The 57671-nt window shown below is 60.7% G+C and carries 38 protein-coding genes, 4 pseudogenes and 1 riboswitch (2 of these 43 cut by a window edge); of the genes and pseudogenes, 12 read left to right on the forward strand and 30 right to left on the reverse strand.

Annotated features, from left to right (window positions below):
* The 4 genes from IVB54_RS34165 to IVB54_RS34180 all read left to right on the forward strand — a co-directional run.
* Positions 1–854, forward strand: the final stretch of a protein-coding gene (locus IVB54_RS34165; protein WP_247776934.1) for a PD-(D/E)XK nuclease family protein. It extends 1810 nt beyond the left edge of the window; 854 of the gene's 2664 nt are visible here — the last part of the coding sequence; its start codon lies beyond the left edge, outside the window; it ends in the stop codon at positions 852–854.
* A complete protein-coding gene (locus tag IVB54_RS34170; protein ID WP_247776935.1) occupies positions 854–4204 on the forward strand; it encodes a UvrD-helicase domain-containing protein in 3351 nt (1116 codons plus the stop codon). Before IVB54_RS34165 ends, IVB54_RS34170 begins: the two co-directional genes overlap by 1 nt.
* Positions 4205–4312: 108 nt before the next feature.
* Positions 4313–5506: a hypothetical protein gene (locus IVB54_RS34175; RefSeq protein ID WP_247337798.1), complete on the forward strand. Its 1194-nt coding sequence runs from the start codon at positions 4313–4315 to the stop codon at positions 5504–5506.
* A gap of 110 nt (positions 5507–5616) precedes the next feature.
* Positions 5617–6960: a phospholipase D family protein gene (locus IVB54_RS34180; RefSeq protein WP_247776936.1), complete on the forward strand. Its 1344-nt coding sequence runs from the start codon at positions 5617–5619 to the stop codon at positions 6958–6960.
* 318 nt (positions 6961–7278) lie between these two features.
* Here the strand turns inward: IVB54_RS34180 and IVB54_RS34185 are convergent, their stop codons facing one another.
* The 12 genes from IVB54_RS34185 to IVB54_RS34235 form a co-directional block, all read right to left on the reverse strand.
* A complete protein-coding gene (locus IVB54_RS34185) occupies positions 7279–8613 on the reverse strand; it encodes an McrC family protein (RefSeq protein ID WP_247337800.1) in 1335 nt (444 codons plus the stop codon).
* On the reverse strand, positions 8610–10988 hold the full coding sequence (locus IVB54_RS34190; RefSeq protein ID WP_247776937.1) for an AAA family ATPase: 2379 nt from the start codon (positions 10986–10988) through the stop codon (positions 8610–8612). The genes IVB54_RS34185 and IVB54_RS34190 overlap by 4 nt, the downstream gene beginning before the upstream one ends.
* Positions 10989–10996: 8 nt before the next feature.
* Entirely contained in the window at positions 10997–13879 is a 2883-nt protein-coding gene (locus IVB54_RS34195; protein WP_247337805.1) for a DUF499 domain-containing protein, read from the reverse strand.
* Positions 13880–13889: 10 nt separating this feature from the next.
* Entirely contained in the window at positions 13890–16649 is a 2760-nt protein-coding gene (locus IVB54_RS34200; protein ID WP_247337806.1) for a DUF1156 domain-containing protein, read from the reverse strand.
* Entirely contained in the window at positions 16646–20056 is a 3411-nt protein-coding gene (locus tag IVB54_RS34205; protein WP_247337807.1) for a helicase-related protein, read from the reverse strand. Before IVB54_RS34205 ends, IVB54_RS34200 begins: the two co-directional genes overlap by 4 nt.
* Complete coding sequence (locus tag IVB54_RS34210; protein ID WP_247337809.1) at positions 20053–20337, reverse strand: JAB domain-containing protein; 285 nt, start codon at positions 20335–20337, stop codon at positions 20053–20055. The genes IVB54_RS34205 and IVB54_RS34210 overlap by 4 nt, the downstream gene beginning before the upstream one ends.
* Before the next feature lie 3 nt (positions 20338–20340).
* Positions 20341–20538, reverse strand: coding sequence for a helix-turn-helix domain-containing protein (locus IVB54_RS34215; protein WP_247337810.1), 198 nt, complete (start codon positions 20536–20538; stop codon positions 20341–20343).
* Between the two features lie 299 nt (positions 20539–20837).
* Positions 20838–22439, reverse strand: coding sequence for a DUF6538 domain-containing protein (locus IVB54_RS34220; protein ID WP_247776938.1), 1602 nt, complete (start codon positions 22437–22439; stop codon positions 20838–20840).
* Between the two features lie 386 nt (positions 22440–22825).
* On the reverse strand, positions 22826–22954 hold the full coding sequence (locus IVB54_RS41535; RefSeq protein ID WP_256464700.1) for a hypothetical protein: 129 nt from the start codon (positions 22952–22954) through the stop codon (positions 22826–22828).
* Positions 22955–23337: 383 nt separating this feature from the next.
* A complete protein-coding gene (gene metE / locus IVB54_RS34225) occupies positions 23338–25653 on the reverse strand; it encodes a 5-methyltetrahydropteroyltriglutamate--homocysteine S-methyltransferase (protein WP_247776939.1) in 2316 nt (771 codons plus the stop codon).
* A gap of 99 nt (positions 25654–25752) precedes the next feature.
* A riboswitch (cobalamin riboswitch) is annotated at positions 25753–25952 on the reverse strand.
* A 487-nt stretch (positions 25953–26439) separates the two neighbouring features.
* Complete coding sequence (locus IVB54_RS34230) at positions 26440–26643, reverse strand: 4Fe-4S binding protein (RefSeq protein ID WP_083926370.1); 204 nt, start codon at positions 26641–26643, stop codon at positions 26440–26442.
* A 533-nt stretch (positions 26644–27176) separates the two neighbouring features.
* Positions 27177–28391, reverse strand: a complete 1215-nt coding sequence (locus IVB54_RS34235) for an EAL domain-containing response regulator (protein WP_247776940.1) — start codon at positions 28389–28391, stop codon at positions 27177–27179.
* A 600-nt stretch (positions 28392–28991) separates the two neighbouring features.
* Here IVB54_RS34235 and IVB54_RS34240 point away from each other — a divergent pair.
* Positions 28992–29507, forward strand: coding sequence for a GNAT family N-acetyltransferase (locus IVB54_RS34240; RefSeq protein ID WP_247484653.1), 516 nt, complete (start codon positions 28992–28994; stop codon positions 29505–29507).
* A gap of 577 nt (positions 29508–30084) precedes the next feature.
* Here the strand turns inward: IVB54_RS34240 and IVB54_RS34245 are convergent.
* From IVB54_RS34245 to IVB54_RS34270, 6 genes and pseudogenes are all read right to left on the reverse strand, one after another.
* Positions 30085–30963, reverse strand: a pseudogene (locus IVB54_RS34245) (SMP-30/gluconolactonase/LRE family protein); the annotation flags it as partial.
* Complete coding sequence (locus IVB54_RS34250) at positions 30960–31787, reverse strand: citryl-CoA lyase (protein WP_018454574.1); 828 nt, start codon at positions 31785–31787, stop codon at positions 30960–30962. The pseudogene IVB54_RS34245 and the gene IVB54_RS34250, both read right to left, overlap by 4 nt.
* Positions 31788–31842: 55 nt before the next feature.
* Positions 31843–33108, reverse strand: a complete 1266-nt coding sequence (locus IVB54_RS34255; RefSeq protein ID WP_247776941.1) for a CoA transferase — start codon at positions 33106–33108, stop codon at positions 31843–31845.
* A 54-nt stretch (positions 33109–33162) separates the two neighbouring features.
* The gene (locus IVB54_RS34260; RefSeq protein WP_247284001.1) at positions 33163–34185 is read right to left on the reverse strand and encodes an ABC transporter substrate-binding protein; all 1023 of its coding nucleotides are present in this window, start codon (positions 34183–34185) and stop codon (positions 33163–33165) included.
* A 33-nt stretch (positions 34186–34218) separates the two neighbouring features.
* Positions 34219–34992: an ABC transporter permease gene (locus IVB54_RS34265; RefSeq protein ID WP_247283999.1), complete on the reverse strand. Its 774-nt coding sequence runs from the start codon at positions 34990–34992 to the stop codon at positions 34219–34221.
* Positions 34976–35764 carry an ABC transporter ATP-binding protein gene (locus tag IVB54_RS34270; RefSeq protein WP_247364085.1) on the reverse strand — a complete coding sequence of 263 codons (789 nt, stop codon included), beginning with the start codon at positions 35762–35764 and terminating at the stop codon, positions 34976–34978. Before IVB54_RS34270 ends, IVB54_RS34265 begins: the two co-directional genes overlap by 17 nt.
* Before the next feature lie 163 nt (positions 35765–35927).
* Here IVB54_RS34270 and IVB54_RS34275 point away from each other — a divergent pair, with 163 nt between their 5' ends.
* Together IVB54_RS34275 and IVB54_RS34280 are read left to right on the forward strand one after the other, a co-directional pair.
* Complete coding sequence (locus IVB54_RS34275; protein ID WP_256465332.1) at positions 35928–36617, forward strand: IclR family transcriptional regulator; 690 nt, start codon at positions 35928–35930, stop codon at positions 36615–36617.
* A 184-nt stretch (positions 36618–36801) separates the two neighbouring features.
* A complete protein-coding gene (locus tag IVB54_RS34280; protein WP_018454579.1) occupies positions 36802–36990 on the forward strand; it encodes a hypothetical protein in 189 nt (62 codons plus the stop codon).
* Between the two features lie 265 nt (positions 36991–37255).
* Here the strand turns inward: IVB54_RS34280 and IVB54_RS34285 are convergent.
* The 4 genes and pseudogenes from IVB54_RS34285 to istA all read right to left on the reverse strand — a co-directional run.
* Positions 37256–37515, reverse strand: a pseudogene (locus IVB54_RS34285) (hypothetical protein); the annotation flags it as partial.
* A gap of 54 nt (positions 37516–37569) precedes the next feature.
* Positions 37570–37921 (reverse strand): annotated as a pseudogene (locus IVB54_RS34290) (helix-turn-helix domain-containing protein); the annotation flags it as partial.
* Between the two features lie 596 nt (positions 37922–38517).
* On the reverse strand, positions 38518–39279 hold the full coding sequence (gene istB / locus IVB54_RS34295) for an IS21-like element helper ATPase IstB (RefSeq protein WP_247356441.1): 762 nt from the start codon (positions 39277–39279) through the stop codon (positions 38518–38520).
* Positions 39280–39294: 15 nt separating this feature from the next.
* Positions 39295–40833 carry an IS21 family transposase gene (gene istA / locus IVB54_RS34300; protein ID WP_247361339.1) on the reverse strand — a complete coding sequence of 513 codons (1539 nt, stop codon included), beginning with the start codon at positions 40831–40833 and terminating at the stop codon, positions 39295–39297.
* 1000 nt (positions 40834–41833) lie between these two features.
* Between istA and IVB54_RS34305 the strand changes: the two genes are divergently transcribed.
* Entirely contained in the window at positions 41834–43540 is a 1707-nt protein-coding gene (locus IVB54_RS34305) for an outer membrane beta-barrel protein (RefSeq protein ID WP_083926374.1), read from the forward strand.
* 830 nt (positions 43541–44370) lie between these two features.
* Here IVB54_RS34305 and IVB54_RS34310 read toward each other — a convergent pair.
* Positions 44371–44622, reverse strand: coding sequence for a hypothetical protein (locus tag IVB54_RS34310; RefSeq protein WP_245288394.1), 252 nt, complete (start codon positions 44620–44622; stop codon positions 44371–44373).
* Between the two features lie 626 nt (positions 44623–45248).
* Entirely contained in the window at positions 45249–46676 is a 1428-nt protein-coding gene (locus tag IVB54_RS34315) for an MATE family efflux transporter (RefSeq protein WP_247367116.1), read from the reverse strand.
* A gap of 785 nt (positions 46677–47461) precedes the next feature.
* On the opposite strand from IVB54_RS34315, the gene queD reads away from it, so the two are divergent.
* Both queD and IVB54_RS34325 read left to right on the forward strand, forming a co-directional pair.
* Positions 47462–47824: a 6-carboxytetrahydropterin synthase QueD gene (gene queD, locus IVB54_RS34320; protein ID WP_018454585.1), complete on the forward strand. Its 363-nt coding sequence runs from the start codon at positions 47462–47464 to the stop codon at positions 47822–47824.
* A 1794-nt stretch (positions 47825–49618) separates the two neighbouring features.
* The gene (locus IVB54_RS34325; protein WP_247364093.1) at positions 49619–51322 is read left to right on the forward strand and encodes a recombinase family protein; all 1704 of its coding nucleotides are present in this window, start codon (positions 49619–49621) and stop codon (positions 51320–51322) included.
* On the opposite strand, the pseudogene IVB54_RS34330 reads toward IVB54_RS34325, so the two are convergent.
* From IVB54_RS34330 to IVB54_RS34355, 6 genes and pseudogenes are all read right to left on the reverse strand, one after another.
* A pseudogene (locus tag IVB54_RS34330) lies at positions 51304–51384 on the reverse strand (acyl-CoA thioester hydrolase); the annotation flags it as partial. The gene IVB54_RS34325 and the pseudogene IVB54_RS34330 sit on opposite strands and share 19 nt — an antisense overlap.
* Positions 51385–51453: 69 nt before the next feature.
* Positions 51454–52371, reverse strand: a complete 918-nt coding sequence (locus IVB54_RS34335; RefSeq protein ID WP_018454588.1) for a metallophosphoesterase — start codon at positions 52369–52371, stop codon at positions 51454–51456.
* Between the two features lie 128 nt (positions 52372–52499).
* Entirely contained in the window at positions 52500–53558 is a 1059-nt protein-coding gene (gene ruvB, locus IVB54_RS34340; RefSeq protein WP_026232771.1) for a Holliday junction branch migration DNA helicase RuvB, read from the reverse strand.
* A complete protein-coding gene (ruvA, locus tag IVB54_RS34345) occupies positions 53555–54172 on the reverse strand; it encodes a Holliday junction branch migration protein RuvA (RefSeq protein WP_018454590.1) in 618 nt (205 codons plus the stop codon). The genes ruvB and ruvA overlap by 4 nt, the downstream gene beginning before the upstream one ends.
* Positions 54169–54696 carry a crossover junction endodeoxyribonuclease RuvC gene (ruvC, locus tag IVB54_RS34350; protein ID WP_018454591.1) on the reverse strand — a complete coding sequence of 176 codons (528 nt, stop codon included), beginning with the start codon at positions 54694–54696 and terminating at the stop codon, positions 54169–54171. The genes ruvA and ruvC overlap by 4 nt, the downstream gene beginning before the upstream one ends.
* Positions 54697–54767: 71 nt before the next feature.
* Positions 54768–55514, reverse strand: a complete 747-nt coding sequence (locus IVB54_RS34355) for a YebC/PmpR family DNA-binding transcriptional regulator (protein WP_018454592.1) — start codon at positions 55512–55514, stop codon at positions 54768–54770.
* A 205-nt stretch (positions 55515–55719) separates the two neighbouring features.
* On the opposite strand from IVB54_RS34355, the gene IVB54_RS34360 reads away from it, so the two are divergent.
* Both IVB54_RS34360 and IVB54_RS34365 read left to right on the forward strand, forming a co-directional pair.
* Positions 55720–57468 (forward strand): methyl-accepting chemotaxis protein, encoded by a 1749-nt coding sequence (locus IVB54_RS34360; protein ID WP_247336586.1) that lies wholly within the window; start codon positions 55720–55722, stop codon positions 57466–57468.
* A 109-nt stretch (positions 57469–57577) separates the two neighbouring features.
* Positions 57578–57671, forward strand: partial view of a methyl-accepting chemotaxis protein gene (locus IVB54_RS34365; RefSeq protein ID WP_247294131.1) — the 5' portion only. Its footprint extends 1331 nt past the window's final position; the window shows 94 of its 1425 coding nt (coding positions 1–94); the start codon lies at positions 57578–57580; its stop codon lies beyond the right edge, outside the window.

Consider the following 57671-nt stretch of genomic DNA (forward strand, 5'->3'; position numbering starts at 1 on the left):
GTCAGCCGGAGGAGACCGACGAACCGTTTAGTGTAGATCCACTCAGTTTCGGCCTTCTCGTCCACGAAACTCTTCAGCTTGCTGTCGGCACGCTCGAGTCAAATGGCGGATTTGGAAGAGCCAAACTCGACGATGTCACCAAAGCCATTGAGGAAGCGGTTAGGGCGACGGCCGCGCAATGGGAAACCGAGCAACCTGTGCCGCCTCCAATAATCTGGCGGAATGCCATGGATGCAACCCGCAAGGTCGCGACAGCGGCCTTAACTTATCGTCTGGATAGCTTGCCGGATCAAAAGAGCTGGACCGAAATTCCATTCGGAATGGCAGATGGCCGCAGCCGCAGTCAGCTCCCGTGGGACCCATCGCGATCTGTCGAAATTCCAGGGACGGGAATCATGATCCAAGGCCAGGTCGATCGGCTGGACTTGTCGAGCGACAAACGCCAGGCAAGGGTCATCGACTACAAAACTGGGCGTCTGGCTCGGGACATGGCGGACGTGGTGCTCAAAGGCGGCACTGAACTGCAGCGCTGCCTGTACGCCTTTGCCGTCCGAACGCTGCTTGGTCCAAAAGTAAAGGTTGAAGCAGCTCTGCTCTACCCGAAGGCAGCCGACGGGGAGCAGGCATTATATCCCCTGAGGGATATCAACGGGACTTTGGATACGCTAGCTACGGCCATAGCATGTGCGCGGGCTGGTCTTGAAAAGGGGCTGGCGCTTCCGGGTATCGACGCGGCCGACAGCTTTAACGACTACTCTTTCGCGCTGCCTGCCAACCCGAGCTATCTGGCCCGCAAGCGCCCCATTGCCGATAAGCGGCTCGGTGAGGCCATCAAGATCTGGGAGGCGCCATAATGAAGGCACGCGAACTTCCGGATCTAGCTGCCCGCACTGCGGCCCTGACCCACATCGACCGGTCCATGCTGGTGGAAGCTGGTGCGGGTTCCGGCAAAACGTCCATCATGGCCGGGCGCGTAGCGTACTTATTCGCTCAGGGCGTCAGCCCCAAGAATGTGGCGGCGATCACATTCACTGAGTTCGCTGCGAGCGAATTGAGGATTCGCATCGAAAGGTTCGTTAGCTCCCTCTCGGTCAACGAGATTCCAGACGACATTATGAGGGCTTTCCCCAACGGGATATCAGACAATCAACGTCAAAATCTCGTCCGCGCAAAGCAATCCCTCGATGAACTACTCTGCACCACCATACATGGGTTCGCGCAAGTTCTGATTAAGCCCTACCCGGCAGAATCAGGAATAGATCCCGGCGCCGAGATTGTTGATCCGACCGAGGGAGACATCGCCTTCAATGAGCGATATCTCTATTGGCTTAAGGAGCACCTCTCCGGCGAACGCGACGACGGCATCGTCGCCGAGCTCATCCTTGCGGACGAAGCTCGTGGCCTTCATCTTATTCGGAGCATTGCAGATTTTCTTAGAAAGAACCGTGATGCGAGGCTCCCAAATCACGGTTGGTCAATTTCCCTTGCCCAAGACCTGTCCGTGGCAGCCGCGGCTTTTGAGAAGGAGATAGCTCAGCTCGAGTTTCAAGAGGAACAAACCAGCCAAGCGTGCACGACATTTATCGAAATGGTAATGGTGCTCGGTGGCTCTGATTTACTAGTCACCAAGCCTCCCAACCGCGCCCTTGTTCAAGCCGCGACTATTCCTCGACATGTTGCTTGTTTCACTCAAACCGGAAGCAAAAGGCAGCTGAGGACCAAAGGCGCTTGGGAGAGAGCTGCAGCTGCTGCAGGCAAGACCAAGGCCCACGGCACGATCGCCTTCCAGGCTTGCGCCGCCAGGTATGACGCCTGTCATCAGGCGCTCAGTGAATTGATGGCGATGGTGGCCGGCGAGCTTCTTGCCCGTGTTGTCAGCGCGATGAAGCTGCTCTCCGCCGAATGGCGCGAGTACAAGCGCTCAGCCGCGCTGCTTGATTTCGACGATTTGCTAAACACCGCCAAGAATCTTCTGGTCGCCAACGAAGATGTGCGGAAGGCGCTTGGGAGGCGCTATCGGCACGTCCTGGTAGATGAATTTCAAGACACAGATCCGCTACAACTCGAGATCCTGTGGCGCCTATGTGGCAATCCCGCAATTGATGAAGACGGGGATCCTCTGACCAGAACCCTTCGCCCGGGCTCCCTTTTTCTTGTCGGCGATCCGAAACAGGCCATCTATCGATTCCGCGGCGCTGATGTAAACGCCTATCTTCGAGCGCGAGAGGCAATCGGCAATCCATCGGTGGTCAACATCGTTGCGAACTTTCGCTCGGTTGAACCAATTCTGTCATTCGTCAACAAAGCGTTCGCAAGCCCGCTCTCCACGGCAGCAGGGCAGCCCGGTTTTACAGCTCTGGCAGCTACCCGCCTTCCAGAAAAGAATGCGCTGACAGTCGCAGCACTCGATGTTGCGGTCGAGGATGGCGAGGACAGTGCCGAGCGATTGCGTGATGCAGAAGCGGACCGGGTCGCGGAGCTGTGCTCAAGAATAGTTGGTAACGTCGAGATCAGAGAGAAAGGGGAGTTACGGCCTTGCCGATTCGGAGATATCGCGCTTCTCGCCCCGGTCGGAACCGATCTCTGGCGGTTTGAAGAAGCGTTAGAACAACGTGGAATTCCAGTCTCGACACAGGCTGGAAAGGGTTTCTTTCGCCGGCAGGAAATTCAGGATCTCATCGCGCTAACTCGCGCAATCGCTGATGCGCGCGACACGCTTGCCCTGGGGGCTCTACTGCGTGGTCCTCTGGTTGGCCTATCGGAAACTGAGCTGCTCGATATTGCCGACGGCATTCCCACCGACCCGAAGTATCCCGACCGCCTTCCGAATCTCACGCTTTGGACCGAGCTCGAGAACATCGATCATGAATTGGCGCGCGACGCCATCAAAATCTTGCAGTCTCTCGCGCGGAGAGCGCGTTCGACAACACCTTATGCGCTACTTTCGGACGCCGTCGGTCTGCTTAACGTCCGTGCGCATTTTCGTCATCGTTTTCCCGCCAGTGCTGATCGTGTGCTGGCAAATCTAGACCTATTCCTCGAGATGTCGCGCGCCTACGATGTGCGTGGATTCCTTGCATTTGCGAGGGACATGAGGGCGAATTGGGAGGAACAGGTTCTCCAGATCGAGGGGCGCCCGGACGCCGAGGAGCAATCCCTTGCTCTAATCACCATTCACGCCGCGAAGGGTCTAGAGTGGCCGGTCGTTATTCCAATCAACATGACTGGAGCACCCAAGTCTGAGACCGGAATCATGCACGATCGACGATCCGGCGAGTTTTCGGCTCCGGTCTTAGGGATCGAGCCCGCAGGCTATGCCCAGCTAAAATCCTGGAATGAGCTCGAGTTGGCTCGTGAACGCGTTCGCCTGTGGTATGTTGCTGCGACCAGAGCTCGAGATTTGCTCATCCTGCCGCGCCATTCCGTAAAGCTTTCTGACAAGTCATGGGCGCGGCTGGTCGATCTCGATCTTCCGGCTCTGCGGGCGATTGAACCAACAGACCTCGGCACCGAAAGAGCGGCGCTATCCACTCCCGAAGAAAACAAGCAAAGTGTCGAGCTGTTCGGAGAGCAAGCCGATAAGATTTCAGAGGCATACCACACAATCATTTGGAATCGGCCGAGCCGTCATGAGGTCGACGCCCTGCAGCAAATCGAAGGGGAACGAGTTTATTCCGACCCAGAGCAGGTCGACGCAACGCCAGAACCGATCGAGGTGCGTGGTAGCGCTACTCGCGGCACCATACTGCATAAGCTAATGGAGGAAGTTTTAACGGGAGAAACACCAGATGCGCCGACGGAGCTTGAACGACGTTCGATCGAGCTGTTGTCTCAGCTTGGACTGGAGCCCAGCCAAAACCCGGGCGAAGGCATTTCTCCAGCTGAACTTGCGTCAACGGTTTCGAGAAGCTTGAATCTGCCTCCGGTCGCAGCTCTGCGTGGATCTTTGGTTCCGGAGCAGATCGTTCTGGGTTGCGACCGTACTGGCACGAGAGAGACACTTATTTCCGGCGTCATAGATGCTGCATCCCGCGACGGGGATGGCAGGATTCGCGTCGTCGTTGATTGGAAAAGCGACGTGGCTCTAGACCAGTCTAGGCTGGCCACATACGGTGACCAGCTTAGGCAATATCGCAATCAAACCGGCGCCGCTCGGGCATTATTGGTGCTTATGACGGCAGAGCGAGTCTTGGATATTAAATGAAGTCCTTCCACCACTGCCGTGCCCGCCTGCAGCAGGCATCACCTGACGTTGTGTAGCTTTGGTTTGCCAAGCACTCGAGGGTTCATTCTCACGGTTGAACTGCGGATTATGACAAGCTTCTTTCAATCTGTACGACAGTTTTTCCAGCAGCAATACGATGGTAGATATTTTTCGATAGTGCTTCTTGAGCTCTTTCGTACCGAGCCGGACTCCTTTCTCGCAATTCTCGAAACTCTCAAAGGATCGAGTTTCTGGATGCGATTTGCAGATCAAATCAGAAGGGGAGAGTTGAACGCAGCATGCGAGCAGCCGCTTCCCGGACAAGGCGGCATTCGGCGAAGAGCCGATCTCTTGTTTAGGCTGGGTGGGCAGCCAGTGCTCTTTGTTGAGGTGAAGGAATACGACAACAAAAGTCCAGCCAACGGAGCGCAGCTGACAGATTATTTGAGAGCCGTAACGAATGAAGTCGGATTTCTTTACGTTTACCGCTTTCGTCCTAGCGAGGCTGACATCCGGAAACTGACCGCCGCTCGTTCAAAGGGGCGGTCTGTAGCGCTCTTGAGATACGACGACATTTATCGGGCGCTGAACAATGGCGCTCAAGGACCGCTAGCGAACCTTGTCTGTCGCTATCTGGAGGACATTGGAGTGGGTGTATATCAGTCTATCAGTTTGAACGGACAGGACAGTTCGACTGCCAAATTTCTTCTCGTTCAGATGTTGGGAATGCCGCACCAAACCGGCTTAGGAAGACTTCAAAGCGCGGCGTCTGTGACAGCCGGGCCGCAGTTGATGAACAAGCTCCTGGGCGACGTGGAGGTGATTGGCGAGCGAGTTCGGGATGTAAATTCCAATTTGCTTCCAGCGCGCTTTCGGAGGCGCTTCTATGTCAATCAATATTTTGACGTTAAGAGACTAAAGCGAGACGTCAGCGGCCTTTTGAAACATGATGAGTTGCCGAAGCGCACGGAAGCATATGTCAGCGGGGGCTATGTTTACTTTTGCGCAACCGGCACACTAAGGGATCCCAGCCGCGCAAAGGGCCGGAGTCCTATCGCGCTTGAAGTAGGCTTCACATTGGAGCTGGAGAAGCGGAAGCAGTCTCTCCAACTGTACGCGCACGCGGAATTAAGGGGAAGCGGCTGGGAACTCTCCGACTCACGGCGTCTGAAAGTGTTTCCAAGTGAAGAAACCGCTCTAGCCGTGTTTTCAGGCCTTTTGAAGAAACTAATATCCGATGCAAAGGCGAAGTCGCCCCCCTCTTCGTGGGCAATCCTAAGACGATTGAGGGCGAGCCTCTAGTTTCCGCGTAGGCTTCCCGCTACTCCAGCTGGTTCGATTGCTCCCAAGCTTCTACAGAGCAAGACTGCAACAAGTCATTTCAGACGAGCGCTTGAGATTGGAAATCTTCGATGCGGCTAATAATGGGTGGCATTAACGGCCACTATCTTCGAAACATCACCATGAATTGCGCTCAAGACACGAGTGAGGTTCTAGCGGCTGTAGCATACGCAACGGATGCATCGCTTATTTTTGACTGGTGCTGGCAACACAATATTCCGTTGAGATTCTACGGCAGACTAGATGACGGTGTTGCCGTCAGCGTCCCAATCCTTACTGATTTCCTTCGCAAAAAGTCTCAGAAGTTTGTCTGCCGGCTTGTTCAACATCACCACGCTAAAGTCATTTGGTGGCGTGGAGTTGGGGTATACATCGGTTCGGCAAATCTCTCGGGCGGCGCGTGGTACAAAAATGTCGAGGCCGGATGTTTCTTCTCAGAAGAAGAACTCAGCGATGACATGGCCAGCGATATCTTGGACCTGTTCGCCACTCTTGAAACGAACGCCACGCCGCTCACCGAGGAATTGCTGGAGGAGATGAAAAGAAGAGCCCGGGTTCTCTCAGCCGCGATTCCGGAACCCAAGGATTTCTGGGCGAGCCCAAGCTTCAAGAAGTGGCTAGGTTTGGTCCAAACCGCCCCCAAGAACGCGATGGACCGAAAACGTCAAGTATTCCTCGAGGAATGGCACGCGACGCTACAGGACCTTCGAGACATTGGAGCAAGAATCAGCCGGCCTGAAAATCGTCCCGCGTGGATCAGTGAGTCGGCATCTGCTGGATCTCAGGCAGATCAGTTCTTACATGCACATTACTATCAGCGCACGTTTGATGGAAGGAGGGCCAACTATGCTGCGCTGTTCGAGCAAAATCATCACCATCGCGAGCAGGTGTTGGCTGAGACTGTGCAGTGGTGGCGACAGCTCCGTACCGCCCCGTCCTCTGAAGACGAGATGCTTAACGTTACTGCGCCCTACCTCCGCGCAGCCTTAGCTGAGCAATCGTTGCGCTCTATGACTGAGGAGGCCTTTCGTCAGATCTGCATGAGAGTGCATGCGATCAAGGACTACGCAAGACGCGTTCCGAACAAGGCGGTAGGGCTTCCAGACGGTACCCCCTACACCATACCAGATAAGGTCACCGCGCTTTCCAAGCGAATTTGGAATGACAAATCGACAAACGGTGTGCGCGTCAATGAACTCCTTCAGCATGTCCTATATGGAGGGTCTAGTGAACAGTTGCCCGAGCGCCTCTGGCAGGCCGTGAGTGAGCCCAAGTGGAAAATTGATGGCCTTGGAATAAGTGCTCTTGGCGAACTAGTTGGATGGGCGCTGCCAGATCGTTTCCCTCCCAGGAACGGCCGCACGTCAAAAGCGCTGAGATCGCTGGGCTACGATGTGACAGTCCATGTTGAATAAGGAGACTCAAAGAGAAGCGCACCCCGGACACCTGGCGCCAATCTTGCTGTTCTGCTATCGCGGAGAAGCGAGCGACCTCCATATCTGCTCGTGGATAAATGGCCGAGCTTCTTGGCGGAGTGCAATGCGAAGGGTTTAGTCTAGACCAAAGTGCCGATAGGCCAATCGAATATCTGCCGGTCAGGGCGCGGAAATCCACTTGGACCAAGTCACAGCAAAAGATTCTATGCCCGCTGCGGCCGCGACTCCCGCACCGGCGTTCTCCTGTGATCTCAGGCCCCGATCGAGACGATCAGCAAAAGGCTCGGCGCGTGCCCATCAGGGCACCCCAATCTGGCCGGCACCCGAGACGACCCGAGCGGCCACGGGGGCCGTCGCGTTCACTGCATCGAGCGGCCACCAGCGCTTGAGCGTGCCGTCGAGCAAGTCGTCGACGGGCACGCCAACGAGCCGGATGCGAACATGCTGCGCCGCTGCCGACGGAGCGAAGAGCAGTGTTGTGGCCCGCTCGAACTCGCCGCGCGCGAGCGGATGAAGGAGCAGCACCTCGCGCGGCTCCGGCATCGAGTACGCCAAGCCATAGGTCGTGAGCTGGTATAGCTCAGCCGCCGAAGGTGGGTTCTCGTGACGGTTCTTGTACTTCGCGTCTGCCACCGCGACTACCTTCGTACGCCGGCGGAACACAAAGTCCGGGCGGATGGTCGGCTGGTTCCATCCCCCAGCGTTCTCGAGGTAGCTAAACACGCCCGAGCGAACGTCCTGCATTCCAATGCGCACATCGTCGGGACTTTTCTCCGACAAATAGCGCCCGAGGAAGCGTTCGAAGACCAGGTTCATGTTGAGCGTGAAGCTGGAGAGTGGCATCGCGCCCGCCTCGACGTGTCCGCCAAGGCGCGCACCGTAGTGGATGAGTTCGATGACAGTCAGCGCGGTTCGGTAGTGGCTCGACCGACGATCGAGGCCAGATAGCATCGTCTCGAGCCGGTCCGTGCTGAGCGGGCGATGTTCGAGGTCGCCGAAGAAGCGGTCTGCTGCGCGGGCAAGATCGAGCCGCAGATCGCGCGACTCCATCACTGACGCTGCGAGGCGAAGTCCAGCGGCCAAGACCCGGTTCAGCTCGTGGTCCACCGTCAGGTCCTCGTAGGTGCAGCGCACAGTCGCTAGGCGTGGGTGGGTCGCGATGTGACGCAGGTCGAGACGGCCACGCGGCGTGGCGAGGTCCTCATTGCGCGGCTGATACGTGGGCAGCAGCCCGCCACGGACGATGCGCTGGACGGCGCGAAGCAGTGAGAGACCGAGGAGGTCGATGAGCCCGTGTTCCGCGCTCTCGTAAGTCGTACGCGTCTCGGTGATGACCAGATCCGACAGGTCAAAGGCGTACGCGACCATACGCATCAAATTGTCGAGGCGCAGCTTCGGCAGGATGACGAGTCGCATGGAGCTGAGGTTCACGGTACCGATGTGCGGACCGACCGAAACCGAGAGGCCAGAGCGAAGCTCGGTGAAGCGCAGGCTGGCGCGGCCCTCCAATTCCGCGATCAGCTCGCGGTCCGCAGCGGAGAGGCGCACGTCGCGCAGGAGTTTGCCAGCACTCGGCGTGTCGGGCGTGGTGGTGCTCCACTCGCGAACCTGCAGGACAGGAGCCGCGGTCATGCGTTCAGACCCTGTTCGTCGTGCGGCTCTTCAAGATCCTCGTCATCCGGGAGATCCTCGCCAAGCACGGCGTCGTGCTTCTTGTCGTCCGGCGTGACGATCGCCGTGAGCGCCTGCGCGAGCGCGTCTTCGCGGCCCGGCTCGAACAGCTCGAATCGTAAATTCGCCGTGTCGCGATCGAATACGCCGCCCTTGTCCGCCGCGAGGATGTTCGCGAGCTTGTTCGGGTCCTCGTAGCAGTACTCCTGCAGGAGCGGCCAAAGCTCGTCACGCACGATCTCCCCGATACGGCTGATGGTGGCAGCAGGCTTGCCGCCCGGCATGAGGTACGCGTGACCGACCTGGAGATTGCGGCCATCGCGCCCGAGCTGCTCAACGATGCGCCGGTTTAGGGCGCGCAGCCAGGTGCTGAGCGCGACGTCCGCGATGCCGCCGGAGCGGAGAAGGTGCGGCTCGGGAAGCAGTTCTTTGAACGCGAAGCGCCGTCGAAGCGCGGTATCGAGCAGCAGGATGGACCGGTCCGCCGTGTTCATCGTGCCTATGACGAGCAGGTTGTCAGCGACCGTGAACGGCTCCTTCGATAGCGGCAGCAACGCGCTCGTCGTTCCGCGCTTCGATGTCTCGATGAGCGTGATGAGCTCGCCGAAGATCTTGGGAATGTTCCCTCGATTGATCTCGTCGATGATGAGGACGAAGCGCTTGGCCGATTGCGCCTGCGACGCCGTCACCATCTTCTTGAAAATGCCGGGCTCCAGCTTGAAACCCTCGCCATCGGGCCGGTACCCCTCGATGAAGTCCTCGTAGGAGTACATCGGGTGGAACGTACAGGTCGCGATGTACGGATCGGTGCCGCCGCGCCCATAGACCATGTCTCGCTGCCGGTCCGAAAGCTGCGACGGCAGACAGTTGAAGTTGTGGCGAGCGATGACCTCAAGCGCGATGCGGTCCGCGTGATACGTCTTCCCGGTGCCCGGAGGGCCGTAGAGGATGACCTGCCGCTTCCGGTCGAGCATGTCGACGACCTGGCGCGCGATGCCTTCGAGTGGCGGTGGCGGATCGACCATCACGCCTGACGAGTGCGCAGCGCCGCTGACGACTGACTTGGGTGGTAGAACCGAAGGCGTGTCGGCGAGCGCGCTGAAGTTGGGCCAGGACGCGGGACCGATGCCGTTCACGAGCAGCGATGCCTCGAGATCTGCGACCGCGGGATGCGTCGGCTCGAGCGCGACCAAGCCCGTTCCGAACCCGCTGATGGAGGTAGACAGCTCGAAGCTCCGGTTGTGGACCCATCGCACCGAAACCTGGTGCGGCCGTTCCGCTCCTTGCGCGAAGCGGTAGCTGCCCGTCACGGTGCCCACGGCGACGACCGTGGACGCGTCCGAGAGCAGCGCCACGAGGCTGCCTTCCTTCAGACGGTAGACGAACTCGGTCAGGTTGCGCGCCTCGGTTGACGAGGTGGGTAGCGAGGCGTCTTGAAAGGCCGTCTCGACGGCGAGGCGGATGTCGCGCTTCTTGTTTAGCGCGATGGCCTCCGCAAGGCTACCGACCTTCGCAGGCCCCAGCGCAAGATGCTCGTGAGCGAGCATCTCCTTCCACGCCGAAACCTCGCCCGCGAGACCAAGGCACCAGTGGTCTCGCGGGATGAGACCCTTACCGACTCGATAGCGAAGTTGGACCGGCAAGTCGGCCAGCGTTGGGAGGCTGTTCCAGAAGCGGATGATCTGGATGTCGAGTGCGTAGAGCCCCTGCCACTGCGGCGTCTCGCCCACGTAGTAGAGGGTGGCTTCTGACCACGACGTCGTCGCGTTCCACGTCACGAGGTCAGGGAACACAAGGTGCAGGTACTTGTGCATCCATGCGCTCTTGCTCCAGCGCGGAGCTGCGTCCTCAACGGTATCTTGGAATTTCTGCGGGTCGATGTTCTTGGCGTCCTTGCCATGGAAAGCGCGCAACGCCTCGACCGCCTCAAGCAGCTCGGAGCGGCGCTCCTCCAGCGCCTTCAATGCGTCGGCCTCGCTTATGTTGGAGATCTCCCGTCCTCCCTCCAGCTTCGCGCGCCACGAGCCGCTCTTCTTCTCCTGCCACGGCCCAAACTTCGCCGCCGAGCCACCCGCGATGCTGCCGAAGAGCGCAAAGTTGAATTCGTCGTCGTTCTTGAACTCCAGCCAGTAGTCCATTGGCTGGTCGTTGCTCGCGTTGTGTGGGAGCTGCCGCAGCAGTTCTGAGCCGCTCATCTTGGCGAGCTGCTCAGGCCCGAAGTGCGCGAGGAACGCCGAGCGCTGGCGCGAGAGCTCGGTGACGTCGGGAAGCACGAAGGAACGCCCTAGCTCCGCTGCGATGTAGCGATTGAGGATATCGTGGACGTCCTTGTTCATGAGCGCTCCTACGCCTCTTCGATCTTCAGGAGTTCATCGGAACGGAACAGGTTGAAGAGCGTCTCCTTGACCGTGTCCTCGATGAGCGTGGGACTAAAGCCGTTCTCTGCGGACGCTTCCACCTGCACGGTGATCTTGATATTGTCGGCGTTGCGGCCGAGCGCATTGATGATGCCGGTGTAGAATGTGTGAAAGTCGGTGAACGGCACCTCGACGTCGAGCTTGACGCGACGCGCCTTGTTGCCCAACGCACCACCATTGACAGGCTTCGCCGTCGTGATGGAATCGCCAGACACGGTGGTCACGCCTCCTGCGCTGCCGGATGAGCCGCCCGCCCCAGGGCCAGGGCTCGCCGGCTGCGCTACCACCGTTACGCCTCCGGTGGAGCCCGTACCGACGTTCGTTCCGCTTGGCGGCGGGGCCGCGAGCTTCTCGTCCGCGAGGCTGCTGCGGATGAGCAGATAGCCTTCTTCGAGAGAAACATCGGCGATGGCCAGTGCCGTCTTATAGTAGAGCACCTTCGCGTCTTCAGCGGTCGTACCCTCGCAAAGGGCGAATGTCCCTGCTCGTACGCCATCCGCGATCGACTGCTTCAGCACGTCGTCGTCCTTGAGGATCGGCAGGTGCGTGAACTGCCGGAAGTACCCGGGGAGCGCCTTGAGGCTGAGCGCAGGCTCGTTCTCCGGCCACACCTGCAGCTTCGTCGGATGCACTAGCAGAATCGGGGCGATCTGCTCCAGATACTTCTGCTTATCTTTGAGGAAGGCCACGACGAGCTCCGTGAGGTTCTGGTCCGTCGTCGCCGGCGGCTGCCCCATGTCGAGGGCCTTCAACGGATCTCCGTTGCTACCGCCCCATGCGGCGTGACGATACGCGCGAAGAATCTGCTGCCGAACTCCCTTCGCAGCGTTCGACTTCTCGGTTTGCAGCTGCGTGTTCTGAGTCTTCGAGAGGTTGTGGCGCTCTCGGTTGGTGTCGACGTTCTCGGTAGCCAGGAGGCCCCGCACCCTTTCCCTGAGCGCCGCCACCTCGCTCTCATCAGCGATGACGAACACCAGGGTGTTGCGACGAGTGCGCGTCGACGTTCCGCTCTTGTTGAGGATGTCTAGTAGCGCAGCCTGCGTGTCAGCACGGCCCGCCACCCCGAGAGTGCGCTCGGGCGGCATCACGACGAGCTTGTTGCTCGCGCTGTCAGCGATATCCCCGGAGCTCTCGGGCCAGACATAGGGAGACAGTGGAGCTGCAGAGAGCAGCTTGCGCAGCTCCCCGCCGAGTCGCTCCCGCACATTCTCGTCATCGACGCCGTTCTTAGCGTCGAGGAGGATGCGATTGAGGTTCGGCGTCGTCGAAAAGCGGAAGCGCTCGCCCTCAGTGTTGATGAAGTGGAAGCGCTCCTTCATCTGCAGCACGACGCCGGGGATGGTACCAAAGTCGATCTCGGGACGGGCCGACGCGAGGTGAAGCTCCGCAGGCGTTGCACCGCGCGAACCGTTTCCCGCTTCGCAGGTGAACAGGAATGTCGTGGTCGCGAGGCCCGCAGCGACGCGCCACTGCGTCATCAACGGACTCTGTTTGTCGAGCTCAGGGGCATTGGCCGTCGCGCCGATGATATCGGCCTCGAGCGCCGAGCGGAACTCGCGGTCGACGAGCTCCAGCAGTTCAGAGCGCAGCTCCTCGTTCGTCAGGTCGATGTCGCTCGCCTGGATGAGGCCTCCATTGTGGTTCTTCTTTAGTAGGTCTGCGACCAAGAGCGCGAGCACACGGAGCACGCCGCGCGTCCGCTGCAACTTCGGATTTGCACCGACGAGATTCAGGATGTCGAGCAGCGACGGATGGAACGGGTAGCTCTTCTTGAATCGCTCCGCGTAGTCGTGCTCCTTCGCCGAGTCGGGAATCTGCGGGCGGGCTTTGAGGTCCGCAATGTACGCGTTGATCGTTGCGTCGCGGCTGTTAGCCTTCTTCGTGCGCGTGCCCTTGTCGTCAGTGTCCTGCCCGAAGGGCACGAACAGCCGCCGACGGATGATCTCATGGACCTCGTCGCCCTGCACGGGCTCGCGGACCTTCTGCACGCGGCCGAAGACCTCCTGAAGGGCTTGCAGCACCTGCAGCGAGGCCGTGCCGTGGGTCTGCGTGCCGTCGCTACGTGGCAAAGTCGCAACAACAATGACGCGCGCGTGCTGACCGGCGCGCGTGGTGAGACGCTGGAGGAAGGTGCGCGTCTGCGCAGCCAGGGTAGAGTCGGCAACTGAGACGGCGGCAGCGGTCTCGACGTAGTTTGCGACCTCGTCGAGGATAATAAGTCCGCCCTTCGACAGCTTAAGCAGCTTGTCTATGTCGTTCCCATCGGGCGAGACGCGGTCCGCATCGAAGTTCCGCACCAGCTCGTAGCCAGCCTTGCCAGCGAGCTGCCAGGCTAGGTGACCCCACATCGTTTGTACCGACAGGCCGGGTTCTAACTCCACGGCACCTACGCCGACTTGGTTGCCGTCGAAAGCGGCAACGGGAACCGCCGGAGGCGTCTTCCACCCGCGCTCGAACCAGTACTCTTTCAGAGCCGGATGATCGAAACAGGCGGCCCCGTTCTTCACGAGATGATAGAGCGTGATGAGCGTGTGCGTCTTGCCGCCACCGAAGGGCGTCTGGATCTGCATGACCGCGTCGCCGTCGCCCTGCCCGGTGAGGCGCCCAACTACCTCGCCGGCAAGCTGACGAAGGCCCGCCGTGAGGAAAGTGCGGTTGAAGAACCGGATCGGCTCGAAGTAGTCTGGGTTGCCGCTGCTGTTCAGCACGTCGGCAAGGCTGGCGGCGAAGTCGTTCTGCTTCACCTTGCCTTGCTTGATGTTGTCGTGCGGGGTGACGACGTTCCGCCAGGGCGTTGTGGTGGTGGTCATGGTTCGTCTCCTAGAACAGCGTCCGCTGCCGTTCGGCAGCCTCGTCCTTCTTCGTGGGCGCCGGCAGCGAGCGTGCTCCGACCAGGAAGTTCTCGTACAGCGAGCGCTCTTTATCGCCGGGAGGCAGCACGTCGACGATGCTTTGCGCGAGGCGCTGCATGCGGTCGATGCCTCCGGGCAGAAGCGCCGTCGCGAGGAAGTCCGCGAGGTCCTGTCGCTCGCCTGCCGCCCAGAGGTTGGCGGCGCGGTGGAGGACGTCGATGAGCGGCGCCAGCGTGCCCGTGGGCGCGGGCTCTCCGAGGCCCTTCGCCTTCTTGCGGTCTAGCGGTCCCTTCAGCGTGACCTTGTCGCCCGTCTTGGTCAGCACGCCCCTGTCGGAGACGAGCTCGGAGAACTCGCAGCCCATCGACTGCGCCATGTGAATCGCCTCGCCGCTCTCGACGACCGAAGCACCGAACGCCCATCGCCAGATGACGTAGAAGCGGCTCGCATCGTCAACGTCGCCAGCGGCTCCACCTTGAACGATGCGTTGGAGCGCGTAATCGGCGACGATGCCCCGGACCTTGTTGAGCATCTCGGCGATCGACACCACTTCCCCGCTGAGCTTCAACACTCGCTTGTGAGTCCCGAAGACCTCGATGGCGGGACCGATGGCCGACATGAAGAAGTCCGCGCCGCGAATTCCCTGCGTCCAGAAGTAGTCGAGGCGCTCATGAAGTCGTGCCCTCAGCGCCGGTTCGACATCGTCGATGAAGCCCTCGTCATGTGCCGCGCGCTTGCGGCACACGATGAAGACCGAAGACGCGAGCGACGCCGCGCCCTGCGCGCCGGTGCGCGCGCCCATCTCCGTGTCGACTGGCCACGAGGCCGTGACGACGAGCCCGGCTGCCAGGAGAGAGGTCAGCAGCGTCTCCCAAGCGGCCGTGGTTTTGTGCGCGAACATGACGACGATGATTCCATCGTCCGCCAGAGTGCGGCCGGACTCCTCGAAGGCCTTGGTCATCTCCGACTCGTAGAACGCGCGCGCCTTCGCCTCGCCGCCGTGGCGAGGGTTGTGTTGGATGATCTCACGGCGCTTCGGCGTTAGCGGACCGGAAAAGGCATCGGGAACGACGTCGCCGAGCGTTCGTCGCAGCCAGACGTAGAAGAAGTCCGAGATATCGGAGTACGGGACGGAGTCGTAGTACGGCGGGTCGGTGATCACCGCGTCGAGTCTCGGGAAGCGCGACGCGAGCTCCGTTGCGCTACCCATCAAGACGCGGGCCGGGTTGGGGAACGAGTTCTTGCGGATGACTTCGGTGCCCCACTCAACGGCACCGGACCAACTCGCGGTCTTCGATCCGATGGGGTTGCTCTCGACATAGTCCCAGACCATCGCCACGGCCTGCTTGGAGTAGACGCCCTCGATCTTCTCGCCTGAGTTGTGCCAGCGAGACACCGTCGAGCACTGGTTCGCGATGCGGTCGAGCGCGAGCGCGAGATAGCAGGCGACAGCGTCAGCAAACGCTAGATCCTCGCCGGTCTTCGCAATCTCGTCGCGCGTTGCTCGAATCGCCCGAGCGAAAGCGTCCAGCGTGACCGTCTGCCTCGCGTTGAAGAAGTCGGCAAACTTCGACATGCCGTAGCGCGTGACGGCGCTGAGCCCGCGGGCGTTGCCCGAGGGGCGGTCCGGGGCGACGTCGCCCTCGACGGGCTTGATCTTCGCCGCGAGTTCCTCTGCCTTCCGCCATGCCTTCCTATCAGCTTCGGTGGCCAAGCGATAAAGGCGCCCCTGCTGCTTCGCCGAGACCTCGCAGACGAGTACTAGATCCTGCTCGATCTTTCCGGCCATGCCTTCGGCCCGCATGTATTTGCCGTCGGTGACCTCACCGCAGCACGGGCAGAGCAGCTTGTTCTCGCCGTAGGTTCCGGTCTTTGGATCGAAGTCGATGTCTTCGTCGTAGTGGAGAGAGTACTCCACGCCGGTACGCTTCGCATTCGACTTGATGCGGTAGGCGATCTTACGGTTCGCCTTGTTGGCCAACCATGTCTGGTTGACGACTGGGATCAACACGCGGCACGCCGGATTCGAGCAGTGAACCTGCCGCACCCAGAAGTAGCCCAGAACTTCACGGTCCGGGCCGCTCGACGGGTAGAGGCTCCCGATCTCCTTGGCGACCCGCTGCTGGACCCAATTCGCCCACCGCTCAACCTCGACAGCGAGGCGCGGCTCGGCGGGAACGTCGATGTTGGGAAGGTCACCGTCCTTCTTCGGTCGGACGACGTCCGCCGCAAAGCGCTGTGGGTAGTAGATCGAGCCGAGCTCGATGACGTGGGCCACGGGATTGAGATCATTCCCGAAGGTCTCGCAGCCGAGCCGCTGCGCCTCGAGCGGGATCGCGCCACCGCCGGCGAACGGGTCCAGTACGCGAGGATGCTCGTGCGCGGCGGTCGAGTTCTTTCCCTTGCGCCGGGCGAGGCGTGCCGCGTGGGCCTTCGTGATGTCGTCGGCCGCGACCTTGAGCAGCCCATGATCAGGGTGCGTAGGTTCGAGCACGTCCCAGTCGACAATCTTCTTTAGCAGCTCGTGCTGCCGCTGGCGCTCCTCCTTTGTCTTCGGTGCATCGACCATCGCGGCATAGACGGCTGCACGACACGCAGCGAGCGGTCGCCGCGCCCACCAGAGATGCAGCGTGCTGATGTGGCCCTTGCGGATGTACTTCTCCCGGGCGCTCTGCTCGCTGATCTCCGCCAATGGGAGGCTATCCTCGATGAGGCGCCTGTCGCTCATGCTTCGTTCCTTACGTGCTCTGGCATCGAGAGCTGGAGCCCGTCGATGTGGATGGATACCCGGCGGGTCATTTCGTCGACCTGGGCTGTCGCTGCGTCCTTCGGCGCAAGCCGGAGAAGCTGATCGTCCTTGGCGACGTAGAGCGCCGCGTGGCTATTGAGGTGCTGGAGCTGCGTCCACTCGGTGAACCTAAGCCAGATCTTGCCGTCGCCATCGAGGACGCGCGCCACGAGGAAGTCGACGCCTTGGCCCTCGGCGTCGCTCGCGACCGCGTCGAAGCCGAGGCCTTCGCGGCGCACGTCTTCGACCACGCGCCCTCGCGACAACTCGTACACGCGCACCTGTTCGAGCACGCTCTCGTCGGCCTTTGCCACGCCGACCTTGGCCGGAGCAGGCAGCACCGTCACAACGCCGAGGAACTCGGGAGCGCGCGGCACGAGCTGCTGCTCGAGCCGAATCTCGGCGAGGCGTTCCTGCTGGCGCCGCTTGGCCTCGTCCATGAGCCGCTGCTCGCGGCCGAGGGCGAGCGTCATGTCCTGGCCCGCGCTCGACTTGCTCTCAAGGTCGAGTAGGTGGTCGGAGTGACGGCTGATGACGACACGGAATGAGCGCTCGAGGTAGCGCTCCTTCAACGCCAGCTCCTTGAGCCGCCCGCTCGCGACCTCCTCGACGAAGCGCGGAACGAGAGCTTCGAGGCAGAAGCGCGTCGCGGCGTGCTTGCGCACGTCGAAGTCCGAGAGCGACAGCGGCGGTAGGCCATCGGTGCGCGGGCGCAGGTCATGGAGGCGAATCGGGTGCGCGGGCTCGAAGCTGGCGCTGCCCGGTGCGCCGAACTCGCGCACGGCGAAAAGGCGCTGCGAGAGTACGCGGCCGGTGCCGTCGCCGACGACGCCCCGGAAGAACCAGAGCAGCTCGGGCCCCTCGGCGTCGATGTCGAAGAACACAGCGCCGCGCGTGAGGGCGTCCGCGGAGCTGGCCGACGCGGCCTGCAACACCGACTCGAACAGCGGATGGCCCGGGCCGAGCAACTCGGTGCGCCCGTCTTCGCCGACGGCCTTCTTGTCGAATGTGAGCGATAGGTAGCTACGCGCGACCGTGCCGAAACGACGGCGGAAGTCGAGCTCCTGTTCGTGCCGCAGGTTCACTGGCACGCGTTCGACACGGAGCTTGCCGTCTGCGCGCCGCTCCGCGCGCCCACGGTTGCGCTCCAGCGCGCGCGTGAAGAAGGACTCGAGGTATGCCGGGATCAGCGAGTGGCTAGCCGACCGGGCCGCGTCCAGGCGAAGCTCCGGCAGGTTCAGGAACCGGCGCGCGAGCCCTTCCTCGCGGGCCGCGATGAGCGACGCTTGGTGTGCCGGACTCACCGCCTGTTCGATGCTCGAGACGGCGTCCTGCAGCCGACGGCGGTTCGTGATGCACGAGATGATGAGATCCGCCAGCGAGATCTCGTGGTCGTCGAGTAGATCGCCGACGAGGTCGAACACACGATCGGATCCGAGGCCCCGCCGCATCTCGTCCATCTTGTTGAGCAGCGCGGCGAGCACGGCTCCCTCGCGCGTGTCGGTCGCGACAAGATTGAAGATGAAGACCTCGTTCTTCTGGCCGATGCGGTGGATGCGCCCCATTCGCTGCTCAAGGCGATTGGGGTTCCACGGGATGTCGTAGTTGACCATCTGGTTGCAGAACTGCAGGTTGATGGACTCGCCACCCGCCTCCGTCGCCACCATCACCTGGGCCGGGCCTCGAAACAGTTCCTGTTGCTTGCGGCGCTGCTCCATCGAGAGCGAACCGTCGATGACGGCTACCGTGAAGCCCTGCTCGCGCAGCCTCTCGACGAGGAAGTCAAGAGTGTCCTTCGCCTCGGTGAAGATGAGGAGCTTCTCACCACGCGCAGCGAGGCCCTCATCACGGAGGATCGCGTCATTAAGCCTGATGAGTTTCGCCTCGATCCCGCTGCTGAGAGCCGCTCGGGCGCGACGCACGAGGCGTTCCAGGGCGAGTACCTCGGTCTGCAGCTCTTCAATCGACTCGGCGTTGGTGAGCCGCTCGACCAACGAGTCCTCGACTTTCCAGCGCTCCTCTTCAGTCAGGTCATCAAGGTCTTCGACTTCCGCACCGCCGAGCAATTCTTCGAGCCCAGTGTCGTTCTCGCTCGACTTCAGCGCGCCGCGCGCCTTGGTCGCGACGAGGGCGCGGACCTGGTCGAGGAGCGCCTGGAGCCGCTCATGGCGTCGCGTCAGCGACGCGGTGATCGCTGCGAGGCTGGAGGTCAGGCGGCGCTGCAGAATCGTCATAGCGAAGCCGACAGTGCGCTTCTCCTTCTGCATCGCCTTGTTGAAGTGCTCTGCGACGTACTCGGTGACCTCGTCGTACAGCTCGCGCTCGGCCCGACTCAGGTCGAACGTGACCGTCTTCACGGTGCGTTGCGGGAAAAGAGGCGACCCGTCGAAGCGGCGCATTTCCTCCTTTAAGCGACGCAAGATAATCGGGTTGTCCGACGAGCGCATCGCCTCCTCGAGGATCTGCCGATCGGCGAAGAGGTCCTTGTCAAGCAGTTCGAGGAGCAGCCGGAAGTTCTCCGGGTCGCCCTTGTGCGGGGTGGCCGTGAGGAGCAACAGGTGCTTCGTGCGCACTGACAGCTCTTCGCCGAGCCGATAGAGCCGCGTCTTGCGCGTCTTCTGCGAGCGCACGCCCTGCTGGTATGCGGCCATCTTGTGGGCCTCGTCGACGATGACGAGGTCCCAGTCGGCATCCTTCAGCGACTCGAGTACGTTGTCGCGCGCCGCCCAATACACCGAGGCGATGCAGCGGTCGGCCTCGGTCCATGGGTTGCGGCCGACGTTTGCCTTCAGCGCCCCGTTGTCGATGATCGTGAACTCTTCGGAGAACTTGCTCGCGAGCTCCTCCTGCCACTGCCGCGCTACGAGCGGCGGGACGATAATGAGCACTCGTTCGGCGAGCCCACGGAAGCGCAGCTCCTTGAGGAGCAGGCCCGCCATGATCGTCTTGCCAGCGCCGGGGTCGTCCGCAAGGAGGAAGCGAACAAGCGGTGACTTTAGCATGTAGCGGTAGACCGCATCGAGCTGATGGGGCAGCGGTGTGATGGTCGATGCGTTCACCGCGAAGTGCGGGTCGTATTCGTAGGCCAACCGAATCCGCATGGCCTCGATGGCAAGGTGAAAGGCTTCGGCGTCGCCGGAGAAATCCATCCCCTTCGCGCTGGAGAGCACCTTGAGTGCCTCAACCTGCACGGCCGTGACGATGATGCCGGGGTAGAACTGCCGCGTACGCATGCCGACGGCGTCGACCTGTAGCATGGTCCCGAAGCGGTCGACGCTGAGGACGCGCACGGGCTCGGGCCACAGCGGCCCCTCAATCACCGTATCCTTATCGAGGGTCACGCTCATGTCGTGGCTCCGGCGTTTGCGCGAAGGAGCCCGGCCTCGGTTATACTAAAAGTGCAAGGTCCCGCGCCGATCAGGTGGTCACCGACGGGCACACCGAAAGCGTCGAACACTGCCGTCAGCGTGCGGGTGACAGACAGATCCTCTTCGGAAGGCCGCGCCACGCCACCGTGGCAATTGTTCGCCAGGACGACCTGCGCGGCATGGTAGTCATTGAGCGCGCCGAGCACGCTCACGTTGAAGCGGCTGCGAAGCCGCTGGCGATGACCCACGCGGTAAGACATCGCCTATTCGCGCTCCCCGTCGTCGCGAGAAGCAGCCTTCTGTTGCTCGATCCAGCGGTCAATGTCGACACGCTTGAACCGCCACTGTCCTCGCACCTTGAATGCCGGTAGCTGGCTCCTCTGAGCCATGGTGTAGACGGTCTTCTCGGCAACCTTGAGCAACAGGGCTACCTCCGGCAGCGTCAAAATCTCGTCCGGCATTAGACGGAGGTCCTCTCGGAAAACATGGCAAGAGGTGCCAGAGATTACCGGGTTATGCCAGAGGAAAGCGCAGCTGGCGCCTGCATAGCATCGAAACGTTCGACTGATAGTGGTGTAGAATTCGGGAGGCTGCCTCTGGTCTGGAAAGGGATTCTCATCCCTACATCGACCACAAGGGCTAGTCAGCGGTCACAAACTTAGCGGGTCGACAACACGCTACTAGATCCGATGCAGGGGTGTCCTTCGAGGCATACGACAGACGGACCGTGCTCAGGCCGTAGGAGGAATGCCCGTAGACTTCAACTAACGTCTATGTTTGGGAACCGGTCGACGGCCTTCGCTTTCGCAGCAATGGTTACGTCCCCGTAATCCTCAGAAGCATTGCGCGGTGCGTGCCCCTGGATGGCGTCCAGCACGCGCATGGCCACCTCTTGCTCAATGCCGATGGTCTTAAAACGATGGCGCCAGCCATGGCTCGGATCAACGTTCGGGTCCTTCACAACTTCACGCACGAAGGCATTGACCTTATTCCGCGCTGTCTTCACCGCCCTGCGAACGCCAAGATCCCCGGCTTTGGGATCGATGAATAAATAGCCACTTGAGGACCTCTCATAAAACTCTGGAAAACCTTCCTCGATGATCTGTCGATGCAGCACCACGTCTCTGGCTTCGTCCGTCTTCACGGGGCCAGCCTCTGGCGTCACGTGCACGACCCAATCTTTGCCTTCACGGCGAACGTCCTCTTTGCGAAGCTGAAGCATCTCGCCCACCCGCGCTCCCGTGAAGGCACACAACCACGGCACCCACCGTTTGGCCAACGCCAGCTTCGGAGCAGCTCTCCCAGCCGCAGAATTCCGGGCGTGCTTGAGAATGGCGGATGCTTCTCGGTCGTAAAATCCCTTTGACCTAAGTTTGCGCGATTTGCCGACCTTGATGGTAAGTCCTTCGGCAGGGTTGGAGTGCATGCGGCGATTCATGACGGCCCAGCCAAACACCGTCTTTAGGCCGGCTAAGTCACTATCCTTCACGGTCTTCGCACTCGCGCCGGCCAGCAGCCGGTAATCCTTGAAGCGGACTATGTCCTCTGGCGTTACGCGGCCCACCTCGTCATGCTTCAGGAAGGCCACGAGCTTCATCATCGTCTTCTGATAGCTCTCATAGGTACTCTGCTTGCGACCGGCGGCCTTCGCCTCCTTCCACCAATCCTCGACCAATGCCGATAGCAACCCGATCGAGTGGCCAGGCTCGAAGCCTGCCTTTCCTCGTTCTGCCGCAGCCTTCCTTTGCGGGAATGGAATTGCTTGGGAATCGAAAGAGTAGTCGCTTTCACCTCTTGCCAATTTTGCCAAAAGTAAGCTGGCACGCTGCATGGCCGCGCCGAGTGCGCGGGCCATGGTTCGGCGGTTCTCAAAATTGATAAAGATCCCGTTGGCCGTCAAATAGCCGTCAGCGGCCTCCAAACACGCCTGTTCCATCCGGAAAATCTTGTCGTCTGGCAACTCCGGCGCGCCATCCAACACCCGCTGAGACGCAGCACGGATCTGCTCCCTGGTCTGTGGGGGGCCGAACAGCCGATCTCCGGCCACGACATCCCAACCGGTCTGTTGGCTTGGACTGTTCCGGTACATCTGTAGCCACTGGTCATAGGCCGCGGCAGCAAGTTGATGTGCGTCACGTTCAGTCAGAAGTTTCGGCCCGGCGCGCAAGTTCGCCCACCGGGCCTCGAGTTCGGCAAGCGCCTTCGCAAAGCGCTGTTTGGCCTCGCCCGGATCGCGGGTTTGAAGGCTTACCTTCTCCTCGCGCTTGCCGACGATCTTGCGCAAATCGTCCGGAACAGCTTTTCGGAGCTGATAGATTCCAGTTTTGGGGTGCTTCCACGGACGCGACATAGCCAACGGCATTGTACCACTCTTCTGTACCACTGAGGAGCGGGCAAGCCGTTGAATTTGCTAATTTGCTTTGGATTTCACGCTCTTAGAAGAGCGATGGTGCCCAGGAAAGGACTCTGACCTCCAAGTCATCGACCGGACACCACTCCGGTCGAATCGCGCCAGTCACGGCGGTCCGCGCCATGCCTGGCGCACCAAAAAAAGCCCGGCCTCCTCCGGAGGCCAGGCGAAAGTCACGCAGGAACGACGCTGCTTTACGCATCGCACCAGCTTTCGTCGGCAGGGAGGACTTACCGCCGATCGATCTTCGGCGAGGGCATTCGCCGTCAAACAAGGAGAAACGGATATCACTCCGCGCGAAATCTGGAGCCGTTTGCCTTCCGCTCCTGTCGGAAACTTCACGACTTTTCCACCACTCGCCCGCTGTCCGGTTGGGACGGCAGTGCCTTGACCGAGATGGGATCCTGCGCCGGTTTGGCTGCCGTGCCCTGAAACACAAGCGGCAGTTTGCCGTCGCACAGCAGCATTTGGTACGTCCCCAAAAACCAACAACGCTCGATTACCTCTCCCGAAGAGCGTGCCAGGGCCTGAATTTCGTATGACGTTCCGTAAGGACCGTAAAATAGATTGTTGTGATGAGACGCATCCACGCGATGGATAAATGAAAAAGTCGGGCTGTGCTTCGCGTCGAGCGTTAATGACGTCGCAATAGGACCTGATCGGACCTCGCCGGCATGCTGTCGGCCGTCGGGTCGAGAATCGAGCTTGTCGCCGGCTGTATGCGACCGCCTCCGCCGACGCCCGCCCGCATTCCGCGGCGCTGGGAACTTTGAAAGCTCCCAAGGACATCGTAAGCCCCCAAAGCGCGTGCATCTTGTTCACAAACGCGTTGGCGAAACGCTCCGGCCCATCATGGCTCGGCCCGCAACTCGCGTGCGGCGGCCACCATATTGACGAGCGCGGGACGCACCTCCTCCCACCTTCGCGTTTTCAGTCCGCAGTCGGGATTGATCCAGAGCTGCCGATCGGAAACTCGCTGCCGCGCCAACACAATCAGCTGCTTGATTTCCGCCGCTGCGGGAATGCGCGGTGAATGAATGTCATAGACGCCGGGCCCGATCTCATTTGGATATTTGTAGCTCTTGAAGGCCTCGAGCAGTTCCATCTTAGAACGCGACGTCTCGATTGAAATGACGTCGGCATCCATTGCTGCGATCGCATCGATGATTTCGTTGAACTCGGAATAACACATGTGAGTATGGATCTGAGTTCCGTCGGCGACCACGGAGGAGCAAAGGCGGAAGCTGTCCACCGCCCAATCTAGATAGTTCTTCCACTGCGATTTGCGTAGCGGCAATCCCTCCCGCAACGCAGCCTCGTCGATCTGGATCATGGTCGCTCCAGCCGCCTCAAGGTCGATGACCTCATCTCGGATCGCGAGAGCGATCTGTCGGCATGTCTCGCGCCGCGAGATGTCGTCACGGACAAACGACCAGTTCAGGATGGTCACCGGTCCGGTCAGCATAGCCTTGACGGGTTTTTTGGTCAGAGACTGCGCATAGCGCCACCATTCAACGGTCATGGGCTTCGGCCGGGAGACATCTCCGAACAGGATAGGCGGACGAACGTACCGCGAGCCATAAGACTGAACCCAGCCATGCTTGGTAAAAGCGAAGCCCAACAGCTGCTCGGCAAAGTATTGAACCATGTCATTGCGCTCGAACTCACCGTGTACGAGCACGTCCAGGCCGATATCTTCCTGCCACTTCACGGTACGGGCTGTCTCCGCTTTCAGAAGCTGCTCGTACTGCGTGTCATTCAACGTTCCCCGCGCATGAGCCGCGCGCGCATTCCGGACATCGGCCGTTTGCGGGAAGGATCCGATGGTTGTCGTTGGGAACATCGGCAAAGCGAACGCGACGCGCTGGACGTCGGCACGCTGGGTGAACGCACTGCGACGGCGAAGCATGCTATCGTCGATCGCGGCGATTCGTCCGGCGACATTCGCATTGTGGATCTCGGGCGATGTTTCGCGGGTGACGGCTGCCTCCTCCGAAAGCGCAAGTTCATCGGCCACCTCGGCAGCATGGCCGGCCAGCGCTTTGCCCAATATCGAAAGTTCCTTGATCTTCTGAACTGAGAACGCCAGCCATGTCTTCAGATTGGGATCGAGATCGGTCTCTAGCTCAATGTCGATCGGAACATGAAGCAGCGAGCAGGAAGGAGCAATCTGAACACGGTGCCTGCCCAATTTTTGGACCATAGGAGCAAGTTGGTCGAGCAGCGCCGGAAGATTGGAGCGCCACACGTTCCGACCATCAACGACGCCTAGTGAGACCACGAGATCTCTACGGGTTGTGGCGACAATTGCGTCCAACTGGTCAGGTGCCCGAACCAGATCCACATGAAGCCCGGCAACGGGCAAGGCCAAGGTTGTTTCAAGATTGTCGCCGATAGCCCCGAAATATGTGGCCAGCATGATTTTAAGGGCCGGCACAAGCTTTGCGAAATGAGCATAGGCCCGGCGGACAGCCGCCCGCGATGCTTCGTCGACGTCCATCACTAGGCATGGCTCGTCCAGCTGAACCCATTCAGCACCGCGCGAGGATAGTTCGCGGAGAACATCGACATAGACTGGGAGGAGCCGATCGAGCAGCGACAGCGGATTGAATGCGGGATTTGCGCTTTTGCCAAGCTTCAGGAAAGTGACTGGGCCAACTAGGACGGGGCGCGTTTGGTAGCCGAGGCTTTTTGCCTCCTCATATTCCTCGATCGGCTTTCGAGAGGAATACTTAAAGATCTGATCCCGGTGAAATTCCGGCACCATGTAGTGGTAGTTGGTATCGAACCACTTCGTCATTTCCTGTGCGGCTACGCCAGGCCCATGCTGAGCGTGACCACCGTCCTGAGCGCCACGCGCCATGGTGAAGTAGGTCTTGAGCGACACAGGACCTTCGGTCCAGCCGTAGACGTCGGGAATGGCACCGACCATTAGGCTGGTATCGAGCACATGATCGTAAAACGAGAAGTCATTCGAAGGAATGACGGTCGCACCGCGGGATTTCTGCCGTGCCCAATTAGCGGCACGAAGTCCACTCCCCGCCTCGAGGAGCTCGGCTTCGCTGGAGTTTCCCGCCCAGTACCTCTCGAGCGCGACTTTGAGTTCGCGTCGTGGGCCGATGCGTGACGTCCCCAGTGTGGCAACGGGAAGCGAAAGAAAAGACATAGCTCAGACCCCATGATTGGGGCAAAGGCCATGGCGGACGCATGCAGCGAATATCGCGTGAGCGACAGCTGCTTGGCGCACACCGGGACACCCCGCCCGTGGACGATATATTGTCGAGGCAGGTCTCCTGGCTCGCGGGTCGTCGCTGCTGTCCGGCCTTCCCGAAGCCGCATGGCTTCAGTGACTTCGTTGGACAGCGGCTCGCCGCTTACAGTTGCGGGGGCAGCGCCGGCATTGCACCGGCTTCCCTCTTAGCTCCGGATCAAACGAATCCGAAGACCACGACGACTGGCATTAGGCGCACGAGGATCGATCCGTCAACCTACTAAGTGTCGCCGCACCCTAGCTCCATGCACTAGTGCATGGGGAAGGTGGGCAAGCAGATGCCGAGCTTCTCGTACGTCTTCAGGATCTCCGGACCGATCTCGTCGCGCGTGGAGACCGTCTCTTCGGCTTCGAAGTGACGTAGCTTTAGATATCCTGCAAGCTGATCTTGGGATATTCGACGCCCGTCCACCTCGCCTCGGCTCGGCTCGTCAGCCAACGACGATAAGCCTCAACGCGACGACCTGGAGCATCGAGGCGGCCTTGTCATTATTCGAGACAAATTTGACGGTCTCCTCTGACAGAGCCCTTCGAGCGCTTCTCGGAGTCGATCAGCGCCTTAAGCTCATAACGATGTTGATTGACCTCGATGCGCCGCACGCGGACGGCGGCCTCCACAAGCTCGACATCTAGTCCTTCGTTCGCAAAATCGAGCGGTGAAGCCTTCTGGACGCGGGCTGCTTATGTTGTCTTAGACGGGACACAGGTGTCAGGCACCGGACAGACCACAGCGCATTGCGGCGTGTCGGAATGGCCCTCGCACTCCGTACACTTTTTTGCATCGATAACGTAAATGTCGCGCTTGAGGCTGATCGCCGCGTTGGGACACTCGAACTCACATGCCCCACAAACGGTGCATTGCGAAGCGACGATCTTGTAAGCCATGCCTTCCGACTCCTTAGGCGAGCGATGCCATTGGCGATCCCTTTCAAATGCCGTGCCAAGGACAGGCGCGCTCAATGATGGGCAACTTGCCCAATGGTGCTGTGCGGGGTCTGAGACCGTGTTGCATCTGCGACAGCATGGGCCGCTTCAATATCAAGCCGTGCGAGCCCTCGGGCGCCTACTCCGATAGCCGGTCGCGACTCGACTGCTGCGAGCTTCCGTCGGTTTCGCGGGGCCAAGCGACGCTCGACGATTCCCGAAACCGGCGGCGCGAGTAAAAGCCGCGAGCCGACGCACGTCTACGCCGGATGTCGGCAAACCTCCGGTCACACGCCCTGACCGGAGATTTTGTCCAAGCCGCGCTCACGCCTGCAACGTTAGCTCCGCGGATTGACTCGCTGGAGGCTTGCCAAAACGGCTTTGTGCTACAATACCCTTCGGCATCGCTTCGGAGGGAAATGAAGTTCGGCCGGGAGAAGCGATACTGGGTTTGCAACGCTTTGCCTGGCTGTGCTCAGTCACTCCTCATACAACTATTTTGGACGAAGTGGAACAGGGCTGAAAGATGACTGTGCAAATTGCTTCAGCGGCATGGCCTTTCCGAACAGATGGCCCTGCGCAAGGTCGAAGCCGAGTTCGGTCACAGCGATCAGGTCGGCGTGGCTCTCCACGCCTGCGGCGACGGTGCGCACACTGTACTCTTTGGCTAGATCGACGATATGGCGGCACACCGTTCGCTTCAGGGGCCCATTTCCGCAACCGGCGACGTACTGCCGGTCCACTTTTAATTTCATGAACGGGAATTTTTCGAGCCCCATCAGCTGCGGCCAATTGGCGCCGATATTGTCGATTGCAAGGCCAATGTTGTGAAAGCGAACCTCACGCGCGACCTCGATCAGGAGATCTAGGTTCTGGATCGCTTCCTCGCTCTCGATTTCGATCGTCAAGCCGCCGAAAGCGGGGTGCGACGGCATGCGCTGACAGAGATCGCGTACCGCCTGCGGGTCAATCAGGAATGCTGCCGGGAGATTGATGGAGAGATCGGTCGAAGTTTGCTGCTCCAGAAGATACTTCCAATCCTTGATCGCGCGGTCGATCACGAACTGCGACAAGTCCCTAAAATGAGGATCGTGAGCCTCCGGGATGAAATACGCTGGTGGAACAACGCCCCAGGTCGGATGCCGCATTCGCACAAGCGCCTCGGCGCCGCGGCGGCTGAGGGTACACGGGTCAAAGTTCGGCTCATACCAGAGCTCAAGCCAGCCAGCGTGTAAGGCTTCTCCGACATGGACTGCGGGACGGGGCGCCGGCTCTCTGGGCAAGAGCATGGCGACCCGATCGCGCAGCGTCTCGGCTGCAAACGGCGTCCTCAGCGGCGGCAGCATATCAAGTCCATATTCGCCCCCGACCTGCTGCACTGCCGTCATGACGATCGACTCGCGGGCGCCGAACGCCAGCACTCTGCCTGCAAATTCTTCGCGTACGAGTATCTCGAGCAATCGTCCAGGCTCGATGCGATCGGAGCCAATGCCGAGCAGGATCAGATCAGGGAAGTCCATGCAGAGTACGCGCGGCAGCTCGTCAGCAGTCCCGCATTCGCTGATCACAAACCCCATATCCTCTAGCACATCGCGTAGAAAGGCGCGCAGATGCCGCTTGCCCACGGCCACGCACGCTCGCGGCCGCACCTTACGCTGGCCGAAGATTACAGGTTTCCCTCCGACCAGTTCGGCCTGCCCATGCTCCATCGCAACCACTCCCCTTCCGTGAAGGTCCCTTAAACGAGGAGCGAAGGTCCATACAAGCAGTGCTTGCCACTATCTTTCGATTCTTCGAGGTAAGCTTAAGATAGTGCATTAGCGTGCAAAATCTTTTCGCGATGTTGTTCAGACGATTTTGTCGGGCGCACGCGTATGATACCTGTCCCGGCTCGCGCAACTTTGTACGAGTGACGCACACGTGTGTGGGGAATCTCACCTTCGGACGCGCCGAGCTGATGCGCCCTATGCCACGGCGATGATCATGCTGCAAGATGTACTGAATCGACTCTCGTGAGTGATGATCAGCAATCTCTCCTACGAAATGTTTGATCGGCATGGCCGGCCTGCCCACGCGCGAATGTGCCGTCTCGTGGATTTCCTATCTAGTCGAAGGAGATCCAACTGAGTTCGCAGCGGGTCAAGCCGCGGTCGATTCTGAGAACGGCAACAGCTTGCAGTTACCTCACCTCTGTTGGTTATAGCGAGTGCGGACGTCCTATTCCCTATCGAGCTTGATAGTTTCTCTCAGTTGCGTTCTCTGTATCCTTCTGAACATGGATATCCTCAAGAGGGACTGGAGGGACTAACGTGACGGGTGTTCGTGTTGGCGCTGAAGCGCAAGGCTTGCCCCACGGGGGCACGGCTTTGCGCAAAGGCGTGCCAGGAGATGAGAACGCGATCGTAGAAGCCGTCGGAAAGCTACTTTCTGAATTAGGTGGTCCCGGACCAGAGTTCAGCCTTGAAGGCGCAAAGCAGACTGCTTTGCGCCTGATTCAGGATCCCGAAGAGGGCTTCATTTTTGTCATCGAGGAACAAGCCACCGGGCAGATTGTAGGGATCGCTGCCATCTCCGCCGTACTGGCCGTGAGAGCAGCTGGAGCGTACGGCGTGCTTCAGGAGCTATGGATTTCTCGCGACTTCCGAAGCTCTGACCGCGGTGGGCATCTGCTCGAGGCGGTACGTTCGGAGGCGAAGCGCCGAGGCTGGCAGATGATTGAGGTTGCGTTGCCCCCTGATGGCTATCCGGCCTTAGAACGGGTACGCCGTTTCTACGAGGAGAGGGGATATCGGGTTGGAGGATTGCGCGGGCGCAAGAGGCTATGACAGTACTGCGACCTCTGCTCCACACTTAAAAGCGCTCCTGGTCCTGTCACTAAAGACTTTCAAGGCAGAAAATCCTGCTGCTTGTTGCTTCTCAAAACGAACGCTCCAACGCGTGCGTCGCGGCCGAGGACAATCGAGAACCTCGGCGCTGATGCGGTGCTTACTCCCACTGCGAGCGGGTTACCTCTTCGACTTTTTTGGCGGGTATCAACCATCAAATCGTTCTTCATGGTGCGGAGCGATACGATGGTCTTCTCAAGGCTCGTGGACCGCGAGCGGAAACCTGCCCGGCTAGAAGGCGCGGAGCCAGGTCGGCGGCGGCCCGTTGCGGGCGAGCCCGACCCAGCCTTACAAACGATAGCCGAGTCGTTCTTTCGTGCTTCCCACACAATGCCGCCAGTTTGGGATCACCGCACACAAATGCGATCCATTCGTCGCCAAGTCCAATGCCTCGGCAACTGGCAAGCCAATCATCTATGGGGCTTCTTCCTGCGACTTGATTCGGTGGACCGTCGCGTAAAGGGATTCGGTACCACGCTGTCGCTCCTGCTGGCGAACGTTCAAGGAAGGTGACGAAATCAGCCATCAACACTGATTCGGTAGAGGATTCCGTAATGAGCAATGTGCCGTTTGCCGCCTCCAATACGAGGTTCGTGCAGGTCGCCCCAGCGCAGGACTTGATGCGGGCGATCGTTTCGCCGTTCGGCGCCATGACGAAGACGTGGCCGAGGGAGGCGTGCGCTACAAAGAGCCGCCCTTTTTTATCCATCGTCAGCCCGTCAGGACCGCTGGTCCCGAAGAATAAGCTGAACCGTCCCACCTTCCCGAAGCGCCGTCACGCATCAGCGGCACGCGCCAGATGCTGTTGTCGCGCGTCATTGCGACGAACAACACGGCCTCGTCGGGACTGAGCACCAGCCCGTTCGGGCTTGGCCGTTCGAAATCAGGCAATCGAGCCGGCCGTGAGGACACAGTCGGAACACCCGGCCGGTCGGATCGTGCAATCCAGTTTGCCCCTGATCGGTGAAATAGATGTCGCCGTTGGTCGCGATATGCAGGTCGTTGCAGCCTCTGAAGGACTCGCAATTGCGGTGCCCTAGTAGCGGGCTGATAGTATCCCGCTGCGGATCGAGCTCCATGAGGCCGTTCATGTAGTCGGCCACCAGCACCCGGCCATCAGGTGCGATCTTCAGACCAATCGGCCAGCCGTCATATTCGATTATCAGAGACCAGATCCCGTCGCGCGAAATCCGGAAAATGCGGCCGAAGGGGATATCGACGACGTAGAGATCCCCGGACTTGTCGAACGACGGCCCCTCGATGAAACAATCCACCGATGGCCTCCGCGGTTGGCATCCGGCCCATTTCGAGGAAACACCACGGCGACGAAATTCCGCGGCATCGACGAGAACACGCGGGTCTCAGCCAGCTGAGGCGGCTTGTCGAGATACATCATGACGGGCCTCCCAGCGTGCGGCGCGGCTGTCCCTCATATTTGTAGCCAAACTGCTTGGGCATCGGTCCCTTGTTACGATCCTTGCGCCTGGTTTGTTCCCAGGCGTGGGCCAGGATTCCGACCGCTCGCGACAGGCAGAAGACGCCGCGCGCCAGCGGTGGCGCGAATCCGAGCTCGCCGTAAATGACCGCGGTCGCGCCATCAATGTTCATTGGGATGAGTTTGCCCTTGCGCTGCTGCATCACCCGCTCGATCGCGCGGGCGGCCTTGGCATAGTCGCCGCTGACACTGCCCTCAGCACTTGCGTCATCCACCAGCGCCAATAGCGGTGCGGCGCGGGGGTCGACCGAATGAAACCGGTGGCCGAAGCCGGGCAGATATTTGCCGCACCTTGCAGTGAAATGGTCAATTGCGGCGGCCGCTGCCTCGCCGATCTCTAGGCCATCGCGCCTCCGCAGCACATCTTCGTAGAGTTCGACCGCCTGCTCCCCTGCTCCGCCGTGCACCTCATCGAGTGTATTGATGGCGGACGCCATCGCACCATTCAGGGGCAGCCCACAGCTCACCGCCATCTGCGCAATTGCGATGGAGGGCGCGTGCGGACCGTGGTCAACGGACGCGACCAGCGCAGCTTGCAGCAGCCGCTCCTGCGCTGGCGTCGGCAGATCGCCGCGCAACATCAGCCAGATCATGGCGGGAAAGGAAATCCGGCCGATCAAATCTTCGATTGGATAACCCCGATAGGCGATGCGACCGGGCGCGATGTCGCAGATGGAGGTTCGCCACCAACGGGCCGCTTGCTGCCGCAATTCTTCTTCGCTCATTTGCGGTTCCGCCCCTTCAACCCTGCCATTGCCGATCGCCGCAAGCCGTCGAATATCATGATATTGGTCCGTCCGCGGCTACGCGGACGGGCAGGAAATCAGCCGCCCGTTGCTTTGGCGTCCCGACGGCCCGGGTTGAGACCAGCTGCTCGACCTCCGCATACGAATAGCCGAGCCGCTGCAGCCATCGCTCGGTGTCTGCTCCGAGCGTCGCAGGTGGTGAAGGCACCGAAAACTCCTCATCCAGCCGGAAGCCCGGCCGCATGATTCGTAACGGCTGCGCACCATCTTGTTCTGGGGCCAAAGTCTCGACGAATCCGCGCTCGAGAAGCTGTGGCTGCTGCAAGATTTGGGAGACCGTCAGCACGCAGCCTGCGGGGACTCCAGCCAGATTCATTTGGGCCTCCCATTCTTCAGCGGGCTTGCAACTCAACGCCTGGTTCAACTCCTCGTTCAGCGCTGCGCGATGGACCTTGCGCATCTCGCGCTCAGCAAAGCGTGGATCCGTCTTCAGGTTCGGTCGGCCAATCAGGTCGCATAGGGCTTGGTACTGCTTCTGCTCGTTGGCGGAAATGTTCAGCGGGCCTGTTGCGGTGCGGAACGTGCCGGAGGGAGCCGCGGTGAAGTTCTCGTTGCCGATGGGCTGCGGTTCCACACCAGCGTTCAGGTGGTTGGAGACGACCCATCCCATCGCTGCAACGGTGGCTTCGAGCAGGGACACGTCAATGAACCGACCGCGGCCGCTATGCCGCTGTTCGACCAGAGCCGCGGCGATGGCAAAGGCAGCAGTGAGTCCCGCAATCGTGTCGGAGATTGGAAAGCCGGTGCGCAGGGGAGCCGAGGCCGTATCGCCAGTGACGCTCATGGCACCAGACAGACCCTGAACGATCTGGTCATAGGCCGGACGGGCGGACCATGGCCCGCTCTGCCCAAAGCCGGAGATCGCGCAGTAGACGAGACGCGGGTTGTGCCTGCTGAGCACATTAAAGCCTAGGCTAAGCCGTTCCATCACCTTCGGCCGGAAGCTTTCGAGCACCACATCGGCTTCCTTGACGAGTCGCAAGAATACCTCGCGGCCCGATTCCGACTTCAAGTCCAGCGCCACGGATTGCTTGCCGGCGTTCACCGCGACAAAAGAGAGGCCCTGCAAGCGCTCTGCCCTTTGCGGATCGGCGCCGAGGCGCCGCGCGAGGTCGCCGCCGTTCGGATTTTCGACTTTGATGACCTCCGCGCCAAGACGCGCGAGATGATAACCGCAGAACGGACCGGCCAACACGTTCGACAGGTCCAGGACGCGGATGCCGGTGAGCGGCAGAGACATCTGAAGACGCCTTCCTTTAGGTGATCCGATGGTGAGAGCTTGGCCGGCTGGCAGCTATTTCAGTTGTTGTGCGGCGCGTTCCGCAAAACGATTGGTGAAGGTTTTGTTCAAGTCGATCTTTGCGGCAGCAATTTTTGGATCAAAGTCGCTCAGGACGGCCAGCGGGACCTTGGCCGCCTCGATGTCCATCTGTCCGGTTGGCGAGAAGAGCGCTTTCGATGCGTTCATGATTTCGATATTCACCTCGCGATTGTCAGTCTTGTAACCAGGAGGAATCGTATCGACGAGCTGCTCCGTCGGCGTTGCGTTGATCCAGCGGTGAGTTTTGAGCAAGGCGTTGACCAGGCGCTGGACCGTTTCGGGATTTTTGTCGATGAAAGTCTGCTGAAGGTAGAGACACGCGGTCGGATAGGACCCGCCGAAGGCCTGCTTTGAGCCTTCGATCGTGCGCGCATCGAACAGCGCTGTCGCGTTCTTTTTGCGCGCGAGAAGCGTCGCGATGGGATCGAAATAGACCAGGGCATCGACGTTCATGGCCTCAAGCGCCACCATGCCCGGTGCGCCGCTGCCGACGGCAATGATGTTGACATCGCGTGAACCCAATCCTGACTTCTTGATGTAGTAGCGCGCCATACTCTCCGTCGATGACCCCGGCGCCGTGATCCCGAGCCTGAGCCCCTTCAGGTCGGCGCCGGATCTGACCTTGTCGGCGAGGTCGCTGCGGACACCGAGCAGGACGCCCGGAATGTCATTCAGCAGGAACACGCAGGAAATTTGCTTACCCAGCACCTGCATCTGAATGGTATGATCGTAAAAGCCGATAGTCCCGTCGACAGAGCCGCCGATCAGGGCCTGCAGAGCCTTTGAGCCACCGGCCTGGAAGTTCTCGACGGTAACGTCAAGGCCTTCTTCCTTAAAGGAGCCAAGCTTCACTCCAAGTTCGACAGGCATATAGTTGAGGATTTGTGACCCCACCGCGATCTTCAATTTTGTTTTCTCGGGCTCGGTGGCATGCGCCAAAATGACCGAGAATGCGGCCAGCGCCACCACCGGCATCAATCTTATGGAAACGTGCATGCGAACCTCCATAATTGAGGGGAGAGCGTACGATCAGCTTTCGTGCGCTGGCGCCGGCCGCCAGACCAGGAGCCGCTTTTCCGCGCAGTCGACAATGGCATCGAGGACAACGACGAAGGCGGAGAGAACGATAATTCCTGCGAACACTCCGGTCGCATCGAGGACGCCTTCGGCCTGCGCAATTAAGTGCCCCAATCCTGCGGACGAGCCGAGATATTCCGCGACCACGGCTCCCATCACAGCCATGCCGACGGACACCCGCAGGCTCGACAAAATCCAGGTCGTGGCGGACGGCAGGTAGACATGCCGTAGCAGGGACGACTTCGATGCACGCAGCAGGCGGGCATTCGCCAGCACGACCGGATTGACCTCGCGGACGCCCTGGAACGTATTGAAGAATGCGACGAATAGAACCAGCGTGACGCCGAGCGCAACCTTGGACGTGAGGCCCAATCCGAACCAGATGACGAAAATGGGTCCAAGCAAGATCCGCGGGATTGCATTGAACATCTTGATAAAGGGCTGAACGACTTCGGCAGCAAATGGGCTTAAGCCCAGCCAGATGCCAAGTGCTGTGCCGATCCCGATGCCAGCCAGGAACGACAGGACCGTCTCCAGCAATGTTATGCCAATATCGCCCCAAAAGTCCGCCGTCGACATCCACTCCCCGATCCTTACGACAAGTGTCGACGGTGCCGGAAAGAAGAAGGGATCGATCAGTCCGGCCCAGACGCCCAATTCCCAGATCAGGATCATGCCAAGCAGGATGGCGAACTGCGTGAGAGCGACCCTACCCCTGCGTGACATAGCTTTTCTCCACTTCGGCGCCGAGCAGCGACCAAATTTCACGATAGAGCGCGACGAATTCGTCGGTGGTCTGCAGCGCAGAAACATCGCGCGGACGAGGGAGCGTGATCCTGACGTCGGCAACCATGCGGCTGGCGGGACCGGCAGACATCACAACGACGCGGTCCGCCAGCGTGATCGCCTCATCGAGATCATGGGTGATGAAGATGAGCGAGCGCCGGTCCGCCTGCCAGAGGTCGAGCAGGATGCGGTGCATGAGTCGGCGTGTGTGAACGTCCAGCGCGGAGAACGGCTCATCCATGAGAACGATTTTGGGCTCCATGATCAGGGTTTGTGCCATCGCAACGCGCTTGCGTTGGCCGCCGGACAATTGATGCAGATAGCGCTCCTCGAATCCCTTCAATCCAACCTTGGCGAGCCAGGGCCGTGCCTGCTCGCGCGCTTTCGCGACCGACCTGCCCTGAAAGACGAGCCCGAGGCCGACATTGTCCTGGGCGGTCTTCCAGGGCAGCAGCCCTTCCTGTTGAAGCATGTAGCCGGACTGACCGTTCAGGCCCGTAAGAGACTTGCCGAAAATGCGAACGTCGCCGGCGGCGGGCTTCAGCAGTCCGGTGACAGTGTTGAGAATGGTCGATTTTCCGCAGCCGGTCGGACCCACCACTGCAACGAATTCCGTCTCGTCCACCTGGAGGTTCATGCTTTTGACTGCCGTGAAGTCGCCGAAGCGAATCATGACGTCGTGCAAGTCCACGGCAAGTCCCGGCCGCCCCATTGTTTCGCTCCATAGAACTTGTTCTGAAACCTGGAACCGAGTAGCTCGCGTTCTCACGAGGAGTCAATCGTATTCTGACGTGGGGGATTGTGCTCGCGCTAGCTTGGTGGACTCCTGGCGTCAGTTTGACTATTGGTTCTGCACAGCAGAACCAGAGGTATTGATGGTAAGAACAGGCGTTGATGCGGTCACGCGGGCACTGGCAATCCTTAAGGCGTTCGACCCGGAGCGCGCCGCGATGACGCTGACGCAGATTGCGGATGCGACTGACCTCTACAAGAGCACAGTCCTTCGCCTTGCCGCATCTCTGGAGGCGGGTGGGTTCCTGGTGCGGGGTACGAACCGGCTATTTCGACCCGGACCGGAGCTATGGCGCCTTGGGGCGCTCTATCAGCGCGGGCTCGACCTTGGTGACCTGATCAGACCCTCGCTCCATCGTCTGGTCGAGGCTACCGGAGAGACCGCATCCTTCTACATCGCGGAGGGCGACGAGCGCATCTGCCTTTATCGCGTCAATTCTCCGCGTTCGGTCCGGCATCACCTCGAAGAGGGTCACCGATTGCCGATTGACCGCGGCGCTGCCGGCCGTGTTCTTACCGCCTACCGCGATTCTGCATCAACCGATGGAAAGAAGGTCAGAGATCGTGGCTTCTACGTCTCGATCGGCGAGCGGGATCCTGAGGTCGCGGCTGCAGCTGTGCCTGTGATCGACGTTCATGGCCAATTGCGCGGCGCTCTCTCGGTGTCCGCCATTCGGAGGCGCTTTGATACAGATGCTCGGAAGGCTGCGATTCTAGTTCTGAAGTCCGAGGCTAAAGCGCTGATCGGTCTGCTGCCCGCAAGCGAGCGCTGAGCTACAATGGCAGCGTTCCGTTTATGACGCACAGCTCAGCGGGTGCCGCAAGGGCCTCTCCTGAGCGCAGCGTGCATTTTTCACATTATTGAGGAGCATCGGGACGCGAATCGGCGAGGCGTTCTTTTGCGACAAGAATTTGGTGGTGGAAGGAATGCCCTGACAAACGACAGAGCGTCGTGCAGTGGTGACGCCCCTGAAGCCGTTCCTGGAGTCGTTCCAAGTGATCCCGCCGCAGATCATCCTCGAGCTCGACGCCACCTACCTGTACACGGGCATAAGGAGGGAGGCTTCTTCAAAGGCTACGCTGCTGGATATATGTGCTGGTGTTCTGGAGCCGGCATCTGCTGAGGGCCAAGCTGCGGCGCGCTGACATCGATGCAAGCGCGGCCAGAACGTTGCGCAGTTGTGCGGCCGTTCGACCCATTTGGCCACCATCTTCGGCGTGGTGTTGAACTGGCGCGCGGCGGCGTGCATTGCTCAGTGCCGTTTCCACACACCGCACCATGGCCTCTCGACCTTTCGGCGTCAGGGGAGCATTCTTGTGGCTGCTCATCTGGGCATTCCGTGGAACGCTGAAGCTTCGCAACTTCAGCTTCCTGGGTTCGGACCAGATGGACAACCTCCTGAAAGACCACATCTAGCTCATGCACCGGCGTGGTCCTCACACGCCTGATGATGTCGAGCGCCACGGTCTGATTGGTGTCGCACCCCAGGCACCGAACTTCCAAGTAAGAATAACCGACATTGATCGCGTCGCTAATCGTAGGTGACGGCGGGGTCGGTCCCTTCCACGCCTCGCAAGCCAGCTTGTCGGCTTGCTTGCGCTCCTTTGCACGCTCGGCCGACATTCCGATTGGGGGCCGAACAGAAAGTCGCGGGCGGCATGGCGCTGCAGAGAAGTGCAGTAAGACCTTCAACGCGAACAATCAACTAGTGGGCGCACGAGCGCGGCCGTGAAGTTCGCGTCGGTGCTCTCACACCAGGACTTGCGAGCCGCGAGGTCTACTGTGGCTCCGCAAGAACCGCCCGACATATTGGACGTCAACGTCGCCCGCCGCCTCGGCCGGCAGAGGGCCTTGTCCAGTGCGCAAACCCTTGCACGGGCAGCTCATCTAGCAGCTTCAGAATCCGCTCCTCGGCCGTCCTCGTGTAAATCGGCTGCTTGCCAGACCGCGGCTCGTCTTGCAGCCCTTCAAGCCATAGTCAGCATAGCGATGGCGCCAAATGGCGAGCGACAACACGCCTCAAGCGCATTGCGATCTTTCCTCGAAAAGGTGGAGTTCTCTTGCTTCAAGGATCATCCATATTCCTGAAGCACGACTCGCGACTAAGAAAAGTGGGTACTGGTCCCGTTCATGGCGTATCGCTCTCCTTGAGAGCTTCTGGCAGGCTCGACATCCGCCTGATACGCCGCCTATCTCAGTCCGTCATCACCCAGCTTATTCAGAGATCGAAGTGATCGATGATGATCTCGGTCGTTCAGCCGCCGGCGGCTTACACACGCCGGCTTCGAACGAATGGTAGCGGAGGTTTGCCTTGGTAGGGTTGGTGCGGTTTGCGCCGGCGAGGTCTCGCGCTTCGCTCGCAACAGTCGGGATTGGCAGCAACTCATCGAGATGTGCCGCGTGGCCGATACCGGCTCTGGTCGATCAGGAGACCATTTAAGCGCTGAGGCCTGGCAACGACCGCCTGCTGCTCCGGGTAAGGGGCAGCCTCAACGAGTACGAACCGGATCTGTTGCGCCAGCGCTCGCTCTCGGCACGCTGTGAGAAGGCGCTCCGGGGCGAGTTGGTTATGGCTGCGCATTTCGCTGATGGTGAGCGGCGATTTCAGGCGATCGTGAGCAGCTGTTTCGCGCGATGGTGAGCAGCGGCTTTGACCGACATGGGTGATTGGTTCAGGGGTTTGAGTTGGCGTCAAGAGTTTGATTGCGGGCGTTCTGCTTTCGCATGCTTTCTCCGGAGAGTTGCAGACGGTGAGCGTTGTGAACGAGGCGATCCAGGATGGCGTCGCCGAGGGTTGGGTCGCCGATAACGTCGTGCCAATGTTCAACAGGGACCTGACTGGTGACGATGGTGGAGGCGCGACCGTGGCGATCATCGAGGATCTCCAGAAGGTCGCGCCGTTCGGGCGGATTTAGAACTGACAGGCCCCAATCATCGAGGATCAGAAGTTGAACGCGGCCGATGGTTTTGAGCAGCCGGCCATATCGGCCGTCGCCGCGAGCCAGGGCGAGCGCCTCGAACAGGCGCGGGACGCGGTGATACTGGACCGAACGAGTGTCGCGGCAGGCCTTGTGGCCGAGGGCGCAGGCAATCCAGCTTTTGCCGAGCCCGGTTGCCCCTGTGATGAGCAGGTTCTCGTTGCGGTCGATCCAGTCGCCGCCGACGAGTCTGGCGAAGACGCTGCGGTCGATGCCGCGTGGCGTGCGCAAATCGACGTCTTCCACGCATGCGCTCTGGCGTAGCGCGGCGAACTTGAGACGGGTCGTGAGACGTTTGGTGTCGCGCTCGGCGGCTTCGCGATCGACGAGAAGCCCGATGCGCTCCTCGAACGGCAGGGCGTCGAGGTCCGGTGATCGTCGCTGCTCCTCGAAGGCTTTGGCCATTCCGGTCAAGCCAAGCGTGATCAGCCGTTCATGGGTGGGGTGTGTCAGCATTGGAGTCTCCCTGGTTCAGTGGAAATAGCCCTGACCGCGGATGTTGCCGTGGCGCAGGGGCTGGTGGTCGGACGTCTCGTCGAGGAAAGCGCGATCGAGGCCGCTCTTGAGGATCGAACGGATCGAGGCGACGGAGCGAGCCTTGATCAGGATGCCGCGTCGGCAGGCGGCATCGACGCGCGCATGGTCGTAGCTCCTGGCCAGCGACAGAATACCGAGGCAGGTGCGAAAGCCTTGCTCGGGGTGCGGCCGGGCTTCGATGACGACCTGGAAGAACGCCGCCGTCGATGGACCGATCTTCTCGCCGGCGGCGATCAGCCCTCCCGTTGTCCATTTGCCGTAGCGGCGGTGGGCGCTGGGCATATGATCGGCAATCGTGGTGTGGCCGCGCCGGTTGGGCGCACGGGCGTGGCTGGCGATCCTCTGTCCCTTGTGGAAGACCTCGACGGTCTTGTCGGCGATACGGACATCGACGAGTTCACGGATCAGGCGGTAAGGGGTGGAATACCAATGGCCGTCGATCTCGACGTGATAATCTGGGGCGACACGGCAACGCTTCCAGCGCGCAAAGACGTAGGGCTGGTCCGGCAGTTCTCTCAACCTGGGGCGATCAATCTCGGCGAACAGTTCGGTCCGGCTGGAGCCGAAGCCGCGCATCTGGCGGGCGTTGAGTTCGACGACGAGCCCGCGGATGGCGGTATTGAGCTCCGCCAGGGAAAAGAAGCGCTGGTTGCGCAGGCGGGCCAGGATCCAGCGCTGGGCGATCTGGACTGCGACCTCAACCTTGGCCTTGTCCTTTGGTCGCCTCGGCCGGGCCGCCAGGATCGCGGTGCCGTAATGGCCGGCCATCTCAGCATAGGTGCGGTTGATCCCGGGATCGTAGCGATCGGGGTTGGTCACGGCGGCCTTGAGATTATCGCAGACCACGAACTTCGGCACGCCGCCGAGATACCTGAACAGGCTGGCATGCACGCCGATCCAGTCGGACAGGCTCTCGCTTGGGCAGGCCTCGGCGTAGGTGTAGTTCGAGGCCCCCATCGCCGCGACGAACAGCTTCATGGCGCGCACTTCGCCGGTGATGGGATCGAAGATATCGATGGTGTCGCCGGCGAAATCGACGAATACCTTCTCCCCACCGGCGTGGGTCTGACGCATGCTTGGCCGGGCCCGCTGCTTCCAGGCCTCGAACGTCGTGCAAAACCAGGTATAGCCAAAGCCGTCCGGATTGGCGGCGCGATACTCTTCCCACAACAGCAGGCGCGTCACGCTGCGGCGGCGCAGCTCCTTCTCGACATAAGCCCAATCCGGTGTCGGGCGCCGGTCGCTTTGCGAGGCTGCCGTCGGCGCCGGAAACAGCAGCAGTTCAAGGTTCTCGTCGTCCAGGCCCTCCGGCAGCGGCCAGGTCAGCCCCGCAAGGCGGGCGCGACGCACATAACCGTGTACGACCCCATTGCTCACTCCCAACGTCCGCGCGATGACGCGCTCGGTCAGGCCCTGGTGCCTCAAACGTAGAACTTCTCGGATCCGGCGCATCGACAATCTCTCGGTAGGCATCAGGCTTCCTCATTGGTTGAATGAGAAATCCGTAGCCCGGTTGAGTTGTCGGTCGAAGCGTCCGGCACCGCCAAACGTTGCTCACGATCGCCTGAAATCGCTGCTCACGATCCTCTGAAATCGTTGCTCACGATGCGCTGAAATCCGTGCTCACGATCCCGCGAAACGCGCATATGGCAGCGCCCGTCGGCTTCATGAAGCCCGGCGGCCGTTATGAGAAAGACGGATCGGCGTGTCCAGGATCAAGATGGTGTTCGACCAGGTCGAGGAACTGGGCGGATCGCGACAGGCGCGTTGCTGGCGCCACGGGTCCAATCTCGATCCCGGTGAAGCAGACCAACGGGGACACGGCCCGGCGGCGACCACACTACTCCGCCATCGGCAGGCTTAAACACCGGGATATGGTAGTTCGAGCGCATTGATGTGACGCGCTCGGGGTACGCGATTGCCGTTGCCGGTCTTGAGGCCATTGCGATTGAGGGGGCGGCAATGAGATCGTCGCTGGCGATCAGCACCAGTCGGCGCGCGGTTGGATGGTGTCGGCGGAGAGCATCACGCAACTGATGCCGCCGTTCTTTAGCTCTCTTGCCGGCCGCGGTTGCAGCGGCGATCGCCCCGGCCGACGACACCAAGCGGCGCTTCCTCGATCACCGCGCTGAACGATGCGGAGTTGCATGCCCTACACCGGCGTATTGACGGGCGATGGGACAACTGTTCGAAGCGCGACGCCCTGTCGGACGATAGCAGCGCAGACTGTCAGTCTTGAGACAAATGTCAGCAACTTGACGCTACACACCTCACGGAGTGCCTGCAGAGCTTCGAACTCTCTTCGGCACGAGGTTTGCTTTACTCAGTCATCATCATCACCACGCAGTGCGATGGTCTTCGGGACGGGCTCGGCGCATCGCCGTTAGCGTCTGGTCCGCCCCGACGTTTTGCTGCGGCGATAACTTAAGGGCGCTCGGTTGTCGACCGAGAAAATGCAGGGAAGGAAGTATTGGTGCGATCTGGAGTTTTTCTTTCGGGAGCCACAACAATTGCGCTCATCGCAACCGGTGCAGCCAATGCGGCGGACCTTGAGCCAGAAGTGAAACTGCCACCAGCGGTGTGGAGCTGGTCCGGAGGCTATATTGGCGGGCACGTCGGCGGTGGGTACGGCCGAACCTCCTTCGGTAATCCCTACGGTCCGTCAATCTATGGCGGCGTCGTCGATACCCCAGTGTTCCTCGCAGGAGGCCAGATCGGCTACAATTGGCAGAAGAACGGCTGGGTCTTTGGCGTCGAACTAGATGCCAGCGGCGCTGTCTCCGATGGCACAAATACTTGTCTGGCCGCCTCCGGCTTTGTTGTGAGCGCAAACTGCACGGCTGGTCCAAACCTCTTTACCACCGGGACCGGTCGCGTCGGTTACGTGTTGGACGCTCTCGGCCATACGCTGGCCTATCTCAAGGGAGGCGTGGCTTGGCAATACAATCAGGGCAACGTCCTCAATAACTACGAATTCAATGACCTCGGGCTGCAGAAGAAAACTCATTTCGACTATGGTCAGGTCGGTGGCGTCATCGGGCTGGGCGTCGAACAAGCGCTTACGCCTGCATGGTCGGTCAACGTAGAGTATGACTATCTGCATTTCGGTGGGCCAAGCGTCGCAACGCCTACGACGGTGCAGCTTCCGCCGTTCGCAATTCTTCCGGCGAACACAACGAGCCTGTCCAGCAGCTATCACATCGGAAAGATCGGGTTGAACTACCATTTTGGCGCCGACCCATGGGCGGCGCAATGGGCCGATGCGCCGCTGTATGCGAAAGCACCTGCCGGCGCGCCGCCGATTGCTTACACGGCCGGTTGGTCGTTCGAAGGCGGATCGCGGCTCTGGCTCAGCCGGGGACGATTCCAATGGGACGCCAGCGCTGTTCCCCATGGGATCCCTACTGGAGATCCTAACATTCTTGTATCAAGGCTCACCTACCACGGCCTCGACGGACTTTCCGGCGAATTATTTGGCCGTCTTGACAGCCCGTGGGGAGTGTTCCTGAAGAGCAACGTCGGCATCGGGCGCTTCGATAAAGGAAAGATGAACGATGAAGATTGGAGCCTCCCTCGCGGGGTCTCTTATAGCAACACGATATCGGGCCAGGCAAACGGAAGGTTCACCTATTATACGGTCGACGCGGGTTACGATTTTTTGCGCGGCGCCAACTACAAGCTCGGCGGATTTATCGGCTGGGCCTATTACGCCCAGAACTCCGATACGATGGGATGCATGCAGATTGCCAACCCCATGACACTATGCCCGGCGTCGGCTGATCAAATCATTGGCAGCCAGGATACGCAGTGGAATGCACCTCGCGTCGGCCTGAGCGCCGAAACCATGCTTACCGAGCGTTGGCGTTTAAGCACGGATGTCGCTTACCTGCCTTGGACCGATTTCGCTGGTCGCGACCACCATCTGTTGCGCCCGAGGACTACCTTTATTGATCATCGCGGGAATGGAGGCGGGGGTGTACAGGCCGAAGGCGTGTTGTCCTACTTCATCACCGATAATCTCAGCCTCGGCGTCGGCGGGCGCTATTGGGCAATGTGGACCCAAAAGGACAGCGAAGCGATATGCACAGGCTGTTATCCGGGAACCACTGCGGCTCAGTTTTCGAAGTTCAGCATAGAGCGCTGGGGTACGTTCTTTCAGGCCTCTTACAAGGTCAATTGAAAAGGCCCACCGTAGTCAAGCTCCAGACTCCAGCCTTCCTGGACGAGCATCCTGAAGCCGTACGCGTTTCCCTGGCAGAAGTACCTTGAACCGTCCGAGACGTTTTCGAAGCTGGAAGTCATTACCGGCGTGGCCCGCCCGGATTTACGGTGGAGTCCGCCGCCGAATAGTAGTGAGATACTGTCGAGCAGCTGATGGAATCGTGGGAGCGGCGCCAGGCTGGAATCGGCACCTTCAACAAGCCCCACAAAGATTTGCCTTTGTAAGTGTGACGGGTGAAAACAAGCTTCAATTCTGATCGACGGGCATTCGTAAGACGTACGGACTCATTCACTAGTAAAGAAAGGGCCGCCGCCGTGAACTTCGGCGGTGACCCACCTAGGCCTACGGTGCAGAAAACTCCGGTCCGTCATCGGCCCGACTATCGAACTTGCAGCGAGATCACACTAATGGGGAAACCGTCCGCGTGTTTCTTTTGCTCCACGAACGCGCTCGACACCTATCGCGATGGCTGCCGTGCGATTGTTTTCACGTTTGCTTCGCGCCAAGACGCGCTCGAAAGCACGATCCAAAGTTGATACTCCCTACTCGTGACTTCCTCCTCCTCCCAGAATAGTCGTTGGAAGCCCTGCACCCCATTCAAAGTAGCTGACCACGACACCGCCCGAGTTGCGGAGAATATGGCGATGAGAAAGATCTGCTCCTGATGGCCTTCCTACTGGCTATTTCGGGGTCGATGCCCGTTCCGGGCAGCCGGAACAAGCATGTCACACGGGATCGTCAGCAGCTCGCCTGGGTCTAGAGCAAGCTCGCTGGAGTGGCCATCCAGGCTACCTAGGAGGCAGCATGTCCGACCAGCTGTGGTATATCGAGCGCCGAGGTCGATAAAGCGCGCCCGTGTGATCTCTGACTCCGATCACTTTCGCTCGCATATTGTGTAGCTCGAGTGCGGTGATCGAACCGACATCTCCAAAGCCTTGAACAATACCGTGACAGATTCCTTCGGCATCAGCAGGCGGGTTCTTAGGTCGTCTGGTATCCTCGGGATAATTCGCGATCAGTTCGAATTGCTTTACGGCCATCTCAAACACTTGCCCAGTGCAGACAGTCACGATAGCTCCTGAGCCTGGATATGAAACGTCGGAATGCTTGTGCTTCAGAGCACCGAGCTCCCTGGTGCGTGTTGCGCGTTTCAGACGCGGGTGAGACAACTAGTCCAATCAGCAAGATTGCGTCTCGCGGTCACGCCAGAAATATCACCAATGCGATGAAAGCGAGATTGACCGAGGCGGCCACGACGGCCCAACAGCAAATCGTGGCAGGCGAAAAATCAAGAGCGTCCTGCGAAGTGTCGACCCAAAGCGGCGGCATTCAAGTCAGCTCCAAAGACGCGGGTTAAGAGACAAACCTGCATAAGCGCAGAAACCACCCACTCTGCTAAAGCCGAGCCTTTCGGCCGCGCGTAGAGCCCTTGCCACCCCGCCTGGCGAGCGGGAGCACATCGGCTATCGCTCGCCGAACTGCCCGATCCGTCCGCTAGGCGAGCCGGTGCGATCCGCGAGTGCGAGGAGCACGGCTGGAGGAAGGACCGCGCGGATCGCACGCCCGCGAGCCCGCAAAATCCGTGCCCACTGGCAGCCCGTCTTGCCGCGAGCTTCTCGGGAGGCTTGCGCCCAATGCTCTGGGTTCGATGACATCCATTCTAAGGTCAACCCGCTATCCCGATCGCTCTTGAGCCACGGTGCCGGAGCGCTCGTCTGAGCTCACCGAACTGATGGAACATGACGAACAGAGCGATCATTCCGGCGCCCAGCTCAGCGATTGCTTGACTGGCTAACAGCCCATCGAAACCCGCAACCACCGGGAATAACAGTACGGCCGGTATGAAGAGATAGCCCTGCCTCGCCAGGGCCACAATTGCACTGAGGCGTGCTCTCCCAAACGCCTGAAGCATTGCCGTCACGAAACTCTGAACCCCAAACAGTCCAAAGAAGAGATGGAACACGATGCAGGACGAGACGGCTATTTCCGTGACATTCTCGTTATCGCTAAATAGACTCACCAAAGGCCTTGCAAAGACAACAACGGCCGCAGAATACGCGATGGAGAATGCGACCGTCACGAAGAGCATGAACTTCGCAGCCTTCAGAATACGAACATAGTCGCGTGCGCCCCAACCGAAACCCAGGATAGCTTGAGCGCCTATGCAGAACCCGGTGATAGGCAGTGCGCCGACCATCAAGATTCGCACAGCTATTCCAACTGCAGCGATGGAATCATCGCCGAACGGTGCGGCAGCTCCGTACAAGAGCATAACCGCAAGAGCCGATAAGATACTCGTCATTGTCGCTGGCGCGCCCACCAACGCGAGCTGTCTGATGCGATCTGCTCGCAATGATATGTGAGATATCCTGACGAGAACTGTCCCGCCAAGCTTCGCAAAATACCCAATATACAGTCCAATAGCGGCGATCTGCGATACCAGCGTTGCGAGGGCTGCGCCACGCACGCCAAGGTCAAACAAGAATATGAAGACAGGGTCAAGCACAGCGTTCAGTAGAAACGAGGTAAGCATCGCCCACATGCTGAATCGCGTATCGCCTTCGGCTCTGACAATGAACCCGCTAACGATGTTTAGAAGCATCAGGGTGTTCCCGAACAAAAGCGTTCCCGCGTAGTCGAGCGCCACGGGCATGATGGTTGGAGTCGCTCCGAGGATTGCGAATATCGCTGGCAGACTTGGAAGCAGAGCGACGGTAACTATGATGCCAACCGGAGCGGTGAGCGCGAGAGCTGTACTTGCGCCTCGACTCGCCTCTAGGTACTCACGAGCGCCCAGATGACGAGATATGAAGGACGCCGTTCCAACACCGATTCCCTGTGCGGCTGCCGCGAGCAGGACCATGATCGGCAAGGTCATGCTCACAGCTGCGGTCGCCTGCGCGCCAAGTGCGCCAACAAAGATCGCATTGACGACCTGCTGTAAAGCATGGATCGATAAACCAACAACAGATGGAATGGCGAGCCGCAGGATAAGGCTCGAGAGATTCGGGTCCGATAGATCGATGTGCTGTTTCTTCTGTGGCATCAAACTTCGCTCGCTCTCGAGCGCGAATTCCGTATCCGGCTCATTCATGCATGAACGTGTCGCGATTTTCCAAATTCGCTGATCGCGCACTCAGCGCAAGCTTTTCCGATCCGCTCTTGCACAGCGGTACATAAGTTTATCTGCGCCGATCGATCGTCGTGATCGCGTGGACCCGTTTGACGTTTCACAAGCTGATTTTTGCCTTGGTCGATTTTCCCTAGGCATACGCCTCCCGCCAATCGCAGGCTTCTGCGGCTCTTAAGTAGAACAACGAGGATCCTGATTGAGGTGTCCGTGCGTAGCCACCTAGGTTCTGCCAGTCATATTGTGCCGTTCTGCCCTTTGTTGACTTCTCATCCGTTGCGTTTTTCCTCGATGATGATCGGCGGGGGAACGCGGCCGGACCCTAGAGCCTCAACTTGGCTTTGGCATCTACCGGATCTTGTAGTAGACGCTCCATCGTCTGCATGGCACACGCAATGAACGTGCCCAGAACCAGTGTTAGGTTCGGCGACGATGTCGTGCAAGCGCTCCATGATCTCGGGTTCCTTGTCGCGATCGAGACGAACGGCAGGCTGCTGGTCCCGGCCGGCGTGGTAACTGGGTTTGCGGCAGCAAATCGCGCCGCACTGGCCATCGCTCGCGGACACGAACTCAAAATTCGTGTAGGCGCAGCCGTGTGCCGGCGGTTCGATGAGAGGGCTCGGACGATTTCTGCTTCGGCCCACAGACGGTCCTGGCGCCGTCGACCACATGCGGCAGGCCGTCGCGCAACGCCTGACTCATCGGAAATGGCGAATCAGCGTGCAATGTCACAAACATCCCGGCATCAGATGAAGATATCCCAGGTATTTAAGTTCGAGGCAGCGCACCGACTTCCAACTGTCCCGCAGACACATCGCTGTCATCGGACGCACGGTCATTCCTATCGCGTCGAGGTCGTGCTGAACGGGCCCGTCGATCCGCACACCGGGTTCGTCATGGATTTCTTCAGCATGGAAGAAGCGTTCGGTCTTCTTCTAAAGAAGCTCGATCACCATTGCCTGAACGAAGTCCCGGGACTCGAAAATCCGACGGCGGAAAATATCGCCATCTGGATCTGGCAGCACGCGAAACCGCGCCTTGCGCAACTCTCGAGCGTGAGGGTGTACGAGACGACAGATTGTTGGGCCGAATATGAGGGGCCCGATCGCTGAATTCCGCGCTCATTTTGGGCTGTATTGATGCGGCGCGCCTGTCCTTCTTCGGCTCCGAAACCGACGATCTGCGCTTCGGCTCCTCATCGGCCCGATCCGCGGGCAGATTCCCTCGCTCACGGGAGGCCCTTTGGATCTCGCGGGAGGTCAGACGACGGCGCCCTGCAAGGCTAGGATCTCAAGGAGCGCGAGGCAGCCATCGACAGCGCCATGAGCCGCCGCCTTCATCAGCAAATGCGGCAGCTGTAGGCCTCCGAAGCCCGCCGGACCAATTGCCCGGGTTGAGCCGATTTATGCCTCCCGCGACGACCTGGTGTATGTGCCTGCATGGATGATGATCAGGACCTTTACGCGAGAGGCGGCCTTGAGGGACGACCGGCTTTGACGGGAATCTGAGTCGAGAAGGCCCTCATCATAGGGCACTTTCGGCTTCGGTAGGTTCCCCTTCCACGCCACGCTCGTCGAGCGCTTGACGCGCCGCGCCGGTGAAGCCATCCGGCGTCAGCCTCGAGGGACTGGCGCGGCCATGGGGCGTGGCCGAGCCGTACAAGACGGCCCTTGCCCAGAGGGGTGCGAAGCGCGCGCAAGGCCTGATCTTCACCGCCGAGCTTGGTGAACTCACACACTAGGAAGACAACGTCATCCTTCTTGCGCTCGATCTTTTCAAGCGAGGTCTGATGCTTTGGCATCGTGGTCTCCGTTCCCACAAAACATGGACGCATAAACGCGAAGACGTTCAATAAAATAGGACAAAACATAATTACACCACTCCGACGCACCGAGGCGGCCATCCTAATGCCTCGACGGAGCCGCGATTCCCGTTGCGGGCTGGCTGATTCCTCGTGGAAAACGGCGAAGGTATCCTGTCCAACCCGATCTTGGCCGAGACGGCAGACTCCGCGTGCTCTTCCCACCACAGGCCAGCGGGTCGCTGTATATCGCCAGCGCTGGTGAGGCGCCACGGGGCATCATCGACGGTGTCTCGCCAGCCGACAGGGAGGAAGTCCGCGGGGATCCAGACGCCGGACGGGAGCTGAAGCGAGTTCAGTTTTGAACTGCTTGGATGCCGGAACGAGAGGACTCTGTCAGAAGTAAGCGTTTTTCTGACAGTGCTTTTTCGACGCGCGCTTGCGGAGCTCACCCACACGCGAGTGCTTGCTCTTGGAGGCTCGACGCAAGGGTCATCGAACCAACGGAATAAGAAAGCCCCAACCAGCGACGGTTCCTTGGGTCGAACCACGGCGTCTGGGCTGTGCGCGACAATCCGTCCGCCAGCGGTTGATGGACGAGCCGGCGCTCCGCGCCGGCCACTACACATCTGTACGAGAGCCTCATGAGCCGAGAACGGGTCCGCTAGGCACAGCTCACGCAGCAACGGACTTCGTCGCCGTCACCCGCAAGTATTTTTACTCCGCTTTGCTTAGCGTATCTGCTCTCGACTACGCGCCTCATCGCTAGGAATGCCCTCACGCGCGCCGCGGCACTTCAACAATTTCATTTTCATTCGACGCTGCCGAAGTCAGCATGCGAGAAGCGTTGCGAGTAATCGCTGCGGCTTGGCTGTAGCGCAGCGCAGAAATTTAGGCTAGCTTCTGCTCGCGAGTTTGCAAATGCGTACCCGCACCCGATCTCTCCGAAGACAACGAGCGATCATTCGACCGCTCGCCCCCTCACATCCTCAGAGCTGGGATAATCCGGACAATGAGGAAATCTGGTTTGAGTTGGCGCGCGCTATCGGACGTCAGGTCGCACGGGATGAAAATCACGGCTCGGGGCAGCCGATAAAGGACCGACATGACGACAGCGTCATCGAAGAAAACGGCCGTACTATACGCCCGTTATTCCAGCGACATGCAAAAGGCGACCTCGATTGATGGTCAGCTATTGCTCTGCCGGAAGGTCGCATTGCGCAACGACCTCGATGTCATCGGCGAGTTTGTCGATGCCGCAAAATCTGGTCTTACCGAAGGTGCGCGGGACGGCTATCAGCGTTTACTCAACGGTGTGAGAAACCGGGACTTTGACGTAGTCGTGGTTGAGCATTTCGACCGCTTGTCGCGCGATCCCGCAACCATCCAGCGTCTCAAGCAGGTTTTCGAGTTCAACGGCGTTGAGCTGATGGATCAGAAGGGGGTCTATGCGACCGCCACTGACATCAGCATCGCAAGTCTCTACAACACGATTTACAAGCCGCAGCTCGCCGAAAAGGTTCGGCGCGGCCATGACAACGCTGTTGCCAACGGAAGAATTCCTGGCTCATGCGCCTATGGTTATCGGCCGAGGCCGGGCGCGCCGGGCGAACGCGTGATCGATGACAACGAAGCAAAGATTGTGCTCCGCATCTTCAGCGAATATGCAGCGGGCCGCTCGACCCGAACTATCGCCGCTGATCTCACCCGCGAAGGCGTGCCCTCACCAGGGGCAACTCGTCACAAGAACAAGGCTGGTCGTACCACCTGGAATCACCAGTGCATTACAGGCGGCCGGCATGGTCGCGGTATTATCGGCAACGATCTATATATAGGCGAGATACATTGGAACGTTCGCTCGACAATTCTCAACCCGGAGACCCAGAAGAAACAGAAGCGCCGCAATCCAGAAGAGCGCCACATCATAGTTAAGAAGCCGGAGCTACGGATCGTGCCGCAAGCGCTCTGGAATCGAGCGCATGAGGTTCGTAGCGCGCGCGCCGTATCTATGTTCGGACCGACTGGCAAGCCGCAGCGTCGCGCCGTGATCCCGCGCAACAACGAGCACCCGCTTGCCGGTGTGCTCCGGTGCGGCGTCTGCAATGGCCACATGCGAATCGCTCAATCCTCGCGTAACGGTGCACCGCGCGCGGCATGCGCGAGCGCGCATCAGCGGGGCACGTGCGAGCACACCCGTAGCTTCGACATGGACGTTCTGCTCGAGGATGCCTCCGACAAAATCCAACTGAAATTGCTTTCGCCGAAAGCCATTGAAGAGGCGATGTGTGCCTGGAAGGAGGAGCGCAAAAACGATCGGAACAAGGGCAGCGAACACTCTAAGCTAGAGCGTCGACGCCGCGTGTTGACTACCGAGATGGAACGCCTGTCATATGCCATCGCAAATAGCCGCCGGAAGCCGGACGAGTTGCTCAAGCGCATCGATGAGTGCGACCTGGAGCGGGAAAGCGTTGAAGTGCGCTTGCGGCTGCTGGGCGCTGGCGGCGAAAATGTCATTGGCTTCGATCACCCGAAATTCGGTGACCGATACCGTTCGGAGGTTAGAAGGCTGGTCACCGCGCTCAAGGTCAATCCGAAGGCGATCGAAACTCGCGTAGCCTTCCGCAACTTGATCGAATGCATAGTAGTGCATCCGGTTCGCAAGCGGATGCCCTACGAATATACGCCCTACCTGAACAGCTCCGCGCTTTACGGCAAGAACCTTTTCCCAGAAAACCGCAGCAAGGCGCGAGAAATCAGCACGTTTGCCTACTACGACAATGGCAAGTCAGGGAAATCCGTGTCCTCGTAATAGACGCGGACCTGCATATGGTGGCGGCCGTCGCGGATCTCGCCGTCGAGATGAGCTGTCACGTCGCGAGCCTCTTCGCTTTTCGGTAACCAGCCCGTTTTGCGCAAAAACGGCCGGCTGCGCAAGCGTGGCTAGACCACCGCCGGCCCACGCCCCAGCGTCACCTCGACGATCTCCGGCGGCACGCCGACGCGGAGCGGCATGATGCTGCAACCGAGGCCGCCGGAGATGATGACGTCGCATTTCAGCCGGACATGACCATAGGCGAGCCGGATGCCGTGCTGCGGCGGAACCGCCGGCGACCAGCCGAGCAGGCGGACCTGGCCACCATGGGTGTGGCCGGACAGTTGCAGCGCGACGCGGGCGGGCATGCGCGGCGCGATATTGGGCTCATGCGCGAGCAGGATGATCGGCGCGTCGTCGGTGACCTTGGCAAGCGTCGCGTCGAGATCGTCGGCGCCGAAGCGTCCCGTGCTCCGGAAGCGTCGCGCCGGCAGAAAGGCGAGTTGATCGCCAAGGCCGGCGAGCCAGAATGCGCGGCCATCCTTGGCGAGCCGCACGACGTCGTTCTCGTAGACGGGAATGCCGGCCGCCTCCAGCGCGCGATGCGCGACCGTCGGCCCGTGGCCGGCCTGCTGCACGGTCCTATCGGCCCAATAGTCATGGTTGCCCATGACGGCATGGACGCCGAGCGGCGCTTTCAGGCCGGCCAGCACCTTGGCCCATTCGCTCGCCGGAATGATGCGCGTGACCTGGTGCAGACCGGCAACATAGTCGCCGAGCAGCACGATGATATCCGCGCTGAGCGCATTGGTGCGGTCGACGATGGCTTCGATCCGCTCCAGCGGCATCCAGGGATCGCAGGCATGGATGTCGGCGATCACGGCAATCTTCAGCGGGAAGTCCGCCGGCCATTGCCGCGGGGTTGGATGATAGCGGGTGACGCGAAGCCGCAGCACCGGCTCGACGCCGACGCCGTAGGCCGCGGTCGAGACGGCGAGAGCGGAGAGGCCGCCGAAGGAACGGATGAGGTGACGGCGCGTGATCATGGCAGCCCGATCGTGATGCAGCTTGTTGATGCGACCCGATTGAAGCGGAAATGGGGTGCGCTTGTGCAGACCCTCTGCACGAGATCACCGGAAATTCATGACGGCCCGACCGTCCGTACTTGCGCAGATCAGTCGTCGCTCTCGTCGGTGCCGAACAGGCCGAACTGTGCCGCCGCATCGCGCGATGGCTCGCTGATGCCGAGATGGCGAAAGGCGTGCGAGGTGAGCAGGCGGCCGCGCGGAGTGCGCTGCAGATAGCCGCACTGGATCAGATAGGGCTCGATGATGTCTTCGATCGCATCGCGCGGCTCCGACAGAGCGGCGGCCATCGTCTCGACGCCGACCGGGCCGCCGCCATAGTTCTGCGCGATGGTCGTGAGGTAACGGCGGTCCATCGCGTCGAGGCCGGCGGCATCGACCTCGAGCGCGCTCAGCGCGTGGTCGGCAATCTTGCGATCGATCCTGTCGGCATCGGCCGCCGAAGCAAAATCGCGCACGCGGCGCAGCAGCCGGCCGGCGATACGCGGCGTGCCACGCGCGCGTCGCGCGATCTCGTTGGCGCCATCCGCGCTCATGCCGACGTTGAGCACGCGGGCACCACGGGTGACGATGCTTTCCAGCTCCTCGATGGTGTAGAAATTCAACCGGACCGGAATGCCGAAGCGGTCGCGCAAGGGATTGGTGAGCAGACCGGCGCGGGTGGTGGCGCCGACGAGGGTGAATTTCGATAGCTCGATCTTGACCGAGCGCGCCGCCGGACCCTCGCCGATGATGAGGTCGAGCTGGAAATCCTCCATCGCGGGATAGAGTACTTCTTCCACCGCCGGGCTCAGGCGATGGATCTCGTCGATGAACAGCACGTCGCGCTCTTCGAGATTGGTGAGCAGCGCGGCGAGATCGCCGGCCTTGGCGATCACCGGGCCCGACGTGGCACGAAAGCCGACGCCGAGCTCCTTGGCCACGATCTGCGCCAGCGTGGTCTTGCCGAGGCCGGGAGGACCGACGAACAACACGTGATCCAGCGCCTCGCCGCGCTTGCGCGCCGCCTCGATGAAGATGGACAGATTCTTGCGCGCCTGCTGCTGGCCGACGAAGTCGGACAGCGATTGCGGACGCAGCGCAGTGTCGCCGACATCGTCGCTGCGGCGCTCGGGCGTGACCATGCGGTTGGCCTTAGGATCGCTCACTTCGCGAGCTCCTTCAGGCCAAGGCGAATGAGCTGCGCGGTCTCCGCATTCTCACCCGCGCTGCGCGATGCAGATGCAATGGCCGCGGCAGCTTGCGGCTGGCCGTAGCCGAGATTGACCAGCGCGGAGATCGCGTCCGCCACGGGCCGCGGCGCGCGCTGGTCGTCGACGGCGCCGGCGAGGTGCACGACCGCCGGATCGACATTGGCAAAGGCCGGCGCCTTGTCCTTCAACTCGGTGACGATGCGCTCTGCGACTTTGGGGCCGACACCCGGCGTGCGCGCCACCGCAGCCTTGTCGCGCAACGCGATCGCGTTGGCGAGGTCGGACGGCCCAAGCGTGCCGAGCACGGCGAGCGCGACCTTGGCGCCGACGCCCTGCACGGTCTGAAGCAGGCGAAACCATTCGCGCTCCTGATCGCTGCGGAAGCCGAACAGCTTGATCTGATCCTCGCGAACATAGGTCTCGATCGACAGCACGGCGGCCTCGCCCGGCGAGGGCAGATGCTGCAGCGTGCGCGTCGAGCAATGCACCTGATAACCGACCCCGCCGACGTCGAGGATGACGAAATCCTCGCCGTAGGAATCGATCAGGCCCTTGAGCTTGCCGATCATAAGCCTGCCACCTTCAGCCGCAGCGCGGTGCTCTGGCGATGATGGGCATGGGTGATGGCGATGGCGAGCGCGTCGGCGGCGTCCGCGGACGGCGGATCGGCCTTCGGCAGCAAAATCTTGAGCATCATCGCGATCTGCTGCTTGTCGGCGTGGCCGGCGCCGACCACCGTCTTCTTCACCTGGTTCGGCGCGTATTCGGCAACACTGATGCCGAACATCGCAGGCGCGAGCATGGCGACGCCGCGGGCCTGGCCGAGCTTCAGCGTCGCGACGCCGTCCTTATTGACGAAAGTCTGCTCGACCGCGGCTTCCATCGGCTTGTGACTGGACAGGACGGCGGCCAGCCCCTCATGGATCGCGAGCAGCCGGCTCGCCAGCGGCAAATCGTCCGGCGGCTCCACCGAGCCGCAGGCGACGTAGATCAGGCGGTTGCCCTCGGCCTCGATCACGCCCCAGCCGGTGCGGCGCAGGCCAGGGTCGATGCCGATGATGCGAACGGGGCCACGAATCGGGAGCGTCGTCATGAGCCAGTGATAGCGGCTGGCCGCCGTGGGGGAAACAGAAACAGAACGGAAGTAACAGGGGAAGTGCCCCCCTACCCGCCCATCTTCGCCAGCAGCGCGTCCGACACCTCGAAATTGGCGTAGACGTGCTGGACGTCGTCGTGCTCGTTGAGCAGGTCCATCAGCTTGAGCAGCTTCTCGCCGGTCTCGTCGTCGACTGCGACCGTGTTCTGCGGCTTCCAGATCAGCGCGGCCTTGCGCGGCTCGCCGAACTTGGCCTCCAGCGCCTTGGCGACGTCGCGATAGCCTTCGGTCGAGGCGTAGATCTCGTGGCCGCCTTCGCTCGAGATCACGTCGTCGGCGCCGGCCTCGATCGCGGCATCCAGCACCGCATCGTCGGAGGCGATGCTGCGGTCGTATTCGATGATGCCGGTTCGGTCGAACATGAAGGAGACCGAGCCGGTTTCACCGAGATTGCCGCCGGACTTGGCGAAGAAGGAGCGGATGTCGGAAGCCGCGCGGTTGCGATTGTCGGTCAGCGCCTCGACGATGACGGCAACGCCGCCCGGGCCGTAACCCTCGTAGCGGATCTCGTCATAATTCTCGCTGTCGCTGCCGAGCGCCTTCTTGACGGCGCGCTCGATATTGTCCTTCGGCATGTTCTCCTGGCGCGCCGCGGTGATGGCGGCACGCAGGCGCGGGTTCATGTTGGGGTCGGGCGTCCCCAGCTTGGCCGCGACGGTGATTTCCCGCGCCAGCTTGCCGAACAGTTTCGACTTCTGGGCATCCTGCCGCCCCTTGCGGTGCATGATGTTCTTGAATTGGGAATGTCCGGCCATGCGTGATCTTCTCTAGGGACTCGTGCGCCAAGGTGAGCGTGGGAAGCGCGGCCTTATAGGCCGCGACCCCCCTGGAAAGAAAGAGGCTCTACGACTTTAAGGTAACACCGTACGGGCCCGTGCCTAGATGTCAGGCATCGTTAACCCTGATTTCATTCCAGCCTGCGAAAATAGCCTCCGACCGTCCCGTGACAAGAGAGAGCTGATGGCATTCGAACTATTTCGGAAGCGTCTGCCGGACATGGCTGCAACTGCGGCTGCCCCGCAGGCCGCGCAGCCGGCGGCCCATCCCGAGCCTGCCGCGGCCGTCGAAAGCGATTCGGCCAAGGAAATCCTGGAACTGCTGGAACTCGAGCTGGGCGCCATGATTCGCCAGCTCGAGCGCGCCGCCAATTCGGTGGCCGGCGGCGCCGAGGCGACCGCCACGACGCTTGCCGCCATTCGCGACCGCACCGACGCCCTGACCGGCCGGACCAACGCCGCGCAATCGAATGCCTCCACCTTCGCCCATGCCGCCGACAAATTCACCCAGTCGGCGCTGGGCATCGGGGCGCAGGTTCGCGAGGCCGGCAAGCTCGCCGACGAGGCCAGTGCCGCGGCACAGGAAGCCCGCGCCAATGTCGATCGCTTGCGCGAATCCTCGGCCGCCATCGGCAACGTCGTCAATCTGATCGCACAGATCGCGCGGCAGACGACGCTGCTCGCGCTCAACTCGACCATCGAGGCCGCGCGCGCGGGCGCTGCGGGAAGAGGCTTCGCGGTCGTCGCCACCGAGGTCAAGGCACTCGCGGTGCAGACCCAGGGCGCGACGGAGGAGATCACCAAAAAGATCGACGCTCTGCAGCGCGACGCCGCCGGCTCAGCAGATGCGGTGCACCGCATCTCGCAGGCGATCGAGGCGATCCGTCCGGTGTTCGAGACCGTCAACGGCGCGGTCGCCGAACAGAATGCCACCACCAGCGAAGTCTCCGGCAACGCGACCAGCGCGTCGCAGTTCATCATCTCGGTCGGCGAAAGCGCAGCCGAGATCGATGCTGCGACCAAGGCGGCCGAGAGCCACGGCGAGCACGTCGCCAGCGCAGGCAAGGCCGTGACCGCCTTCGCACAGAAACTGAAATCGCGCTGCGCCGTGCTGCTGCGCCAGAGCGAGCACGACGACCGCCGCAAGACCGAGCGGCTGCCCTGCCATCTCAAGCTCGAAACCGCCCGCGGCGTGCTGCCGGTCTACGAGATAGCGATGGACGGCGTGCTGATCGGCGGCGCGGACGCGGGCCGCCTTGCATCGCAAGCCATGGTCGAAGGCACCCTCGAAGGCGTCGGTGCCTGCCGCCTGCGCGTGGTCGAGCAGTCCAAGGCCGGGGCCCGCGCGCAATTCGTTAGTCCCAATGCCGAGCTACGCGAGAAGATCGAGGACAGGCTGTGGTCGATCCACGAGGAGAACACGGAGTTTGTCACCCGCGCCATGGAGGCGGGTAACGCGCTGACCGCGATCTTCGAGCAGGCGGTTGCCCGCGGCGAGGTGAAGATCGACCACCTCTTCGACACCGATTATGCCGAAATCGCCGGAACCAATCCGCAGCAGTACCGCACCAGATATCTGGATTGGGCCGATCGCGCGCTGCCGGCGTTCCAGGAAGCCTTTCTGGCGAAGGACCCGCGCATGGCATTCTGCGCCATGGTCGATCGCAACGGCTTCCTGCCGGTGCACAATAGGATCTATTCGCATCCGCAGCGGCCTGGTGATGCCGCCTGGAACACGGCCAACAGCCGCAACCGGCGGATGTTCAACGATCCGGCGGGGTTGGCTGCCGCGCGCAACCTGCGCTCGTATCTGGTGCAGAGCTATGCACGCGACATGGGCAACGGAAATACGGTGATGATGCGCGAGATCGACGTTCCGATCCGCGTGCAAGGCCGGCACTGGGGCGGATTCAGGACGGCCTACAAGCTCTAGTGCGCGCTCAGGCAAGACGCCAAAGCGCGAATCACCTCCTAAGATCGATATTGGAATGGGAATGCCGCGGAGAGCCGGCGAATGGCTCTGACTGGAGGACTCTCAAGACATGTCCGTCGTACAACTTGCAGTACTGGACACCGGCTCCAACCGAACACTTTCCGAACGGCTGATCGATCAGCTCGCCGACCGCATCGGCGGCC

It is taken from the genome of Bradyrhizobium sp. CW1 (assembly GCF_023100665.1).
GTDB classification, from domain to species: Bacteria; Pseudomonadota; Alphaproteobacteria; order Rhizobiales; family Xanthobacteraceae; genus Bradyrhizobium; species Bradyrhizobium canariense_D.

Excerpts from the sequence above, each read along its gene's own strand:
- IVB54_RS34360 (WP_247336586.1), top strand. The coding sequence starts at position 55,720 with ATGGCATTCGAACTATTTCGGAAGCGTCTGCCGGACATGGCTGCAACT.
- ruvC (WP_018454591.1), bottom strand. The coding sequence starts at position 54,696 with ATGACGACGCTCCCGATTCGTGGCCCCGTTCGCATCATCGGCATCGAC.
- IVB54_RS34265 (WP_247283999.1), bottom strand. The coding sequence starts at position 34,992 with ATGTCACGCAGGGGTAGGGTCGCTCTCACGCAGTTCGCCATCCTGCTT.
- queD (WP_018454585.1), top strand. The coding sequence starts at position 47,462 with ATGAAGATATCCCAGGTATTTAAGTTCGAGGCAGCGCACCGACTTCCA.
- IVB54_RS41535 (WP_256464700.1), bottom strand. The coding sequence starts at position 22,954 with ATGCTGCTGTGCGACGGCAAACTGCCGCTTGTGTTTCAGGGCACGGCA.
- IVB54_RS34190 (WP_247776937.1), bottom strand. The coding sequence starts at position 10,988 with ATGAACAAGGACGTCCACGATATCCTCAATCGCTACATCGCAGCGGAG.
- ruvA (WP_018454590.1), bottom strand. The coding sequence starts at position 54,172 with ATGATCGGCAAGCTCAAGGGCCTGATCGATTCCTACGGCGAGGATTTC.
- IVB54_RS34270 (WP_247364085.1), bottom strand. The coding sequence starts at position 35,764 with ATGGGGCGGCCGGGACTTGCCGTGGACTTGCACGACGTCATGATTCGC.
- metE (WP_247776939.1), bottom strand. The coding sequence starts at position 25,653 with ATGTCTTTTCTTTCGCTTCCCGTTGCCACACTGGGGACGTCACGCATC.
- IVB54_RS34325 (WP_247364093.1), top strand. The coding sequence starts at position 49,619 with ATGACGACAGCGTCATCGAAGAAAACGGCCGTACTATACGCCCGTTAT.
- IVB54_RS34185 (WP_247337800.1), bottom strand. The coding sequence starts at position 8,613 with ATGACCGCGGCTCCTGTCCTGCAGGTTCGCGAGTGGAGCACCACCACG.
- IVB54_RS34230 (WP_083926370.1), bottom strand. The coding sequence starts at position 26,643 with ATGGCTTACAAGATCGTCGCTTCGCAATGCACCGTTTGTGGGGCATGT.
- IVB54_RS34220 (WP_247776938.1), bottom strand. The coding sequence starts at position 22,439 with ATGCCGTTGGCTATGTCGCGTCCGTGGAAGCACCCCAAAACTGGAATC.
- IVB54_RS34200 (WP_247337806.1), bottom strand. The coding sequence starts at position 16,649 with ATGAGCGACAGGCGCCTCATCGAGGATAGCCTCCCATTGGCGGAGATC.
- IVB54_RS34180 (WP_247776936.1), top strand. The coding sequence starts at position 5,617 with ATGCGGCTAATAATGGGTGGCATTAACGGCCACTATCTTCGAAACATC.
- IVB54_RS34255 (WP_247776941.1), bottom strand. The coding sequence starts at position 33,108 with ATGTCTCTGCCGCTCACCGGCATCCGCGTCCTGGACCTGTCGAACGTG.
- IVB54_RS34235 (WP_247776940.1), bottom strand. The coding sequence starts at position 28,391 with ATGGAGCATGGGCAGGCCGAACTGGTCGGAGGGAAACCTGTAATCTTC.
- IVB54_RS34355 (WP_018454592.1), bottom strand. The coding sequence starts at position 55,514 with ATGGCCGGACATTCCCAATTCAAGAACATCATGCACCGCAAGGGGCGG.
- IVB54_RS34310 (WP_245288394.1), bottom strand. The coding sequence starts at position 44,622 with ATGGCCGTAAAGCAATTCGAACTGATCGCGAATTATCCCGAGGATACC.
- IVB54_RS34170 (WP_247776935.1), top strand. The coding sequence starts at position 854 with ATGAAGGCACGCGAACTTCCGGATCTAGCTGCCCGCACTGCGGCCCTG.
- istA (WP_247361339.1), bottom strand. The coding sequence starts at position 40,833 with ATGCCTACCGAGAGATTGTCGATGCGCCGGATCCGAGAAGTTCTACGT.
- IVB54_RS34210 (WP_247337809.1), bottom strand. The coding sequence starts at position 20,337 with ATGTCTTACCGCGTGGGTCATCGCCAGCGGCTTCGCAGCCGCTTCAAC.
- istB (WP_247356441.1), bottom strand. The coding sequence starts at position 39,279 with ATGCTGACACACCCCACCCATGAACGGCTGATCACGCTTGGCTTGACC.
- IVB54_RS34260 (WP_247284001.1), bottom strand. The coding sequence starts at position 34,185 with ATGCACGTTTCCATAAGATTGATGCCGGTGGTGGCGCTGGCCGCATTC.
- IVB54_RS34175 (WP_247337798.1), top strand. The coding sequence starts at position 4,313 with ATGACAAGCTTCTTTCAATCTGTACGACAGTTTTTCCAGCAGCAATAC.
- IVB54_RS34335 (WP_018454588.1), bottom strand. The coding sequence starts at position 52,371 with ATGATCACGCGCCGTCACCTCATCCGTTCCTTCGGCGGCCTCTCCGCT.
- IVB54_RS34250 (WP_018454574.1), bottom strand. The coding sequence starts at position 31,787 with ATGAGCGAAGAAGAATTGCGGCAGCAAGCGGCCCGTTGGTGGCGAACC.
- IVB54_RS34215 (WP_247337810.1), bottom strand. The coding sequence starts at position 20,538 with ATGCCGGACGAGATTTTGACGCTGCCGGAGGTAGCCCTGTTGCTCAAG.
- IVB54_RS34205 (WP_247337807.1), bottom strand. The coding sequence starts at position 20,056 with ATGAGCGTGACCCTCGATAAGGATACGGTGATTGAGGGGCCGCTGTGG.
- IVB54_RS34275 (WP_256465332.1), top strand. The coding sequence starts at position 35,928 with ATGGTAAGAACAGGCGTTGATGCGGTCACGCGGGCACTGGCAATCCTT.
- IVB54_RS34195 (WP_247337805.1), bottom strand. The coding sequence starts at position 13,879 with ATGACCACCACCACAACGCCCTGGCGGAACGTCGTCACCCCGCACGAC.
- IVB54_RS34315 (WP_247367116.1), bottom strand. The coding sequence starts at position 46,676 with ATGAATGAGCCGGATACGGAATTCGCGCTCGAGAGCGAGCGAAGTTTG.